Source organism: Perlabentimonas gracilis (assembly GCF_011174675.1).
Lineage (GTDB): Bacteria > Bacteroidota > Bacteroidia > Bacteroidales > Tenuifilaceae > Perlabentimonas > Perlabentimonas gracilis.
Genome location: NZ_JAANIG010000011.1, coordinates 1 through 57671, shown reverse-complemented (window position 1 = coordinate 57671; position 57671 = coordinate 1). Strand labels below are relative to the sequence as shown.

General features: G+C 45.0%; 53 protein-coding genes (1 of these 53 running past the window's edge). 26 read left to right on the top strand and 27 right to left on the bottom strand.

The window, feature by feature from the left end:
- Nucleotides 1-902, top strand: the final stretch of a protein-coding gene (gene priA / locus G8O23_RS06985; protein ID WP_317168998.1) for a replication restart helicase PriA. 1588 nt of this gene lie to the left of the window's left edge; only the last 902 of its 2490 coding nucleotides appear in the window; its start codon lies off the left edge, out of view; its stop codon occupies nucleotides 900-902.
- Between the two features lie 10 nt (nucleotides 903-912).
- Here priA and G8O23_RS06980 read toward each other — a convergent pair whose 3' ends face one another.
- Nucleotides 913-1878 (bottom strand): diacylglycerol/lipid kinase family protein, encoded by a 966-nt coding sequence (locus tag G8O23_RS06980; protein WP_166363158.1) that lies wholly within the window; start codon nucleotides 1876-1878, stop codon nucleotides 913-915.
- 246 nt (nucleotides 1879-2124) lie between these two features.
- On the opposite strand from G8O23_RS06980, the gene G8O23_RS06975 reads away from it, so the two are divergent.
- The 7 genes from G8O23_RS06975 (at nucleotide 2125) to G8O23_RS06945 (ending at nucleotide 10816) form a co-directional block, all read left to right on the top strand.
- On the top strand, nucleotides 2125-2922 hold the full coding sequence (locus G8O23_RS06975; RefSeq protein ID WP_166363156.1) for a ParA family protein: 798 nt from the start codon (nucleotides 2125-2127) through the stop codon (nucleotides 2920-2922).
- Nucleotides 2923-2963: 41 nt separating this feature from the next.
- On the top strand, nucleotides 2964-3872 hold the full coding sequence (locus tag G8O23_RS06970) for a ParB/RepB/Spo0J family partition protein (protein WP_166363154.1): 909 nt from the start codon (nucleotides 2964-2966) through the stop codon (nucleotides 3870-3872).
- Nucleotides 3873-3972: 100 nt separating this feature from the next.
- Nucleotides 3973-4800, top strand: a complete 828-nt coding sequence (locus G8O23_RS06965) for a DUF5683 domain-containing protein (protein WP_166363152.1) — start codon at nucleotides 3973-3975, stop codon at nucleotides 4798-4800.
- Nucleotides 4801-4806: 6 nt separating this feature from the next.
- A complete protein-coding gene (locus G8O23_RS06960; RefSeq protein ID WP_166363150.1) occupies nucleotides 4807-6306 on the top strand; it encodes a lytic transglycosylase domain-containing protein in 1500 nt (499 codons plus the stop codon).
- A gap of 92 nt (nucleotides 6307-6398) precedes the next feature.
- Entirely contained in the window at nucleotides 6399-7946 is a 1548-nt protein-coding gene (locus G8O23_RS06955; RefSeq protein WP_166363148.1) for a GDSL-type esterase/lipase family protein, read from the top strand.
- A 70-nt stretch (nucleotides 7947-8016) separates the two neighbouring features.
- Nucleotides 8017-9294: a GDSL-type esterase/lipase family protein gene (locus G8O23_RS06950; RefSeq protein WP_166363146.1), complete on the top strand. Its 1278-nt coding sequence runs from the start codon at nucleotides 8017-8019 to the stop codon at nucleotides 9292-9294.
- The gene (locus G8O23_RS06945; protein WP_166363144.1) at nucleotides 9287-10816 is read left to right on the top strand and encodes an MBOAT family O-acyltransferase; all 1530 of its coding nucleotides are present in this window, start codon (nucleotides 9287-9289) and stop codon (nucleotides 10814-10816) included. The genes G8O23_RS06950 and G8O23_RS06945 overlap by 8 nt, the downstream gene beginning before the upstream one ends.
- Before the next feature lie 14 nt (nucleotides 10817-10830).
- Here the strand turns inward: G8O23_RS06945 and G8O23_RS06940 are convergent, their stop codons facing one another.
- From G8O23_RS06940 to G8O23_RS06920, 5 genes are all read right to left on the bottom strand, one after another.
- Nucleotides 10831-11415 carry a phosphatase PAP2 family protein gene (locus G8O23_RS06940; RefSeq protein ID WP_166363142.1) on the bottom strand — a complete coding sequence of 195 codons (585 nt, stop codon included), beginning with the start codon at nucleotides 11413-11415 and terminating at the stop codon, nucleotides 10831-10833.
- A gap of 16 nt (nucleotides 11416-11431) precedes the next feature.
- Complete coding sequence (gene obgE / locus G8O23_RS06935) at nucleotides 11432-12430, bottom strand: GTPase ObgE (protein WP_166363140.1); 999 nt, start codon at nucleotides 12428-12430, stop codon at nucleotides 11432-11434.
- Between the two features lie 51 nt (nucleotides 12431-12481).
- Nucleotides 12482-13066 carry an adenylate kinase gene (locus tag G8O23_RS06930; protein ID WP_166363138.1) on the bottom strand — a complete coding sequence of 195 codons (585 nt, stop codon included), beginning with the start codon at nucleotides 13064-13066 and terminating at the stop codon, nucleotides 12482-12484.
- A gap of 30 nt (nucleotides 13067-13096) precedes the next feature.
- Nucleotides 13097-13633 carry a hypoxanthine phosphoribosyltransferase gene (gene hpt / locus G8O23_RS06925; RefSeq protein ID WP_166363136.1) on the bottom strand — a complete coding sequence of 179 codons (537 nt, stop codon included), beginning with the start codon at nucleotides 13631-13633 and terminating at the stop codon, nucleotides 13097-13099.
- 231 nt (nucleotides 13634-13864) lie between these two features.
- On the bottom strand, nucleotides 13865-14992 hold the full coding sequence (locus G8O23_RS06920) for an amidohydrolase (protein ID WP_166363134.1): 1128 nt from the start codon (nucleotides 14990-14992) through the stop codon (nucleotides 13865-13867).
- A gap of 166 nt (nucleotides 14993-15158) precedes the next feature.
- Between G8O23_RS06920 and G8O23_RS06915 the strand changes: the two genes are divergently transcribed.
- Nucleotides 15159-16070, top strand: coding sequence for a DMT family transporter (locus tag G8O23_RS06915; RefSeq protein ID WP_166363132.1), 912 nt, complete (start codon nucleotides 15159-15161; stop codon nucleotides 16068-16070).
- Nucleotides 16063-16569: a YkgJ family cysteine cluster protein gene (locus G8O23_RS17415; RefSeq protein WP_166363130.1), complete on the top strand. Its 507-nt coding sequence runs from the start codon at nucleotides 16063-16065 to the stop codon at nucleotides 16567-16569. The genes G8O23_RS06915 and G8O23_RS17415 overlap by 8 nt, the downstream gene beginning before the upstream one ends.
- On the opposite strand, the gene G8O23_RS17620 is transcribed toward G8O23_RS17415, so the two are convergent.
- Entirely contained in the window at nucleotides 16566-17453 is an 888-nt protein-coding gene (locus G8O23_RS17620) for a diacylglycerol/lipid kinase family protein (protein WP_166363128.1), read from the bottom strand. The genes G8O23_RS17415 and G8O23_RS17620 overlap by 4 nt on opposite strands.
- Before the next feature lie 224 nt (nucleotides 17454-17677).
- Between G8O23_RS17620 and porQ the strand changes: the two genes are divergently transcribed.
- The 3 genes from porQ to G8O23_RS06890 all read left to right on the top strand — a co-directional run bounded on the left by porQ (nucleotide 17678) and on the right by G8O23_RS06890 (nucleotide 20421).
- Nucleotides 17678-18736 carry a type IX secretion system protein PorQ gene (gene porQ / locus G8O23_RS06900; RefSeq protein WP_166363126.1) on the top strand — a complete coding sequence of 353 codons (1059 nt, stop codon included), beginning with the start codon at nucleotides 17678-17680 and terminating at the stop codon, nucleotides 18734-18736.
- A 63-nt stretch (nucleotides 18737-18799) separates the two neighbouring features.
- Entirely contained in the window at nucleotides 18800-19495 is a 696-nt protein-coding gene (gene cmk, locus G8O23_RS06895; RefSeq protein WP_166363124.1) for a (d)CMP kinase, read from the top strand.
- 47 nt (nucleotides 19496-19542) lie between these two features.
- A complete protein-coding gene (locus G8O23_RS06890; RefSeq protein ID WP_166363122.1) occupies nucleotides 19543-20421 on the top strand; it encodes a 4-hydroxy-3-methylbut-2-enyl diphosphate reductase in 879 nt (292 codons plus the stop codon).
- Here the strand turns inward: G8O23_RS06890 and G8O23_RS06885 are convergent.
- The 3 genes from G8O23_RS06885 to tatC form a co-directional block, all read right to left on the bottom strand.
- On the bottom strand, nucleotides 20418-20897 hold the full coding sequence (locus G8O23_RS06885) for a paraquat-inducible protein A (protein WP_166363120.1): 480 nt from the start codon (nucleotides 20895-20897) through the stop codon (nucleotides 20418-20420). The two genes, G8O23_RS06890 and G8O23_RS06885, sit on opposite strands and share 4 nt — an antisense overlap.
- 11 nt (nucleotides 20898-20908) lie before the next feature.
- Nucleotides 20909-21376, bottom strand: coding sequence for a DUF6565 domain-containing protein (locus G8O23_RS06880; protein WP_166363118.1), 468 nt, complete (start codon nucleotides 21374-21376; stop codon nucleotides 20909-20911).
- A 78-nt stretch (nucleotides 21377-21454) separates the two neighbouring features.
- Complete coding sequence (gene tatC, locus G8O23_RS06875; protein WP_166363116.1) at nucleotides 21455-22273, bottom strand: twin-arginine translocase subunit TatC; 819 nt, start codon at nucleotides 22271-22273, stop codon at nucleotides 21455-21457.
- A gap of 333 nt (nucleotides 22274-22606) precedes the next feature.
- On the opposite strand from tatC, the gene recQ reads away from it, so the two are divergent.
- The 4 genes from recQ (at nucleotide 22607) to G8O23_RS06855 (ending at nucleotide 27790) form a co-directional block, all read left to right on the top strand.
- Nucleotides 22607-24811 (top strand): DNA helicase RecQ, encoded by a 2205-nt coding sequence (recQ, locus tag G8O23_RS06870; protein WP_166363114.1) that lies wholly within the window; start codon nucleotides 22607-22609, stop codon nucleotides 24809-24811.
- A 129-nt stretch (nucleotides 24812-24940) separates the two neighbouring features.
- On the top strand, nucleotides 24941-25843 hold the full coding sequence (locus tag G8O23_RS17535; protein ID WP_166363112.1) for an ABC transporter ATP-binding protein: 903 nt from the start codon (nucleotides 24941-24943) through the stop codon (nucleotides 25841-25843).
- A gap of 14 nt (nucleotides 25844-25857) precedes the next feature.
- Nucleotides 25858-26682, top strand: a complete 825-nt coding sequence (locus tag G8O23_RS06860) for a hypothetical protein (protein WP_166363110.1) — start codon at nucleotides 25858-25860, stop codon at nucleotides 26680-26682.
- 70 nt (nucleotides 26683-26752) lie between these two features.
- On the top strand, nucleotides 26753-27790 hold the full coding sequence (locus tag G8O23_RS06855) for a T9SS type A sorting domain-containing protein (protein WP_166363108.1): 1038 nt from the start codon (nucleotides 26753-26755) through the stop codon (nucleotides 27788-27790).
- Nucleotides 27791-27871: 81 nt separating this feature from the next.
- Here G8O23_RS06855 and folK read toward each other — a convergent pair whose 3' ends face one another.
- Nucleotides 27872-28417: a 2-amino-4-hydroxy-6-hydroxymethyldihydropteridine diphosphokinase gene (gene folK / locus G8O23_RS06850; protein ID WP_166363106.1), complete on the bottom strand. Its 546-nt coding sequence runs from the start codon at nucleotides 28415-28417 to the stop codon at nucleotides 27872-27874.
- 127 nt (nucleotides 28418-28544) lie between these two features.
- Between folK and sppA the strand changes: the two genes are divergently transcribed.
- Both sppA and G8O23_RS06840 read left to right on the top strand, forming a co-directional pair.
- Nucleotides 28545-30314: a signal peptide peptidase SppA gene (gene sppA / locus G8O23_RS06845; RefSeq protein ID WP_166363104.1), complete on the top strand. Its 1770-nt coding sequence runs from the start codon at nucleotides 28545-28547 to the stop codon at nucleotides 30312-30314.
- Between the two features lie 156 nt (nucleotides 30315-30470).
- Nucleotides 30471-31130 carry an acyl carrier protein phosphodiesterase gene (locus tag G8O23_RS06840; RefSeq protein WP_166363102.1) on the top strand — a complete coding sequence of 220 codons (660 nt, stop codon included), beginning with the start codon at nucleotides 30471-30473 and terminating at the stop codon, nucleotides 31128-31130.
- On the opposite strand, the gene rodA is transcribed toward G8O23_RS06840, so the two are convergent.
- Genes rodA through purH form a run of 6 tightly spaced genes read right to left on the bottom strand, consistent with a single transcriptional unit; the run spans nucleotide 31074 to nucleotide 38275 of the window.
- Complete coding sequence (rodA, locus tag G8O23_RS06835; RefSeq protein WP_317168996.1) at nucleotides 31074-32489, bottom strand: rod shape-determining protein RodA; 1416 nt, start codon at nucleotides 32487-32489, stop codon at nucleotides 31074-31076. The genes G8O23_RS06840 and rodA overlap by 57 nt on opposite strands.
- A complete protein-coding gene (mrdA, locus tag G8O23_RS06830; RefSeq protein WP_166363098.1) occupies nucleotides 32473-34308 on the bottom strand; it encodes a penicillin-binding protein 2 in 1836 nt (611 codons plus the stop codon). The genes rodA and mrdA overlap by 17 nt, the downstream gene beginning before the upstream one ends.
- A 21-nt stretch (nucleotides 34309-34329) precedes the next feature.
- The gene (locus G8O23_RS06825) at nucleotides 34330-34839 is read right to left on the bottom strand and encodes a rod shape-determining protein MreD (protein WP_166363096.1); all 510 of its coding nucleotides are present in this window, start codon (nucleotides 34837-34839) and stop codon (nucleotides 34330-34332) included.
- Nucleotides 34840-35667, bottom strand: a complete 828-nt coding sequence (gene mreC / locus G8O23_RS06820; protein WP_166363094.1) for a rod shape-determining protein MreC — start codon at nucleotides 35665-35667, stop codon at nucleotides 34840-34842.
- A gap of 38 nt (nucleotides 35668-35705) precedes the next feature.
- On the bottom strand, nucleotides 35706-36728 hold the full coding sequence (locus G8O23_RS06815) for a rod shape-determining protein (RefSeq protein ID WP_166363092.1): 1023 nt from the start codon (nucleotides 36726-36728) through the stop codon (nucleotides 35706-35708).
- Between the two features lie 29 nt (nucleotides 36729-36757).
- Nucleotides 36758-38275: a bifunctional phosphoribosylaminoimidazolecarboxamide formyltransferase/IMP cyclohydrolase gene (purH, locus tag G8O23_RS06810; RefSeq protein ID WP_166363090.1), complete on the bottom strand. Its 1518-nt coding sequence runs from the start codon at nucleotides 38273-38275 to the stop codon at nucleotides 36758-36760.
- A 214-nt stretch (nucleotides 38276-38489) separates the two neighbouring features.
- Here purH and G8O23_RS06805 point away from each other — a divergent pair, with 214 nt between their 5' ends.
- Nucleotides 38490-39755, top strand: a complete 1266-nt coding sequence (locus G8O23_RS06805) for an ABC transporter permease (protein WP_219932437.1) — start codon at nucleotides 38490-38492, stop codon at nucleotides 39753-39755.
- Here the strand turns inward: G8O23_RS06805 and rsmA are convergent.
- The 6 genes from rsmA to G8O23_RS06775 form a co-directional block, all read right to left on the bottom strand.
- A complete protein-coding gene (gene rsmA, locus G8O23_RS06800) occupies nucleotides 39752-40537 on the bottom strand; it encodes a 16S rRNA (adenine(1518)-N(6)/adenine(1519)-N(6))-dimethyltransferase RsmA (RefSeq protein ID WP_166363088.1) in 786 nt (261 codons plus the stop codon). The genes G8O23_RS06805 and rsmA overlap by 4 nt on opposite strands.
- A gap of 4 nt (nucleotides 40538-40541) precedes the next feature.
- Nucleotides 40542-41294, bottom strand: a complete 753-nt coding sequence (locus G8O23_RS06795; protein ID WP_166363086.1) for a mechanosensitive ion channel family protein — start codon at nucleotides 41292-41294, stop codon at nucleotides 40542-40544.
- A gap of 125 nt (nucleotides 41295-41419) precedes the next feature.
- Nucleotides 41420-43492: a ComEA family DNA-binding protein gene (locus tag G8O23_RS06790; RefSeq protein ID WP_166363084.1), complete on the bottom strand. Its 2073-nt coding sequence runs from the start codon at nucleotides 43490-43492 to the stop codon at nucleotides 41420-41422.
- On the bottom strand, nucleotides 43489-44388 hold the full coding sequence (locus G8O23_RS06785; protein WP_166363082.1) for a PorV/PorQ family protein: 900 nt from the start codon (nucleotides 44386-44388) through the stop codon (nucleotides 43489-43491). The genes G8O23_RS06790 and G8O23_RS06785 overlap by 4 nt, the downstream gene beginning before the upstream one ends.
- Nucleotides 44385-44903 carry a 5-(carboxyamino)imidazole ribonucleotide mutase gene (gene purE, locus G8O23_RS06780; RefSeq protein ID WP_166363080.1) on the bottom strand — a complete coding sequence of 173 codons (519 nt, stop codon included), beginning with the start codon at nucleotides 44901-44903 and terminating at the stop codon, nucleotides 44385-44387. Before purE ends, G8O23_RS06785 begins: the two co-directional genes overlap by 4 nt.
- A 67-nt stretch (nucleotides 44904-44970) precedes the next feature.
- Nucleotides 44971-45741, bottom strand: coding sequence for a lysophospholipid acyltransferase family protein (locus G8O23_RS06775; RefSeq protein WP_166363078.1), 771 nt, complete (start codon nucleotides 45739-45741; stop codon nucleotides 44971-44973).
- 325 nt (nucleotides 45742-46066) lie between these two features.
- Here G8O23_RS06775 and G8O23_RS06770 point away from each other — a divergent pair, with 325 nt between their 5' ends.
- A complete protein-coding gene (locus G8O23_RS06770) occupies nucleotides 46067-46606 on the top strand; it encodes a hypothetical protein (RefSeq protein WP_166363076.1) in 540 nt (179 codons plus the stop codon).
- A gap of 133 nt (nucleotides 46607-46739) precedes the next feature.
- Here G8O23_RS06770 and G8O23_RS06765 read toward each other — a convergent pair whose 3' ends face one another.
- Together G8O23_RS06765 and G8O23_RS06760 are read right to left on the bottom strand one after the other, a co-directional pair.
- Entirely contained in the window at nucleotides 46740-47888 is a 1149-nt protein-coding gene (locus G8O23_RS06765; RefSeq protein ID WP_166363074.1) for a TonB family protein, read from the bottom strand.
- A complete protein-coding gene (locus G8O23_RS06760) occupies nucleotides 47878-48459 on the bottom strand; it encodes an RNA polymerase sigma factor (RefSeq protein WP_166363072.1) in 582 nt (193 codons plus the stop codon). The genes G8O23_RS06765 and G8O23_RS06760 overlap by 11 nt, the downstream gene beginning before the upstream one ends.
- 119 nt (nucleotides 48460-48578) lie before the next feature.
- Between G8O23_RS06760 and G8O23_RS06755 the strand changes: the two genes are divergently transcribed.
- The gene (locus G8O23_RS06755) at nucleotides 48579-50447 is read left to right on the top strand and encodes a YfbK domain-containing protein (protein ID WP_166363070.1); all 1869 of its coding nucleotides are present in this window, start codon (nucleotides 48579-48581) and stop codon (nucleotides 50445-50447) included.
- A gap of 147 nt (nucleotides 50448-50594) precedes the next feature.
- Nucleotides 50595-51467 (top strand): polyphosphate kinase 2, encoded by an 873-nt coding sequence (gene ppk2 / locus G8O23_RS06750; RefSeq protein WP_166363068.1) that lies wholly within the window; start codon nucleotides 50595-50597, stop codon nucleotides 51465-51467.
- Between the two features lie 25 nt (nucleotides 51468-51492).
- Here ppk2 and G8O23_RS06745 read toward each other — a convergent pair whose 3' ends face one another.
- On the bottom strand, nucleotides 51493-52248 hold the full coding sequence (locus tag G8O23_RS06745; protein WP_166363066.1) for a hypothetical protein: 756 nt from the start codon (nucleotides 52246-52248) through the stop codon (nucleotides 51493-51495).
- Nucleotides 52249-52358: 110 nt separating this feature from the next.
- Here G8O23_RS06745 and G8O23_RS06740 point away from each other — a divergent pair, with 110 nt between their 5' ends.
- The 3 genes from G8O23_RS06740 to G8O23_RS06730 all read left to right on the top strand — a co-directional run bounded on the left by G8O23_RS06740 (nucleotide 52359) and on the right by G8O23_RS06730 (nucleotide 55995).
- Nucleotides 52359-53501 carry a pyridoxal phosphate-dependent aminotransferase gene (locus G8O23_RS06740; RefSeq protein WP_166363064.1) on the top strand — a complete coding sequence of 381 codons (1143 nt, stop codon included), beginning with the start codon at nucleotides 52359-52361 and terminating at the stop codon, nucleotides 53499-53501.
- 3 nt (nucleotides 53502-53504) lie between these two features.
- Nucleotides 53505-54626 carry a glycosyltransferase gene (locus G8O23_RS06735; RefSeq protein WP_166363062.1) on the top strand — a complete coding sequence of 374 codons (1122 nt, stop codon included), beginning with the start codon at nucleotides 53505-53507 and terminating at the stop codon, nucleotides 54624-54626.
- A 157-nt stretch (nucleotides 54627-54783) separates the two neighbouring features.
- Complete coding sequence (locus tag G8O23_RS06730; RefSeq protein WP_166363060.1) at nucleotides 54784-55995, top strand: ABC transporter permease; 1212 nt, start codon at nucleotides 54784-54786, stop codon at nucleotides 55993-55995.
- Between the two features lie 5 nt (nucleotides 55996-56000).
- Here G8O23_RS06730 and G8O23_RS06725 read toward each other — a convergent pair whose 3' ends face one another.
- Nucleotides 56001-57515: a M28 family metallopeptidase gene (locus G8O23_RS06725; RefSeq protein ID WP_166363058.1), complete on the bottom strand. Its 1515-nt coding sequence runs from the start codon at nucleotides 57513-57515 to the stop codon at nucleotides 56001-56003.
- Between the last annotated feature and the right edge of the window lie 156 nt (nucleotides 57516-57671).

Below are 57671 nucleotides of genomic sequence, written 5' to 3'. Positions count from 1 at the left end.
ACTCGCCCTTTGTGGAGTGCGAGGAGTGCGCCTGGGTGCCACAGTGCAAGCATTGTAACGTAAGCCTTACCCTGCATAAGCATAGCAACCAGCTGGTTTGCCATTACTGTGGATTTGCCATGCAAAACCCACCATCATGCCTTGCCTGTGGAAGCAGCAGGCTAAGCACCAAGGGTTTTGGAACCGAAAAAATTGAGGAGGAGCTGGCAATATTTTTCCCTTCGGCAAGCATTGAGCGGATGGATCTCGACTCTACCCGAAGCCGCAACTCGTACGAGCGGATTATTGGCGATTTTGAAAGTGGCAAAGTGGATATCCTTATTGGCACGCAAATGGTTACCAAGGGGCTCGACTTTGACAGGGTGAGCTTAGTTGGCATACTCAATGCCGATAATATGCTGAATTTCCCTGACTTTAGAGCCTACGAACGAAGTTACCAGCTAATGGCACAGGTAAGCGGCCGGGCTGGGCGAAGGCATAAGCAAGGGCAGGTAATTATTCAAACTGCGAACCCTACACATCCGGTAATCAGGCAAGTGATTGACAACGATTTTGAGTCGCTTTTCAAGCAGCAGCTGGTGGAGCGAAATAACTACCAATACCCACCCTACTATAGGCTTGTAAAGATATCGATGAAGCACCGCGATAGCAAGACCCTTGGCGTGGCTGCTGAGCAGTTGGCAAGAAACCTAAGGGCGATTTTCAAGAACCGAGTGCTTGGGCCTGAAGATCCGCTCATTAATCGGATTCAAAACTTCTATATAAAGGACATTCTAATTAAATTCGAACGCAACATCGACCTACCTAAGGCAAAGGCAATTCTGCAGGCTGAGCTGGATAGAATAAAAGAATATCAGCCTTTTAGAGGTCTCTTTGTTCTCCCCGACGTTGACCCGATGTAGCTCAGACTCCCTAGCCATAAATTTCCATTCTTGCAGCAATGGATTTTGAAAAATCGGCCCCGACAACAACCCTAACTGCACTGGGAATTGACGTAAAAACGAATGGTGATGTTCCCAGCGATTCGCCATCAACCTCAAGGTTGAAGTGGGGCTTGGAAGAAATTTTCACCCTCGTGGCCGTATAGCCAAAAATCTTGGAGTGCTCCAGAATCTTCCCATTGTATAGTTTAAAAATATTCCGAATAACATTAAAACGACTAACCCTATGCACAAGGGTAACATCAAAAAGGCCATCGTTTGGCACCGCATTGGGCATCTGCATCATTCCACCGCCATTGTACTTCCCCACACCCAGGGTAATGCTAAAAAACTCACCACTGTGCTCGGCTTCATCAATTGTTACCCTAGCAACCGACGACCTAAAAACCATTAACGTTTTTATAATGCTTATAAGGTATAGCATGCGGCCTCGCCTCCCATCCTCCTTCAACTTGTTAGTTGAATGAGCCACATCGGCATCGAACCCTGCTCCAGCAGCATTGGCGAAGTACCTCATCTGCTTAACACGAGCCTCGAAATACTCAACCCTTCCCACATCCTGCACAAAGGTAACCCCCTTACTTATCGCCTTAATACAGCTGGTATAGTCACTGGGCACACTAAAAGACTTTGCCCAATCATTCCCGGTACCCACCGCAACAACCCCTATGGTTATATCCTGCGTGGAGACCTCTTGCTGAATGAAGACGCCATTAACAATCTCGTTATGGGTGCCATCTCCACCCACGCAAATAAACTTTCTACAACCAGCCTTGACTGCTGCAACCGTTAGTTCAACAGCATGGTGCTTTCGCTCAGTAATCCTATAGTCAAAGTCTATCGAATGCTTTTCAAGCAAACGCTTAATCTGGGGCCAATCGCGCGCACCCCTACCCGATCCTGCAACAGGGTTAACTATAACAAACCAATCCTTCACTATGCTTTAAAAATTTCAGCTAAAATATGCATAATTAAAGTCATTATCTAAAGGCTCACCGAACCACCCACCTTTTTTTCAAAAGATTAGCTACTTTTGCAAACGGGCAAACGGGCAAAATGTTAATAACGTGTTGGTAAGTTCGGCGGCAATGTTTATATTAGTAGCCCTTAAAATTGCCTGCATTTTAACGCATCGGATAACTTTGCATCTTTAAAAAATCATTAGAAATAAACTCTTTACGTTATGGGAAAAGTAATAGCGCTAGCAAACCAAAAGGGCGGAGTGGGCAAAACCACAACCGCAATAAATCTTGCAGCCAGCTTGGCCGTTCTGGAGAAGAAGGTACTGCTTATTGATGCTGACCCACAGGCCAACGCCACCTCGGGGACAGGGTTCGATTTACGCAATGTTGAAAACAGCATTTACGAATGCCTTGTGGATGAAGTTAACCCAAACGAAACCATACTGAAAAGTGAGATTGAGGGGCTCGACCTAATCCCTTCCCATATCGACCTAGTAGGTGCTGAGATAGAAATGCTTAACATGCCCAACCGTGAGCAAATGCTAAAATCGGTTATCGAAAAGCTAAAGGACAACTACGATTTCATCCTGATTGACTGCTCGCCCTCGCTAGGACTTATCACCGTTAATGCGCTTACAGCTGCCGACTCGGTGATTATACCTGTACAGTGCGAATACTTTGCGCTCGAAGGGCTTGGCAAGCTACTCAACACCATCAAGATAATCCAAACCCGGTTGAACCCTGAGCTTAAAATTGAAGGCTTCCTGCTCACCATGTACGATGCACGCCTTCGCCTATCGAACCAAGTGGTTGACGAGGTTAAAAAGCACTTCCAGCAAATGGTATTCGAGACCATTATACAGCGAAATATCAAGCTTAGTGAAGCTCCAAGCTACGGCAAGCCCGTAATACTATACGATGCCGCCTCATCCGGATCGACTAACTACCTTAACCTCGCCCGCGAGTTAATCCAAAAAAACGAGGTGGCCGAGGTAGCCGACACAAACAGTAACAACTAAAACTTCACAGTCACCTTTGAGTGAGATATAGATATTAAACAATGGTTAAGAAACAGGCATTAGGACGCGGACTGGGAGCACTTATTGAGGATGCCGAGTCGCCCAAGCAACGTACAGAGGTAAGGGAAGAATCGAAAAGTAACGATCTTGTTCAAGAGATTGATATCAACAAAATTGAGGCGAATCCTTTTCAACCCCGAACATCGTTTGACAAGGAGGCTCTTCAGGAGCTATCCGACTCGATTAAAGAGCTAGGCATAATTCAGCCACTTACCGTAAGGCAGCTCGACGGAGGCTACCAACTTATATCGGGAGAGCGTAGGCTGCGTGCATCGAAGCTAGCTGGATTAAAAACAGTGCCAGCATTTATACGCACTGCCAACGATCAGGGGATGCTTGAAATGGCTCTGGTTGAAAATATCCAACGCGAAGACTTAGATGCCATAGAGGTTGCCATTAGCTACCAACGACTAATTGATGAGTGTAAGCTTACCCACGACAACCTGTCGGAAAGGGTGGGTAAGAAACGCGCCACCGTTACTAACTACCTACGACTGTTAAAACTCCCAGCCGAAATTCAGCTTGGACTAAGAGACAGAAAACTCAGCATGGGACATGCGCGAGCACTAATTTCGCTCGAGAGCAAGGAGCACCAGCTTGGCATCTTCCAAATGATACTTGAGGAGGATCTATCGGTTCGCAAAGCCGAAGAGCTAGCCAAGACCATTGCCGAACCATCACAACCAAGGCCCAAAGAGGATAAACCAACTGAGGAAAAACCCGCTATTCCCGAAGAACTTGACAATTTTCAGAAGAAACTTCAGGATGTGTTTGGCTGGGGCGTAGAGGTTAAACCCGGGAAAAAGGGAAGCGGAAAAATTGTGATTAACTACCGCACTCCCGGCGAACTTGGAGAGCTAATGGAGAGATTTAATCGTTTCGGCGAGTAATAAATCGGCACCGTTCTGCGTTCACACCACAGAAACATCTTGGCCATTGAGAGGATTTTTTCACATCGAGAGAATTTTTATAAAACTGGGGCATCATTTAATGATCGCCCTGCTTTTATTTTTTCATACTACCTCAGGGTATGCTGCAGAGCCAAGTAAACTCGACTCAATATCATCGGCAAAGGTATGGCTAGCATCACAGGTTGTGCCCGGTTCGGGACAAATAATCAACCGACAGTATTGGAAAATTCCGATTTTTTACGCCGGTATGGGCTCTATGGTATACATGGGTTTGCAAGCAAACGATAAGTACCACGCCACGCTTAACAAGTATAACCAAACCTACTATAGCCCACTGGAAAAGTATCGATTCGAGGAGCAATGGACTCAGTATCGAATTCAGCGCAACCTATTCTATGCAGGAGCAGGTACTTTCTATATTGCCAGTGTTGCCGATGCGCTTATTGTTCGCAATAAGGAGAAGCACTCACCCCTAACAGCCTCCGTTTTATCTGCACTACTACCTGGTATGGGGCAGGTGTATAACCAAAAGCCATGGAAACTGCCCTTTGTGTTTGGTAGTATTGCATCTATTTACTACGTTATAGACTTTAACCAACGGGGCTACAAACGATTTGGAACCGCTCTGCTGGAGTACCCCAACAACGAGTTTGGTCAAATCCGATCGGAATCGGATCTTATCTACCTCCGGAATGGTTATAGGCGTAATCGCGACCTGGCCATTATTGGTATGGCTGGCTTTTACTTGCTAAACATTGTTGACGCATATGTTGATGCCCATTTTTTCGACTGGGATATTAGCGACGACCTCGCGTTTAACTTTGAGCCACTCATTTTTAGCAATCCAATGGCCAACACCGCAAACCAAAACCTAACTTTAGGCTTACGTTTAAACTTTAATTTCTAAAACAATATGAAGCGAATTTCGTTGGTGCTAGCAATAGCCGCAGGTATAGCAATGTTTTCATCAAAATCATTTGCAACACGCGATACCATCCCGGTACTAAGAGACTCTACAATGGAAGGGCTCGGGTTGATATCGCACTTTAGTACCAACCTCGACAGCCTGCTGAATCTATGGTACGTTCAGGTAGGGCAAGATTCAGCCAATATGCTTTCGGTAATCGAACCCGAGGATCTTGCCTACGACTCGTCTCTCCTACCCGATTCGGTTTACATTAAGCGTTTGGCTGATATCAACTCAATATTCGACCTACCCTACAACAGCATAGTCCGCAATTATATAAACGTTTACACCAACCGTCAACGCGACAGGGTACAAGTGATGCTTGGCTTGGCCGAATTTTATATGCCCATTTTTGAGGAAATACTAGATTTACATCAGGTTCCCATTGAGCTACGCATTCTTCCCGTGGTGGAGTCGGCGCTGAACCCAAGAGCAGTATCGAGAGTTGGCGCAACCGGTATATGGCAATTCATGTACGGCACTGGCCGAATGTACAACCTCACCATAAACTCATACATTGATGAAAGGCGCGATCCCATTGCCTCGAGCCATGCTGCTGCTCGCTTCCTCAAAGATCTTTACGCCATTTATGGCGACTGGACCCTGGTTATTGCAGCATACAACTGCGGCCCGGGCAATGTGAACAAGGCCATCCGCAGGGCTGGTGGCAAGCGCAACTACTGGGATATATACTACTACCTACCCAGAGAAACCCGAGGCTATGTGCCAGCATTTATTGCAGCAACCTACGCATTTCACTATCACCGTGAGCACAACATAAGACCAGTACCAATGACGCTACCACCCACAATCGATACGGTAATGGTATCGGGAATGCTTCATCTCGAGCAGGTTTCGCACGTTCTTGGAATTCCGCTAAAAACGCTTCGCGACTTAAACCCACAGTACAAGGTGGATATTATACCTGCAAATCAAAAACAGCTGTCGCTCAAGTTGCCGTTTGAAGCTGTAGGCCCATTTATTGATAGGCAGGAGGAAATCTTTGCATATAAAGACTCTGTATACTTTAACCCCAACAATGTGGTTAGCCCAAGCAGGTATACAGCGTCATACCAACACAATGTACCATCGGGTAGCCAGCGGATAACTTACAGAGTGAAGGATGGTGATGTACTGGGCACTATTGCTGAGCGCCATGGGGTAAGCGTTTCGCAACTACGAGGATGGAATAACATTAGAGGTAGCCTAATTCGTGTTGGGCAAAATCTCACTATTTATGTTCCCGCACAACGTGCTAGCCAAGTGAGTACCCCCGAAGGAGCAGATCCAAACTTCATTTACCATAGGGTTCAACGTGGCGATACCCTTTGGGATATTGCAAGACAATACCCCGGTGTTAGCACCGCCGACCTTAAGAAAATAAACAACCTTTCAACGGATCGATTGGTTCCGGGGCAAACCATCAAAATAAAACCTAAGGGATAAAGCCAAGGGGTTTTCGGGGGTTTTTGGTGTTAAGTATTTCAAAAATTGTATATTTAAATCGAAAATAACCCCGAAGAAACCAATGAACCTTTATGGTTAAGCCATCAAAGCTTTTCCTTATCATCACAATCCTTCTCGCAGTTCTTGCTGCGTTTAGCATACTGATGCCTAGGGGAGGTATTCGCATTGGTTCCCTTACCCTTCGTTACCCAACGGCAGTGCAGCTTTTGGGTTTCGATTCAGCTTCGCACAAATCCAGCTTTCAGCTACATCCCGAGCTGGCACTACTCGAATCATTCCTCGACAGCATTACGCGAGAAACCAGTATTGACACCACATTTATTTGGCAAGATGTTGATATATTTGAATTGGCCGACACCGTAAGCAACGATCATAGCGACACATTAAAGGGAGCTAGCACAGCTGCTTCCACAAGCATCACTGTTGACATTCTAAAAAGCAGGCTTGTTCCCATCCAATACCCCGACTCAACACTGGATGCCCTAGGTACTTTCTTTAACGCCTTAGCAAGTGGCAAAACCAAAAACCACCAGGTTAGGGTGATGCACTACGGCGACTCACAAATTGAGGGCGACCGCATAACCTCATTCCTTAGGCTTCGGCTACAATCTCGCTTTGGAGGCAGCGGGGTGGGGCTTCTGCATGCCGTCCCTCATAGCTATCAGCCGGGAGCGGTTTATCAGTCCACATCGAGCAACTGGCGACAGGTACTACTGGCCGACCTGGGGCGTGGTGGGGTGGAGCATCGCTTTGGGCTTTTAGGCGGATACTCTGAATTTACGAAGGGCAGAAGAAACACCAAAGGAGGATTTAACGAGGCTTGGATTAAGTTCGAACGCCGAGGACGCCACACCTCAAGCCCAAGAAACTTCACTAAATGCAAGGTGTTTTACGGACAGGCCGCAGAACCCTTCATGGTTTCAGTTAGCTACGGGGGCAATACTCAAGATGGAGAGATGTTTGCCCCTGCAAAGGGAATGAAACAGGTTGAATGGAGTATTCCTCGATCCGAAAATTATTTTCAAATCGAATTTAAGGGAGACGAAAGCCCACACATTTACGGCATTTCACTTGAATCGCCTACGGGAGTCATAGTCGACAACATTGCCATTAGGGGGAGCTCAGGCACTGACTTTACTCGTGCCGATGAGTACTCGCTTAAAACAGCGTTTCAGCAGGTGAACCCTAAGCTGATAATACTTCAGTTTGGGGTTAACGTTGTGCCACATATTGTTGAGAGCTACAGCTACTACGAGAACCAGATGTACCAACAGATACGTGCAATAAAAAGGGCGTTGCCCAACGCTTCGGTACTTCTTATAGGCGTATCCGATATGGCAATGCGCGATGGAGGACAATACGTTTCGTATCCAAATGTCGAAAAAATAAGGGACGCACAAAGGGATGCAGCATTCAGAGCTGGGGCTGCATTCTGGGATTGCTTTGAGGCCATGGGCGGGAGGAACTCTATGCCCGCTTGGGCATTTGCTACCCCGGCATTAGCTTCCAAAGATTTTGTACACTTTACCCTTAGGGGCTCAAACCTGATAGCCGAGATGTTCTACTCAGCTTTAATGGAATCGTTTAGAGAATATGAACTAAAGAACATTAATAATTAATTGTATGTGCATTATAATGTTATTTTGATATTTACATTAAGCAATTTAGGCTTTTAAAGTAACTTCAGAGATGACCAACTTCACTAGAATATTACCTAATAATAAATGGATTGTTGCTTCAACAGCCCTAGTGGTGATGTTGGTTCTTACCCTTACGCCTAAAAAAATATCACTTATTACTCAACGAATGCATACCAATGAACCCCTGTGGTTTATAAACTTTGAGGCTAATGTAATTAGTCACTCGTCTGCAAACTATTTCCCCAACAAATTCTCTCAGCTGGTAGAGGCATCCCAAAGCCGAAGCAAACCGCTAACCATCCTGCATATTGGCGATTCGCACGTGCAGGCCGATGTTTTTACTGGTGAAACCCGCAGGTTGCTTGCATCATGGCTTAACGACGATAATTGCGCCAGAGGAGTAACCTTCCCGCATCAAATAGTTGGCTCCAATAACCCCGACGACTTTACCGTAACATGGAAGGGTAGCTGGAAAAGGATTATCAATAGCCCTGAGGTGGGCATTTTTGGGGTAACTGCGCAATCGGCCAATTGGGGAAGCGAGTTTTCCATTAGGTTAAATAGCAACGTGAATTACTCGCAACACTTTGATCGGGTTCGCATTTTTTTCGATTCGGAGGACGCAAACACATTTCCGTATGTAAGAGACGGTGGAATGCTGGTTCACCGCGATTTGCATAGCGCGACCTACCAACTTGCGTCACCAACTAACTCGGTTACCATAGGTAATAGCATAGGTAAACAGTCGACTGGTGCATTAAGCCTGCATGGGGTTGAACTAGTAAATTCCAGCTCCAAATTGCTTTACCATGCCGCAGGGGTAAATGGAGCATCCATTGGCACGTTCCTCCGCTCAAACCTATTTGCCAGTCAGGTAAGCGAATTAGCCCCGGCCATTACAATAGTTTCACTGGGCACAAACGATGCATACAACCCGGCCTTTTGTGCAAATACATTTAGAGAAAATCTTAAAAAACTAATTACTAAATTAAAATCAGCCAGTCCAAACAGCATGCTTATACTAACAACCCCAGGCGATCACTTGATTAATAGAATCCAACAGAACGAGTCAATAGAAGTGGCACAAAGGGTTATTAGAGAGGTAGCACAAGCTGAGGGGTGCGGAGTGTGGGATTTTTTCGAGGTGATGGGCGGGGCTGGAAGCATTGAGTATTGGGCCGAAAAGGGGCTTTGCGCCCCCGATATGCTCCACCTCAACCGGAAGGGTTACCGGCTTAAGGGGGCATTACTTTTCGAAGCCCTCACTAAGCTCGACAATGGCAATCCAATACTAATTGATCAAAAGCAGCTATCAATAAATGAGTAGTACTGGGGAGTACATAAGGCAGTTTTTGACCTACAACGAGGGTCGCCCCCTAATTTTTACCGAGGGTGGGTTTTGGCTGTTCTTTGCCATTCTGCTTTTGGGGTACTCGCTGGTGTACAAAACCCGATACCTCCGCAGCCTATACCTACTGGCCTTTAGCCTATTCTTCTACTTCAAGTCCAGCGGTCTGTTCTTTATTCTTTTGATATTTTCTACCGTTTGCGACTACACCTTGGGCCGTCTTATTCACTCATCGAAAACCCATTGGAAACGCAAGGGGTTACTAGCCATTAGCGTGTTTATTAACCTCGCTGTGCTTTCGTTCTTCAAGTACAGCTACTTTTTCACCGATTCGGTGAACAGCTTGGCAGGCACAGATCTTCAGCCCTTCAACTTCTTATCGCACTGGTCCAATAAATTTTTTGGCACCTCACTCGATGTTGCCGCCATAGTGCTGCCCGTTGGCATTTCATTTTTCACCTTCCAAACCATAAGCTACACGGTTGATATTTTCAGGGGAAAGGTTGATCCTGTTAATAACATTGTCGACTTTGGGTTTTACGTCTCATTCTTTCCACAGCTCGTGGCTGGGCCAATTGTTAGAGCTGCAGAATTTATTCCCCAGCTTTACAAAAAGTATAGCCTTACACAAAGGGAATTTGGCTACGCATTATTCCTCATCCTTAATGGGATGATTAAAAAGGTGGTGATATCGGACTACATATCGATAAATTTTGTAGACAGAATTTTTGCTAGCCCGCTAAGCTACTCGGGCTTTGAAAACCTGCTGGCCACCTATGGCTATTCGGTTCAAATTTATTGTGATTTTTCGGGATATACCGATATGGCCATTGGGGTAGCCCTGCTGTTGGGGTTTAGGCTACCCATCAACTTCAACTCGCCCTACAAGGCGGTAAACATCACCGACTTTTGGCATCGATGGCATATCTCGCTCTCGTCGTGGCTACGCGATTACCTATACATTCCGCTTGGAGGCAACCGAAAGGGAACCACTCGCACCTACGCAAACCTACTTGTAACGATGCTGCTGGGTGGCCTATGGCACGGTGCAAATATCCGTTTTGTAATTTGGGGCGGTATTCATGGCATTTCTCTGGCCATCCATAAGGTTTGGACAGGTTTTTTCCCTTCGGCAAATGGGCCGTCGCCCCTTTGGAAACGTGCAGTATCGGCAGTAATTACTTTCCATGTGGTGTGCCTTTCGTGGGTATTCTTCAGAGCCGAATCGCTATCAAAAGCATGGGAGATGCTAATACAGATGGGTACCCGATTTGGGTGGCAATCGTTTGGGGCAATTGTAGGGAGCTACCTCCCGGTAATTGGTCTGGCAGGAATTGCGTTGGCCATACACTGGCTACCCGTTAGCTGGAAAGAGCACTACCGTGGAGCATTCATCAACACACCCCTATGGCTAAAGCTTATCATCACGCTGCTGGTGGCTTTGGTAATCTTCCAGTTCAAAACGGCCGATTTACAGCCTTTTATCTACTTTAGATTTTAGAGGATTGGATTGGCTCAAGCCTTTCTCGGGGCTAACAAACCAAAGGTTTTATCGAGCCCATAAAGCAAATTCCACACCGCGTAACCACAAACAGCACCCAGCAACGCTCCCCCTATCACATCGCCAGGATAGTGTACACCGAGGTAGATGCGGCTGTAGGATACTCCAGCGGCCCATATGATAATCATTGCAGTGAACCATCTTCTTTTGAAGAGGTTAGCCAGGAATACTGCTACACCAAAAGTGTTGGCGGCATGCGATGACACAAAACCAAACCTGCCACCAGCGCACCGTCCGGTGGGTAAGCGAATTAGTTCCTGCAGGGAGGCTTCATGGCAAGGGCGTAAGCGTTCAAAAACGTTTTTAAACAAGTGAACCGAACTCTGGTCGGCAAGAGTAACCACTAGCGCAGCACCCAAAAGAGGCCACACCAGCCGCCATCCAAACCTACGATACATTAGGAAAACCAGAATAAGGTAAAATGGAAGCCATGTTAACTTACCAGAGAAAAAAATCATTATGGGATCCCAAAAGACAACCCCCAAACCGTTTAGGTACAGGAAAAATTCTGTATCAACTTGTTGTAACCAGCTAATCATAGTAGAAAATATGAGGTTAAACCTTCTGCATATTTAGCTCCTCCCAAAGCAAGTCCTTTAGCTCGGTAATCCCTTCGCCAGTAACCGATGAAATGAAGATGCATTTAACATCGGGCAGCTCCTTGGCCACCTCCGACTTAATCTCCTGATCGGCCATATCGCACTTGGTAATGGCAAGAACCTTCTGCTTATCGAGCAGCTCGGGGTTAAACTGAGCCAACTCGTTTACCAGCGTATCGAACTCGTCTTTAATATTTGGACTATCAACAGGAATCATAAAGAGGAGCATGGAGTTGCGCTCAATATGCCTGAGGAAACGGATACCCAACCCTTTTCCCTCGTGTGCTCCCTCAATTATCCCAGGGATATCGGCAATAACAAACGAGCGATGATCGCGGTAGGGAACAATACCAATGTTAGGAACTAGGGTTGTAAATGGATAATCGGCAATTTTTGGTTTGGCTGCCGTTACGGTTGATAGTAAGGTTGATTTTCCGGCGTTGGGTAAACCCACCAATCCCACATCGGCCAAAATTTTAAGTTCCAAAACTACCGCACCCTCAATGCCATCTTCGCCAGGCTGAGCAAACCTTGGGGTTTGCATAGTGGGTGATTTGAAGTGCCAGTTACCCAAGCCGCCCCGACCGCCTTTCACAAGGATTTCGACCTGATCGTGCTCGGTAATTTCACAGATTCGCTCACCGGTTTCGGCATCAACGGCCACGGTGCCAAGAGGCACCTCAATGGTAACATCCTTGCCATCGGCGCCAGTGCTTCGACTTCGGCCTCCCGACTCGCCGTGTCCAGCAAATATATGCCGCTGATACTTTAGGTGTATCAGGGTCCACAGCTGGTCATTTCCCTTGAGGTATATATGCCCACCTCGGCCACCATCGCCTCCATCGGGACCACCCTTGGCCTCAAACTTCTCGCGCCTGAGGTGTGCACTTCCGGCACCACCCTTACCCGAGCGACAAAAAATCTTTACGTAATCTACAAAATTGGATGATGCCATAGTGTTAATTCAATTATGAAGTGGTTAGCTGCGGTAGGTGCAAACGGATTGCTATTTCTGTATTTCCTTGTCAATTACACTGCAGATTCGCTGGTATATCTCATCAACGTCACCCATTCCGTTAATCCCAACATACTTGCCTTGGGCCTTGTAGTACTCCATAAGGGGGCGTGTTGACTGGTTGTAAATATTTATTCTGTTATTGATGACATCGATATCCTGATCGTCGGAGCGGCCACAAAGCTGTCCTCTTTTCATAAGCCGGGATATAAGCTCGTCATGATCCACCTCAAGCTCAATCATTAGGGTTATTGATATCTGCTTCTGGGCAAGAATTATATCAAACTCCTTGGCTTGTAATGTGGTGCGAGGAAATCCATCGAAAATAAAACCATTGGTTTTATTGAGATACTCATCGAGCCGGCGGCCAATTATTCCAATCACTAGCTCATCGGGAACAAGCTCGCCACGACTCATATACTTCTTTGCCTGAATGCCTCTTGGGGTTTTCCTATCCATGGCATTGCGCAAAATATCGCCTGTGGACAAGTGCATAAGATTGTACCTGTTCATCACGATTTGCGACTGGGTGCCCTTGCCTGCACCGGGAGGGCCAAATAGCACAATGTTAAGCATGGTTGATTAGGTTTACAGCATAGGCTAGGCCTATACCAGGGTGTATATATCGGCTAGGTTCCGACCTAAACCGTCGTAATCCAATCCATAACCAACAATAAACTCGTTAGGTATTGATTTCCCAATATAGTCAATTTTCAGCTTTCCCTTGTACGACTCGGGCTTATACAGCAAGGTAGCAATCTTTATGGCCTTGGGTTTATGAGCAGCAAGGCTTTCAACCAGCTTCCCTAGCGTAATTCCTGTGTCTACTATATCTTCAAGAATAACAACAGTTCGGTTCTCAATATCCTCGGTTAAGCCGATAAGCTGGTTAACTGTGCCTGAGGTTTGAGTACCCTCGTACGAAGCTAACTTTACAAAAGAAATCTCGCATGGGAACTCAATAAGCCTAATAAAATCGGCAGTGAAAATAAACGATCCATTGAGTACACTAATGAAAAGAGGCTTCTCCTCGCTTTTAAGGTCAGTATTGATGGCCGCAGCCATTGTTTCTATATCCTTTTTAATCTCGCTAGCGGGGTAGCTAATCTCAAACTCTTTGTCCCAAAGCTTAACTCTTTTCATGTCTGTTGCTGGGTTAAATATGTTATGGTAAAATATTTTAAGCCACAAAAGTACTAAAATTAGGTTGAAAACTAAACCTTATGCACAGCAAACATACAACGATAAGTTCATACTGTTCAGCTGGCTCTTCACGACTTTTCTATATAAGGAAATGCAGGTTGATAAGGAATATCAGGGAAGGAGACCGACACAGGAATTGTTTCAGCCTCACTTTCTAGGTCGATTTTGTAACTATTCTCTCAGCATTCGGGTTACCACTGAATCCAACAGGTCAACCCCTAGCTCAATGGCTTCGTCGGGGAAATCGTACTCGGGGCTATGCAGGTCGGGAACATCCTCACCTACCCCTAGTCCAAAGAGTAACGCTGGCCCATGCTGTGTGAAGTTGGCAAAATCCTCGGACCACCTATTGGGCTCTTCTAGAGTGACCACAGGCCTACCCTGAGTGGTTGCAATATCTTTTACTAAATCGGAAAGCGTGGCATCGCCAATGGCGGCAGGATAATCGTCAGCAATGGATGTTTCAACAGCAAGGCCATGCTCAACACCTATGCTGCGCGCAATGGAAATGGCCAACTCGGACAGCTTTACCATATCGTCATTATCGAAAGAACGCAAGGTGACCATGATCTCGCCATAGCCCGGTGATGTACCGAAAGCCACATCGCCCAACCGGATGTGGATAACGGTGAGCATAACAAACCGATTGAACTTGTTTTTGGAGGTTAATTCGCAAAGTTCTTGGGTAATTTTAGCAATGGCTAGCGCTGGGTTTACACCCTTCTCGGGGTATGCAGCATGGGAGTTTTTTCCAATCAGCTTAACGATTAACCCTTTGGAGGCGGCAGCAAATGTATCCTTGGCAATAATTACATTCCCCAATGGGTACTTGGGCATATTGTGAATGGCAAATGCGTAATGGGGGTATAAGTTAAGCTCCTTGAGCCTATCTATTGACCTACGCGCCCCCAAACCATTCTCCTCCGAGGGTTGATAGAAAAGAATTACTCTACCCTGCTTTATTGGGTTATGCTTAATTTTGGCTGCAAGACCAGACACAATGGCCATATGGCCATCGTGCCCACATACGTGGGCAACACCTTGAACTGTTGACATATGATGACGCTTTACAGCTTCGTTGATGGGGAGGGCGTCCATATCGCATCGAAAGAGGATTGTTGGCCCTGGTTCCTGGCCATTATAAACGGCAGCCATACCCTCACCAGCTATTCCGGTAAACAGCTCATCGGGTCTATACTTGTTCAGATAAAACCTAACACGTTTGCCCGTAGCCCTTTCCTCACCTGACAGTTCAGGATTTCTGTGAAGTTCATGACGTAACCTTACTAATTCCTCCATACTAGTAGTTTTGCATCTGTAAAATTATCAAAATTAAGTGGCAACCAGCTCTCTGAAAGCGATTTTTATTGATGCTTTAAGAAATTTTAAACAATAGGCTTTACTTACCTCAAACCTTTTTACTTTTGCCAGTCTAAAATCTGTACAAATTCAGTTCAACACTTCAATGACAAAAAAGTTGATATCGGTATACCTGAGCGCCTTTTTCGCCATGTTTTTCTGGGCGCTTTCCTTTATCTGGTATAAAGAGGTTTTGGTGCTTTACAAGCCCGTTTCGTTAGTAATTATGCGGCTAATCATATCAAGCATACTGCTTTTTATTGTCACCGCTTCAATAGGAAAACTCGATAGGATTAAAAAGAAAGATATTAAAAGCTTTGTGCTGCTTAGCTTCCTGTCGCCTTTCCTGTACTTTCTGGGCGAGAGCTACGGGGTAAGCCTAACGCCCTCAACCTTGGCGGCTGTTATAATAGCCACCATACCGCTGTTTAGCCCCATAGGCGCCTACTACTATCTGAAGGAACGTATCACCATGATGAACTTTTTAGGCATTGTGGTTTCGATAGTTGGCGTTGCCTTGGTTATATTCCATGAAGGGTTCGACATGTCGGGAGTAAATCCCATTGGCATTGGATTCCTTGCACTGGCAGTAATATCGGCATTGGGGTATGCGTTGATAATAAAAAAGCTAACCGACCAGTACAACTCACTCTCCATTGTGGCCTACCAAAACCTCTTTGGCATTGTTTTCTTCTTGCCCCTATTCTTTGTTCTCGATTACAAAGAGTTTATTCAGGTTACCCCCACTTGGGATGTAATAATTCCTCTGCTTAACCTGGGGATATTTGCCTCAAGCTTTGCATTTATATTCTTCACCTATGCCATTAAGCACCTGGGAATAACTAAGGCAAACATATTTACCAATGCCATCCCAGCCCTAACGGCAATATTTGCATTTTTTCTACTGGGCGAGAGCCTTACCTTGCTCAAAATGGTTGGAATATTCGTTGTTATCATGGGGTTATTCCTATCGCAAATGAGGAAAGGGATGTTCAAAAGAGCACTCACCCGTGGATAGTCTCGAATTTGTATCGCTCGATAGGATAAAGGAGTTCTCCTCCTCGAAGAAACAGGAGAACAAGCTACTTTTTAAACGACTAAAAAAGTTACCCTCCGAAAAAATCGATTCACTCTTCAACACCGCGCATCACGAGGCATTCGAACAATTCAATTGCCTTACATGCGCCAACTGCTGCAAAACCATTAGCCCAATTATCACCAACAGGGATGTGGATCGACTGGCCAAGGGGTTGGGCATAAAACCATCGGCTGTGGTGGAAAAGTACCTAACCATCGACTCGGACGGCGATTACGTTTTCACCAGCGCACCCTGCCCGTTTTTACAAACCGACAATTACTGCGAGGTATACGAGCACAGGCCCAATGCGTGTAGGGAGTATCCACATACCGATAGGCGAAAAATGCAACAGATATTTAATATCACCCTGAAGAACATTGAGGTTTGCCCAGTGGTATTGAATGTGGTTGAGCAGATAAAAAAACAAGTAAACCGCTAAGGCACGTATACCTTGAGGCCAAGTGAACGGAGATTAAACTCTACTGTACCCCCTGTGGATATTGGTATTCCGTCGACATGAAGAAAGCCTGATGCATCCTCCCTTTCAATCACCAAGTGCCTAACTCTAAACATCTCAACGTACTTACTCTTTCCAAGGGTGCCATTAAAGAGTTTAGCCCCAATGCTCGGAGCAAAAAATTTGGGTAACGGCGACACAACAGTTACGTCAAGCAACCCATCGGCTGTGTCGGCATCGGGGGCAATGTATGCATAGTGCCCAAACTGTGATGCATTGGCTATGGATATTGAGAAGGCCTCCTTAAGTATGGTATGGCCATTATCATGGATGCGGAAAAGTTTAGGCTTAGCCTTGGTGAACTCGGATAGGGAAGCCTGAGCATAACTCCAAAAGTTTCGGTTGGTAAGCTTGCTGAATCTCACCGCCACATCGGCATCGAAGCCAAGGCCTGCATTGCAGAAGAATGGCATTCCATTGGCAAGGCCATAATCAATCATAGCAATCTTTTGGCGATGAACAATCCTCACCGCCTTAGCTATATCGGAGGGAATGCGTAAATGCCTTGCCAAACCATTCCCCGAACCCACAGGTACTATTCCAAGCGTGGCCTCGGTATTCACCAGCTGCGAAGCAACCTCATTCACTGCAGCATTTCCACCAACTGCAAAAACCTTATTGTGGCCATTACCAATATGCGTCCCAATCAATTTCTGCAAATCCGAAGCATTATCAACAACCAACACCTCGGGTACAAACCGGCTATTATGTAGCGATTTGTTTATCCTATCAGTCAACTTGTTAATATTGCCAATTCCTGCGAAGGGCCTAATGACAAAAAGAATGGGTTCGCGCTCTTTTACCACAATAAATTTTTCGAATTACCTAAAAAGTTTCGCAAAGTTAGCTTATCCAGTTGATATTCCACAGATAAATCGTTGCAACGTCTGTAAAAATCGTGCTGCAAACAACAATAAATCAAGTAAAAACTTAAACCAAACGAACTAACAGAACTTTTTAACGCTGCAATAAATGCTACAATTATTAGTTTTGTTGGTAAATTACGCCTTTCAAAATTCATCATATTACATTGAGCAGCCTAGTTCGAACAGTATACCTTATAATCCTATCGACCACATCGACCCTAGCGCTGGGTCAAGTTGGTGGGCAAGGAGTGTATGGTTTCCTCAACCTACCCATCACCCCACGAAGTGCAGCTTTGGGCAGCAAGGTAGTTGCCCTCGACGAGGCCGACCCCGGCATTGTGAACACCAATCCAGCTCACCTTTCAGATGATTTGCACAACAACCTATCGCTTTCCTATGTAAGCTACTTTGCTGATATAAAGTATGGTTTTGTTTCGTACTTCAAAAATATCGAAGGGATTGGAAATGTGGGGCTATCGCTCCAACACGTAAGCTATGGCGATTTTATTGAAGCCGATGCAACCGGTGCGATAACCGGCAAGTTTACAGGCTACGATATGCTCATCAACCTTATCTATTCGTACTCGTTCGATAGCCTATTTACAGTTGGAGTAAACTTGAAACCCATATACTCGCATTTGGAGAGGTACAACTCCTTTGGAATTTGTGCTGACATTGGCATATCGTACACCAACAGCGAGCAGCTATTTTCGGCCGGCGTTGTGGCTCGCAACATTGGCACTATGCTTAAACCATACACCCCCAACACTTGGGAAAGTCTACCCTTTGAACTGGTAGCGGGGTTTAGCCAAAAGCTTCGCCATGCTCCATTCCGATTTGTGGCCACCCTCCAGCAGATACAAACATCTAAGCTGTATTACTCTCGCCCTAACAACACAACCACAATCTTCGATGGGGAGGAGCAAAGAAGCCCATCGCTAATGGAGCGGTTTGGCAGTGAGTTTGTGAGCCACCTTATACTTGGCGTTGAGTTTGTTCCAATTACCAACTTTTACCTTAGGGGCGGATACAATTTCCAGCGGCGAAACGAACTTAAAGTTGAGCAACGCCTATCGACCGTTGGATTTAGCTGGGGAGTTGGCATTAAGCTCAACAAGTTTCATATCAACTACAGCCGTGCCACATACCACCTTGCTGGTGCATCTAACCATTTCTCCATCAGCACCAACCTCGACGACTTTTTCGTAAGGAAAAATCCATAGCCGCAACTCCAAACTTTTAAGCTACCTTTGCATACCATTCGAGGAAAATTAAACCATTTTTTTGTGAAAGACAAGAAGATTACCATAGCCATCGATGGCTACTCATCGTGTGGAAAAAGCACTTACGCCAAGGCAATTGCCCAACGCTTAAACTATATCTACATTGACAGTGGAGCAATGTACCGAGCCGTTACCCTAGCCTGCATTAGGGCTGGAGTTGCTAACGACAGTGGAGTTGACGAGGACAGGCTGCCCGAACTACTTCATAGCCTAAAAGTGGGGTTTGTTCCCAACCAATCGGGTACAGGTTGGTTAACCACCCTTAACAACGAGGTTGTAGAGAATGAGATTAGAACCCTTGAGGTGTCGAACTTGGTGAGCCCTGTTTCGGCAATTGCTATGGTACGGAGCAAAATGACCCAGCAGCAGCAGGAGATGGGCAAGCAAAAGGGAATTGTTATGGATGGCCGCGATATTGGAACAGTGGTATTTCCCGATGCAGAGCTCAAAATATTCATGACTGCCGACCCTGTGATTAGAGCCAAGCGAAGGCTAAAGGAAATGGAGAGCAAAGGGCAGAATGCCACACTTGAGGAGGTGCTAGAGAACATTGAACAGCGCGACCACATTGACCGCAACAGGGAGGTTGCACCCCTACGCCAAGCTAACGATGCCATTGTACTCGACAACTCCAACATGACCGTAGAGCAGCAAATGGAGTGGTTCCAAAAATTGTACAACCATATTACCAAAAGATAAACATTAAGTTCCCGAAGGCTGTTTAACCACAATAAGCATACTAGGTGATGAGCAATAACTCGAACATAAAGGTTGAAATTGATAGCCACTCGGGCTTTTGCTTTGGGGTTGTTAACGCCATCTCGCAAGCCGAGCACGAGCTTGATAATGATGATAAGCTCTACTGCCTCGGACAGATAGTGCACAACAGCGAGGAGGAGGAGCGCCTAAAAGCAAGGGGGCTAATCACCATTTCGCATAACGATTTGGATAAGCTTGAGGGCAAAAAAGTGCTTCTCAGAGCACACGGCGAGCCACCAGAAACATACCAAAAAGCGCTGAAGAACAACATCAAGCTAATTGATGCTTCATGCCCCGTGGTGCTTAAGCTGCAAACGAAGGTTCGAGAGGGGTGGGAGCGTATGAACGCCATTGGCGGGCAGATTGTAATTTATGGCAAGAAGGGTCATGCCGAGGTGGTTGGCCTTGTAGGGCAAACCAATGGCAATGCCATTGTTATTGAAAGTATCAGCGAGGTTGATTCCCTCGACTTTTCAAAGCCCGTAGAGCTGTTTGCCCAAACCACCAAAAGCGCCGATGAGTACCAAGCCATCTCGCAAGAGATTTCCAAAAGGCTACATGCGAACCTCCCGTTGAAAGCACACAACTCCATATGTGGCCAAGTGGCCAACAGGAAAAAGGAGCTAATGGAGTTTTCTAAAAAGCACGATGTAATCCTTTTTGTAAGCGGCAAGAACAGCTCCAACGGTAAGATGCTTTGCGAGGTGTGTAAGTCGATAAATGATAGAACACATTTTGTAAGTTCACCTCAGGAGGTTGATGAGGAGTGGTTCTTGGGTGTTCAGTCGGTTGGTGTTTGCGGAGCAACATCTACCCCGCTTTGGTTGATGCAGCAGGTGGGCGACAGAGTTAAGCAGCCAAGCTAGCTGTGCTCACCCATCCTATTCAGATAATCCCAGCTTAGCGAAACACCCATCCGTAGCACAATGGAGATAGCCAAGTACGTTGTGCCACCCATGAGTTCCATTACTATTATCGACGAGTTTAGCTTAAAGTTCATTATAAGTAACGCCACCACAAACACATCGAGCATGCTCCACTTATCCAATGCCTGCAGCACCCTAGAGTAGTGGCTTGGTGTATGCGTGTGCACCGAAATTCGATATAAAAGCTCGATATACTTGGCAATGGGCAGCACAATGGTAAACGCAAAAATTACGATGGCTAACGCCAGCTCATTGCCATTGCAGAACAGCTTAATGGAATCGAATAGCCCCACCTCCTGTCTTTTAATGGTAAAGCCAAGTATTTGGGAGCGGGTAACCATTAAGGGCATATACAAACCCATGATGTAACTCCCAACCGATGCAACCCAAAGGGTTAAAGGCACAATTCGTTTCAAAAGGGCTCGACTCACTTACGCTCCTCCCTTAGCTCATCTACCAGCTTTTTAAGCTCGCGGTACAGCTCGTTGCTAATTCGCTTGGCCTCATCGAGAACCCGTGCAACATCATCCTCCATTTGATTTTCAACGTAGTGCTTCAGGTTTTCCCTTAGGTTATCCAAATCATTTTTAAGGTACTGTTGATAAAACCTATCGATCTCAACACCAGCTTTGGCTGCGTTAAACTGCATCCTATAGCCAGTCACTTGCAGCTTATCCTCAAGGGTTAGCTCATCTTTAAACCTACTGTAGTACTGGTTGTTGAAAAGTGAGTACCTCTCGTTGGTCTGCTGCCAATCGGCCTCGGTGTAGTGCCTTGCATTGTCCGTTACCTCATCAACAAACTCTTTGTACTGCTTTAGATATTGCTGCTTGGTTTGCGGTGAGCACGAGGTAAACAGAGCTAGCATAATGATTACTTGACCAACGCTTTTCATTAGGTAAGATTTAGTGATTTGTAATCGGTTAATTTACTGCAACAAACAGCTGATATGCAAAACATCAAAAAAAAGCGACTACTGCCCCTCCCCCTTTAGCTTCCGCCTATACAACCGTGCCGAGAGGCCAATGCTGGCCTCAAAAAGTAGCCAAAGGGGGAACGTAACAAGTAGTAGGCTCAAAATATCGGGAGGGGTGATTACCGCAGCCACCGACATAATAACCACAAAGGTATGCTTGCGATACTTGCGTAAGAACATGGGTGTTACAATGCCAGCCTTGGTGAGAAAAACCACAAGGATTGGTAGCTCAAACAGTATTCCGGTAGCCAAGGTAACCGAGGCCACGGAGCCAATGTACGAGCCCAAGTTAATCTGATTGGTAACCTCGCCCGATACGCTATAACCCCCTAGGAAGTGGATGGTAAGAGGTGAAATAATGAAGTATCCGAATAGCACCCCCACAATAAACAGGAGCGAGATATAGAAAACCACACCACGACTCTTTTTCCTTTCCACATCGTAAAGGGCAGGGCGTACAAATTTCCAGAATTGGAATACCATGAAAGGAAATGCCAAAACAATACCCATATACACCGACACCATAATGTGCGTATTGAACTGTCCCGCCATATTTATGTTTATAATACTTAGAGGCGTGGAGTTGATGCAAAGCACCGGAGAGTTTAACCTCTCAGCCAAAAGGCAAAGCATACGATTTGTGAAGAACTCAGGGGTTTTGGGCAGGAAGATAAGCCTATCGAAAATAAAATCGGAAAAGATAAAGGCCACTATTGCTCCAACCAAAATGGCCGCAACCGACCTTACCAAAACCCATCTCAATTCTTCAAGGTGGTCTAAAAAACTCATTTCATTACCATCAACCTTGTTCCCCATAACCAAATATTAGATTTAACCTTACATCCCGCGCATTACACTACAATACAGCAAACTCATAAACTATTGAACATCTACAAATATAGCTCAAGGTAAAAAGCCATATATTTCACCCAGAAATACAACCGTTAAGCAACTTGATGATATATATCAACACGCATAGAATTCAGGAAATTTATTAATATTTTTATACCCATTAACAAAACTTTACACCAACGGCTAAATCTTTTATTGAAAAAACCGTTAATTTTAAAAAAGCAAAAATAGTTGAATTTATACAATAACTGATATACAGAATTTTTGGACACTGGAAAAGATAAATTTTAGTGAGGAATGTCAAGCGTGAACCTTAAATCAGAAATATCCCTATCGGAACACCTAAAGAAATACTTTGGGTTTAGCAGCTTTAAAGGCAACCAGGAGGTCATTATTAGGAATGTACTTGCTGGCAACGATACCTTTGTGCTTATGCCAACGGGTGGTGGCAAATCGCTTTGCTACCAGCTACCGGCTCTTATCAGCGAGGGTACTGCCATTATCATATCTCCCCTTATCGCGCTCATGAAGAATCAGGTTGATGCCATGAGGGGCTTTAGCATGGAGGACGGTGTTGCGCACTTCCTTAACTCATCGCTAAATAAAACGCAGATTCAGCGAGTTAAGCAGGATATGCTCAGCGGTAAAACCAAGATGCTATACGTAGCACCTGAGTCGCTCACCAAGGAGGAGAACATCCAATTCCTTAAACAGGTTAAGATTTCATTCTACGCCATCGATGAGGCACACTGTATCTCGGAGTGGGGACACGATTTCCGTCCTGAATACAGACGAATTAGGCCTATCATCAACGAAATTGGCACAGCCCCAATCATTGCCCTTACGGCCACAGCCACCCCAAAGGTGCAGCACGATATTCAGAAGAACCTAACCATGCTTGATGCTAACGTATTCAAGTCATCATTCAATAGATCAAATCTATACTACGAGGTTCGGCCCAAGGTGAATACCACCCGCGAAATCATCAAGTTCATTAAGAATAACCCTGGCAAGTCGGGAATCATTTACTGCCTTAGCCGCAAAAAAGTTGAGGAGATTGCCGAAACGCTTAAAGTTAACGGGATAAAAGCATTGCCCTACCACGCTGGTATGGACTCGAACACCCGAAGCGGTAATCAGGATAAGTTCCTGATGGAAGATGTGGATGTTATTGTGGCAACCATAGCTTTTGGTATGGGTATTGACAAGCCCGACGTTAGGTTTGTTATTCACTACGACATACCCAAAAGCCTTGAGGGATACTACCAGGAGACTGGCCGTGCCGGCCGCGATGGAGGCGAGGGAAAGTGTATCACCTTCTACAGCTACAAGGATATTCAAAAGTTAGAAAAGTTTATGCAGGGCAAGCCTGTTGCTGAGCAAGAAATTGGCAAGCAGCTTTTGCTCGAAACAGTTTCGTATGCCGAATCATCAGTTTGCCGCAGAAAAATGCTTTTGCACTACTTTGGCGAGGAGTACCACGACCCCAACTGCAGCGCATGCGACAACTGCCTGCACCCCAAAACGCAGTTCGAGGGTAAGGAGTATCTTCAGCTACTGCTCGAAACCGTACTAGCCGTTAAGGAAAAATTTAAGGCCGAGCACGTGGCCAACATCCTTTGTGGTAACTTAACCACAGCCATCAAATCGTACAAGCACAATAAACTCGAGATGTTTGGTGAGGGCAGCGAGAAGGATGTAAAGTTTTGGAATGCGATAATAAGGCAAGCTCTGGTGGCCAAATTCATCGAAAAGGATATTGAGAATTACGGGCTACTGCTTATCACCGAAAAAGGGAAAGAGTACCTTAAGCAGCCTTACGATTTTATGTTTACACAGGATCATGAGTACGAAGAATCCGACGAAGACGATGTTACCGTTGGACAGGCGAGCAAAAGCGGATCTTGTGATGAGGAGCTTATGTCGATGCTAAAGGATCTTCGGAAAAAGATTGCGAAGAAAAAGAACCTTCCCCCATTCGTTGTTTTCCAAGATCCCTCGCTAGAGGATATGGCCATACAGTACCCCATCAGCATTGAAGAGCTACAAAATATAACGGGAGTAGGAGCAGGCAAGGCCAAGCGCTATGGAAAGGAATTTATTGATCTGATAAAGACCTATGTTGAGGACAAGGAGATTATCAGACCTCAAGATATGGTGGTTAAATCCGTAGCCAACAAGTCGCTGCTAAAGGTATTCATCATCCAGAGTATCGACCGAAAGATGGATCTCGAGGATATTGCGCAGGCCAAAAACCTGGAACTCGCAGAACTTATCACCGAAATTGAAGCCATTGTTAACTCGGGTACCCGAATCAACATCGACTATTACATACAAAGCACCATCGACGAGGAGAAGGTGGATGAAATATACGATTACTTTAAGGAGGAGGCCGAGACCGAGTCAATCGAAGAGGCGATGGACTACCTGGGCGAAGAGGATTTTACCGAGGAGGAGATCAGGCTGGTTCGTATCAAGTTTATTTCAGAACTAGGAAACTAAGGGATTAGAAGATCTATAGCGAAGGCCGAGGTTGAATCCTTGGCCTTTTTTGTTGGGTATGGTATAGTTTTTTTTCATAATATTACATTCAAAAAGTTAGCATTTGAGCAACCATAACATAAATAGCCTGTGGAAAATATTCTTACAGTAAGTGGCCTAAGCAAATGGTTCGGTAGCACAAAAGCAATCGAGAACATTTCGTTTGAGGTGGCAAAAGGACAAGTTGTGGGCATACTTGGCCCCAATGGGAGCGGAAAGACCACAACCCTATCTACAATTCTTGGTATAAGGCACCCATCGCAAGGAACCTTCTCGTGGTTTAACCTAGCCGCAGGCCTTACGGCCAACAAAAGGATAGGATCGCTAATTGAAGTTCCTTACTTTTACCCATACCTAAACCTAAAACAAAACCTTGAGCTGGTTGCGCTTGCCCGGGGCAACGGAGCTCACGATATCGATAGCGTGCTACAAGTGGTTGGTTTATTAACCCGAAGCCAATCGAAGTATTACACCCTGTCGCTAGGCATGAAGCAGCGGCTTGCCCTAGCCAGCGCGCTACTGGGCGACCCAGAGGTACTTGTACTCGATGAACCCACCAATGGGCTCGACCCCGAAGGGATTGCCGATGTGCGCCGAATAATTACTGAGCAATCGCAGAGGGGCAAAACGATAATTCTGGCCAGCCATATCCTCGATGAAGTGGAGAAGGTTTGCAGCCATGTTGTGATTCTAAAGGAGGGCAACATCATTAGCAAAGGGAGCGTTGCCGAACTGCTTACTCAGAAGCAAACCATCTCCATTTTTGCCGATGACATGGAAATGCTGACAACCGCACTCAACAGCATTTCGGAGGTGGAAATTGTTGACAAAAAGCCCGACAGCATAACGGTATCGTTATCGGAAACCATTAAGCCGGCACAAGTAAATGCTAGGTTAGTAAGCATGGGCGTTCCGCCAAGCGGAATTATGGAGCACAAGACTACCCTTGAAACACAGTTTTTAGAGCTAATCAGGAAGGAACATGAGGATTAAACTCCAAATTCACTATGAAATCAATCGTTAAAATTGAAAAGATAAAAACGCTGTACTCTCCAGCATTTAGGACAATCATAATTCTGCACGCCTCCCTTTTCCTTGCAGTTATCCTAATTGCAGGAAGTTTGCGAATTAATATACAAGGAGTTTACATCGAGAAAATCCTCCAGTTTCCGCACGTATGGAATACGCTAGCTTGGATAGCCAGCTGGTTCAATCTTCTGTTAGGAATTCTGGCCATTATTCTGGTAACAAACGAGTTCCATTACAAAACATTTCGTAAGCAGCTGATCGATGGCCTTTCGCGAGGAGAACTACTACTCGGCAAGGTATTTATTTTTGCATCAATTGCCATTTACACCATGCTACTGGTATTTGCCTGCGGATTGGTTATGGGGATGGTTAAAACCTCGGGGCTTAACATGGGAAACTTTATCCAAGGGTTAGGGTTCCTACCAGTACTATTCCTTCAATCGCTGGGCTACATGCTGCTGGCAATGCTGTTTGGCTTTCTATTCAAAAACACTGCACTTTCCATAGTATCGTTTATCCTTTACTTTTTCCCAATTGAGCCAATAATCAGAGCCATAATTCCCGATATGGCTGTTAAGTTTATGCCAGCCAAAGTAATTGCCAACCTAACCCCTATGCCCGATTTTATTGGCATATCAATGGGCGATATGCTTCAGGTAACCCAAGGGTCAACTAATCCACTCCAGGACATAGGGTTAATATCCGAGACCATGCCATTGCTCCAAGCATCAACATTGGCCATAGGGTATTGTTTAGTTTTCATTTTCGTAACAAGAGTTATAGCTAAAAGAGCAAGTTTTTAAACAACTAGCCTTATTGAATTTGAGCAAAATGTAATGTATATTTATGTTCGAAACCCAAAACTGAACAATTATGAAAAAACTTTACCTAACCTTAGTCTGCGTAGCATTATCGATTGCAATAAATGCACAAACTGTGCTACGCTACGAAACCCATGGTTTGGTTGCCGAGCATATAAACGAAATGAAAATAACCACATTCGTTGAGCCCGGTGCTGCTGGTAAGAATGTGGTATGGGATTTTCGCGAATTAAAACTCAACAATGATTTTGTGGGCATTCTCGACAACCCCACAACATCAAAGGGATCGGGGATTTTCACCGAATCGAACGCTAGACTGGAGGAGTTTGGCAACAGCTTCTTCTTTAAGTCTACAAAAAAAGCAATTGAGCAGCATGGATTTATGTCTGCCAATGGCAATACATACATTCTTTACGATAAGCCATTTGTGAAAATGAGCTACCCATTTAGGTATGGAAGTGCCTACAACGGTTCGTTTAACGCCACCTACTTCTCGGCACAAAAACAGCTTGGAGATATCTCAGGAACCTATACAGTTGAAGGCGATGCACACGGAACCTTAATGCTGCCAGGCAATATGGTGTACGAGAACGCACTTAGGGTAAAAGAAGTAAAAAAGTATGAGCAGATTCTTAACAATAGGAGCTACAACATCGAGACCATTACCTATAGGTGGTATGTAAATGGGCATCGCTTTCCAATTCTTGTTCTAATACAATCCAACACGTTATATCAGGATGGCCGATCGTTCACATCGAACCAAGCCGCATACAACCCCATTGCCCTGAGCGATGCTACAAACCCATTAAACATTGATCGTAACGAGGCGCTCACTTCCCTTGAGACCTACCCCAACCCCTACCATGATTTTGTAAACATAAGGTTTAACCTTACAACCGACACGCAAGTTAATCTTTCGGTTTACGATGTAACAGGAAAATTGGTAAGGGTACTGTATAATGGATCCGAAACTGCTGGAGATAAGCACTACCAATTCTCGGCCAAAGATATAAGCCTAAACCCAGGTGCATATATTGTGAAGCTTAAAGTTGAGGGCAGTGAAATTAGCCGAAGAATCCTTGAACTATAAGCCCAATTCAAAAAAAATTATCAAATAAAAACGGAGCCCCTCCCCAAGGCTCCGTTTTGAATTCTATTATGGGAATCGGTATTAATACCCCGATGGACTTACAACATTTTGGAAAAGCCAAACTCTACCTTCGTCGTTGCACTCATCCTTAAGCATCTTAATGGTTTTGCATTGCAGGGGGTGAATCAGTTCAGGTGCAATCTGAGCCAGCGGCTCAAGTACAAACCTGCGCTCATGCAGCTTAGGATGGGGTACAATTAGAGGTGGTAGCGTGTATATGCACTCATCGTAAAACAGAATGTCTATATCAGCAGTACGAGCCGAGTAACTTTCGGCTGTGGTATACCTATCGCGTCCTAAGGTCGCCTCAATTTTATGGCAAACATCTAGCAAGCAAAGGGCCGATAGGGTAGTTTTCACCTCAAGCACCTGATTAAGAAATGGGGTGTTATGCTCAAAACCCCATGCCTCCGACTCGAACACATCCGATTTCGACAAAACAACTCCAACCTCACTCTCGATAAGCTCAATGGATTTTTTAAGAAAATCCTCTCTATCGCCAAGGTTACCGCCAATGCACAAAAACGCTTGGTGCCAACCCTCGTTCAACCTTAAAACATCTGCCATAGCCTTCTATATTAAAAAGAAACTGCAAAGTTTGCTAAAATATCAATTAAATCAAGCCAAGTGTGCAACATTTTTTATACTTTTATTTCGATTTTCAAGAGAAATTAACCTAACCCAATCTGACGATATGAAAGATTTCTTTAAGTATTTACTTGCTACAGTAGTGGGTGTTCTAATCACCTCACTTCTTGCTTTCTTCATCTTCCTTGGCGTTATTGGCGCCATGATGTCGAAATCGGACAAACCAATTGACGTTAAGGAAAACTCCCTACTAGTTTTAAAACTAAACAAGGAGATTGCCGACAGGGGGAGCAATAACCCGATGGCAAATTTCGACTTTATGTCGATGAAACCCGTTACCACCATTGGCCTTAACGATATCCTTAAGGCGATTAAAAATGCTGCCGACGATCCAAAAATCAAAGGCATCTACATTGAGAACGAGAGTATACCCGCAGGGACAGCTACAGTGGAAGAGATTCGCAATGCGCTAATCAAGTTCAAGGAGTCGGGTAAGTTTATTATTAGCTACAGCAACGTGTATAGCCAAAACAGCTACTACTTTGCTTCGGTAGCCGACAAGGTTATGCTAAACCCCGAGGGAGCTATCGACTGGGTAGGACTCCGTAGCGAGATTATGTTTTTTAAGAATGCTCTCGAAAAACTTGGAGTTGAAGCACAAATACTCCGCCATGGTAAGTTTAAATCGGCAGTTGAACCATTTATGAGCGATAAGATGAGCCCAGAAAATCGCGAGCAAACCATGACCTACCTTGGCTCAATATGGGATCACTGGGTTGAAGGTATTGCCAAGGAGCGTGGACTTGAGGTGAAAGACCTTAACCAATGGGCCGACAACCTAACCATCAGAAATGCTAAGGCAGCCCTTGAGCATAATATGATAGATAGCCTGTTATACAAAGATGAGGTGATTGATATGCTGAAGGAGCTAACAGACACCAAACCCAAGAAGGATATTAACTCCGTTAGCATTGAGCAGTACGCCAAAGTACCTGCTCCCCGCAAGCAAAAAGGCCTAATTAAAGATAAGATTGCCGTGGTATATGCTTCTGGCGAGATTTCTATGGGCGAGCAAACCGAAGGGGGAATTGGTGGCGAAGGATTTGCCAGAGCCATTCGCGAGGCGCGTCGCGACAGCTCAATAAAAGCCATCGTGCTTAGGGTTAACTCTCCCGGCGGCAGTGCACTAGCATCTGAACTAATTTGGCGCGAGATGAGCCTTGCCCGTGAGGTGAAACCAGTAATCGTATCAATGGGCGATGTGGCGGCATCTGGGGGGTACTACATTGCAGCCCCTGCCGATGTAATTATTGCTAACCCGACTACCATTACCGGGTCAATTGGCGTATTTGGCATGATTCCAAATATTCAGCAAGTTATGAACAAGAAGCTTGGGATTAACATTGATGTTGTAAAAACCAATAAGAGCTCAGACCTTGGTTCGCTATTCCGTCCGCTTACAGCCCAGGAAAGAGCTGTTATTCAGCTTGGAATTGAGGACGTTTACACCACATTTATTGGACACGTTGCCGATGGAAGGGAACTAACCGTGGAGCAGGTTGATGAGATTGGACAGGGGCGCGTATGGAGCGGAGTTAACGCCCTAGACATTAAGCTAATTGACGAGTTTGGCGGACTTGAAAGAGCCATCGAAATTGCTGCTGAGAGAGCTGAATTGGAGCAATACAGGATAACAGAACTGCCCAAGCAGGAAGATCCATTCCAGGCCTTGCTAAAGGAACTTACCGGTTCGGCCAAGATGAAAATTTTCGAAAAGGAGTTTGGCTTTGCCTACAAGCAGTACAGCCGCATACAAAGCATAATGGAGAACAGAGGCGTACAAGCCCGATTACCCTACGATGTGGAAATATACTAATAGCTCTCATCTATAAAAAAGCACCCGAGTAAACCAGCTCGGGTGTTTTTTTGTTTTGATGATAAATGGAAAGCAAACTTTGGACTGATATTTGCTTAAATTTTACTATCATCCCAAACCATTTGTGAAATTAGGAACCCTTTAACGTAGCTCAGCATGAATTTTTTAGCCCATTTATATCTATCGGGAGACAATGTAGACATAAGGATGGGCAACCTTATTGGAGATTTCGTTAAGGGACGCTCCCTCGGACGCTACCCCGATGGTGTGCAAAAAGGGATATTTTTGCATCGTGCTATAGATTTTTACACCGATACTCACCCCGCCACATTTGAGGTACGGCAGCTGTTCCGACAAGGGTATAGAAAGTATGCAGGAGTTGTGGTTGATGTGTTTTTTGACCACTTTCTGGCGCGATACTGGGGAACATTCTCCCCATACCCACTTAGGGGATTTACCCGAAAATTTTACTACCAAATGGCCCTCCGATACAGAGAGTTACCCAAATCGGTACGGAACCTACTGCCCCTGCTAATTCAAACCGACAGGCTTTACAGCTACCATAAGGTTGAGGGGGTTGAAAGTGCATTACAAATTATGAGCAGAGTTACGTCTCTCCCCGACGAGACCAAGTTCGCTATTGAAACGCTTAACTACCACTACTCATACATTCGCGACCAGTTCCTGATCTTCTTCCCAGATCTGATCGATTTTGTTAAGGTTGATTACAACATCGTTCCAGCAGGTTGGAAAGAGGAGTTAGTCCAAGCGGGAGCTATCGAGCTTAAGGAAAATGAAGAGAAGAATGGTGAATGACCACAACGAAGACCCCCCATAGCTGAAAAACGGAAGCGGGATACCAATTACGGGGAATAGGCCAATTGTCATGGCAATATTAATTGCTATATGGAAGAAAAGAATTGAGATCACCCCATAGCCATAAATTCTCGAGAAGGCTTCCTTTTGCCTCTCGGCCATTTTCACAAGCCTCAGCAAGAGCGATACAAATAGGATAACCACAAATGTTGTCCCAACAAACCCCCACTCCTCTCCCACAGTGCAAAAAATAAAGTCGGTACTCTGCTCAGGCACAAAGTTGAACTTGGTTTGGGTGCCTTGCAGAAAACCTTTACCCGAAAATCCGCCAGAGCCGATAGCAATCTTCGATTGGTTAACGTTGTACCCCCAACCCAGTGGATCGGACTCAATGCCAAGCAAATCGTTAATTCTATCGCGATGATGATGATCTAGCACATTATGAAATATGTAGTCGACGCTAAAACTAAAAGCAGTACTACTTATAAGAAAGAATAGCAAGAAGAAAACGTACTTAACCTTATTCAAGTATGCGTAAACTATTGCAACAGGAATGGTTATGGCAACAGGGATAAGCACTATGTAATATGGCGAGATATTTAGGTCAAGAAATTCGGAAGTACCAAAAAGTAATGCAATCATCCCGAAAAGGCCAAAGGCAAACCGAAGCGTATCCTTAAGCCGTTTCCCGATGGCCGCAAAAAGCACAATGGTTAGTACGATTACTCCCACTAGTATCAATAGCCTATCAAATATGAGCTCTAGGATAAACAACGCAACAAAAAAGGCAAAAAAAGCCAGCACCCAGTGAGGCATACCCTCCCGATAAAAAACAAATACCAGCGAAGCAAAAACCATAGCGGTTCCAGCATCATTTTGAAGCAGAATCAATACTACTGGCACCAAAACAATTAGAACCGAATTCAAATATGCCTTAAAGGAGTTAAGCTTAAAACCATAGGAACTCATGTACTTTGCCAAGGCCAATACCGTGGCAAACTTGGCAAATTCAGCTGGTTGAATCCGGATCCCCCCAAGTTGAATCCACGACTTGGATGCGTTAACCTCCACACCAAAGAATATGACAAACACAAGCACCAAAAGAATTAGCGCGTAGAAGTAATTTGCAAATACCAGGTAAAACCTGGCATCAATGGCCAGTACAGTAATTGCAATAAGTAACGCCGCAGCAATCCAAATTAGCTGCATGCCGTAGCGCTGGCTAACATCGAAGATACTTGCATGATCCTCAGCAAACACAGCTGCATAGATATTTATCCAACCCAAAAACATTAGAGCCAGATAGATTAGCACTGTAGGCCAATCGAGCCACTTGAATATATTACTGCTTCTTCTCACTTCTATCGAGTAATACGGCATTAAGCATTCGCTGCTCAAGCCAAGTTCGCTTAACCTCGCCAGTTAGGTACTTCTCAATCATCAGGCTAGCAATGGGAGCAGCCCATGTGGACCCAAATCCGGCATTCTCTACATACACGGCAATAGCAATCTGGGGATCATCCTTTGGAGCAAATGCCACAAAAACCGAGTGATCATTACCGTGTGGGTTCTGAGATGTTCCTGTTTTACCGCAAACCGTTATCCCAGGTATGGCTGCCACACGTGCAGTACTTCCAGGCCCTCCGTTTACCGCCATATCCATTCCATCAATCACATAGTTAAACCAAAGCGAGTCAACCGTAGTGTACTGTGGTATGGTAAACCGAGGTTGCTTAAGTTCCTCGCCTGCTATACCCTTTAGCAAATGAGGGGTGTAAAAATACCCATGGTTTGCTATGGCTGCTGTCATATTAGCCATTTGCAATGGTGTAGTACCCAGTTCACCCTGCCCAATGGCAAGAGAGAGGATTGTAAGGGAACTCCAGCCACCCTTCCGAAAGTACCTATCGTAAAACTCTATACTTGGCACAATACCTGCCAACTCATTGGGCTGGTCGATATTTAGACGTTTGCCAAACCCAAACGACTCAACATGGTTTTTCCAAACGGTAAAACCCTGCTCAACCCCTCCGAGACTTGGTTTGTCGATAATATTGCGGAACACGTGGCAGTAGTATGTGTTGCATGACACTTGAATGGATTGTATAAGATCGGTTGGCGAAACATGGTGCCTACACCCAACTCCCCTGCCAACTCTATATGCCCCATCGCAACTATACTTGGTTTGGGGCATCACCACACCCTCCTGCAAACCAATTAGCGCATTAACTATTTTAAAAGTGGAACCCGGAGGGTACATCGCCATAAGGGCTCTGTTAAATAGCGGCTTAAGAGTATCCCTTTCGAGCATTCTAAAGTTTGATGTACGAGGTCGACCTACCAGCAAATCGGGATCGTATGTAGGGCTCGACACCATGGCCAGCACCTCTCCTGTTGATGGTTCAAGCGCAACTATTCCGCCAATCTTATTCTGCATCAGCTGCTCGCCGTACTCTTGTAGGAAAACATCAATTGTTGTAGTTATATCCTTACCCAAAACAGCAGTGGTATCGTATCTTCCATCGGCATACGAGCCCTTTATCCTGTTGTGAACATCAACTAGGTACACGTTTACCCCCTTCTTGCCTCTTAGCTCCTCCTCGTAGGTTCGTTCAAGTCCGCTGATGCCAATGTAGTCGCCCATGCGGTAGTAGGGGTTGTTATTAATTATTCGCTCATCAACTTCGCCAACGTAACCCAACAGGTGAGCTGCCACATCACGGGGGTAAGCCCTAAGGGTACGAGGCTGAACATAAAACCCTGGGTATTTGAAGAGTTTTTCCTGAAGCACCGCGTAGCTCTCGGCTGAAAGTTGTTTTATCAGGGGGGAGGGGCGGAATGATGAATGTTTACGGGCTTCGCGCAGGCTGTTCTCAAGCTGTTCACGCGGAATATCAAGAATGTTGCAAAACTCAGTGGTATCGAAAGGGGTTACCTGCCGAGGGACAACCATTAGGTCGTAAGCAGCCTTGTTGTGAACCAGCAGTTCACCATTGCGATCGTACAGCAAACCACGAGCAGGATACTGAGTAATATATCGCAACACGTTGTTGCTTGCCGACATTCGGTACGAACGCTCAATAACCTGCAAATGGAAAAGGCGAACTATAATGATCAGGAAGATCAGAACTATAATCCCCGTTATAATGTATCGTCTATCTGTACTTACCGTTTGCAAGGCTATAAGGGCATTTTATGATTACTGTTTCTTATCGAACAGTAGCATGGCAATGAATATAAAAATGGTGGTGGTTACTGAACTTAGCAGGGTGCGCCACAAGGTGGAAAAAAATGTTGAGAACGAAAAAGCTTCGATGAAGAATAGCATCAGGTGGTGGGCAAACACTAAAATTGACACATACTTGAGAAACCAAACAAAACCATTTCCCGAGAGCGAGGGATTTCCCTTTTTATCAACATCCTCCCTGTCGGCTAACATCCGTAGCATATACGGACGCAAAAACGCCAAAAAAATTGTGGCAGATGAGTGCATACCGTAGGTATTCATAAAGGTGTCGATTGTAAGCCCAGTTAGGAGTCCTACAATTAGTAATGCCCAGCCAGCAATTTCGTAGGGTAAAAGCAGTATGAAGAGTACATACAGGTATGGGTTAATGTACCCACTGAGCTGTATATTGTTAAGGATAAAGATCTGCAAAAGTATTAGCAGAACAAACAAGCCACTATATTTAACTATATCTTTTACCATCTACCTAAGCGTTGTGGTGTTTTCCAAATCTTCGCGCTCGCTCTCGAGCTTAGGGCTCACAACCCAAACCGAGCTTAGCTGTTTGAAATCGGCAAACAGCTTTACCTTAAGATTATGAAAATTAGACCCTTTGCCTTCAACAGAACTTATGGTTCCCAAATTTATATCGGCAGGAAAAATTGCCGAGTAACCACTTGTAACAACGGTGTCGCCAATACTAACGGCCACGTGCTGTGGAACATCAGTTAATAGAACCTCCCTGTAGTTTTTCCCATCCCAATATAGCGATCCAAAATGATTGGTGCGCTTAAGCTTAGCCGAAATTTTAAGGTCAACATTAAGCAGCGAGATAACTGTACTGTAGTTCGACGATACCCCTGCAACTATTCCAATAACCCCCTGACTCGATACTACGCCCATCTCTTTCTTCACCCCGTGATCTTTTCCAACATTCAGGGTTAAGTAGTTATACTGCTTGTTAATTGAGTTGTTTACCACCTTGGCAAGGGTGTACGAATAGTTGGGTTCAACAAGCGTATCTCCCAATTTATTCCTGAGCAAATCGTACCTAGTGTTTAGCGCTGCAAGTTGGTTTCGGAGCTCTAGGTTACTCTGCGCCAGATGTTCATTAGTTTCGGCAAGCTTTAAGTACTTTGTAGCGTTACTAATTCTAGTGCTGGCAAAACCGGTTAGGGTTCTAGTGGCATCCTCGAGCTTGGTGCTCTGGTAGTATGAGTGAGTACTTAAAAGCCAAAACGAGAACGTTTCTAAAACAAGGAACAGTAGAAAAAATTGATACCTAACTATAAACCGTATAAGGCTGTTCATGGTTCTAGAGCAGTTAATTCTTCAGCTAACTATTTGATTTAGCGCATTAGGAATTGGAACTTATCGACATTCTTTAGCGCAATGCCTGTTCCACGAGCAACGGCGTGAAGCGGATCCTCGGCCACATGGAAAGGTATATTAATCTTATCGGTTAATCGCTTATCGAGCCCTCTAAGTAGGGCTCCACCTCCCGCAAGGTATATCCCCGACTGAACAATATCGGCATAAAGCTCGGGTGGGGTTTGTTCCAACACGCTTAGGATGGCGGTCTCCACCTTCGAGATTGACTTGTCGAGGCAGTGAGCAATCTCTTGGTATGAAATTGGGATTTCGATGGGCAGCGCTGTCATCAGGTTTGGACCACGCACAATATAGTCGGCAGGGGGATTTTCTAAATCGGGTAAAGCTGAACCCACCGCAATTTTTATATCCTCTGCTGTTTTATCTCCAATTTTAATATTATGCTGATGCCTCATGTAGGCCTGTATGTCGGCTGTAAAGGCATCGCCAGCAATACGCACCGACTTGTTACAAACAATCCCTCCAAGCGCAATAACAGCAATTTCCGATGTTCCGCCTCCTATATCCACAACCATGCTACCGCTTGGTGCTTCCACATCGAGGCCAATGCCAATTGAGGCGGCCATAGGCTCGTATATCATGTACACATCCCTGCCACCTGCATGCTCGGCCGAGTCGCGCACCGCACGGATCTCAACCTCGGTACTACCACTGGGAATACATACAACCATGCGCAACGATGGGGTAAACAGCTTGTTCTTTGTGTTAATCATTTTAATCATCCCGCGAATCATCTGCTCGGCAGCATTAAAGTCGGCAATCACACCATCGCGCAATGGGCGGATAGTACGAATGTTTTCATGGGTTTTTCCATGCATCTGGCGTGCCTTCTCGCCAATGGCGATTAGCTTTCCAGTGCTGTGATCCAATGCTACAATTGATGGCTCATCAACAACAATTTTGTCATTATAAATTATGATTGTGTTAGCAGTGCCAAGGTCGATGGCCAACTCCTGCGTGAAGAATGAAAATAGTCCCATTTGATTAATGTATCTACGTTAATTACTATCTAGTGCTTAAAATGTCGTGTTCCGGTAAAAACCATGGCCATCTTGGCCTCGTTGCAGAAGTCGATAACCTCCTGATCGCGCACCGAACCGCCTGGCTGTACCACTGCAGTAATGCCTTCTTCGGAAGCAATCTGCACCGAATCGGCAAAGGGGAAGAATGCATCGGAGGCCATTACGGCTCCATTAAGGTCAAAGTTAAAACTTTTTGCTTTAGCAATGGCGTGCTTTAGAGCATCAACCCGTGAGGTTTGACCAACACCGCTGGCAATTAGCTGCTGATCTTTTGCTAAAACTATTGCATTTGATTTGGAGTGTTTCACAATTTTGTTGGCAAAAACCATATCGGACAGTTCCTGCTGCGTTGGCTCTTTGCTTGTAGCAGGTTTCATATCCGCTACTTGCTCAGTCTTCGAATCTCTTCCCTGAACTAGCACACCGTTTATCAAGCTGCGGAATTGCTTGGCGGGGAAGTCAAAACCGTTTACCCTAAGGATGATCCTGTTTTTCTTTGATTTTAGCATATGTAATGCCTCCTCAGAATAATCGGGCGCCAAAACCACCTCGAAGAATAGTTTATTCATTTCTTCGGCGGTTGCCTCGTCAATAGGACGATTTGAAGCTATCACACCACCAAATGCTGAAACGGGATCGCCGGCTAAGGCATCAACCCATGCTTGAGCTAAACTAATACGAGTGGCCAAACCGCAAGCATTATTGTGCTTTAGTATAGCGATGGTCGGCTCATCGAACTCAGTAATAAGGCTTAGGGCAGCATCAATATCTAATAGATTATTGTACGAAACCTCCTTGCCGTGCAGCTGGGTAAAGGCTGAGGCTAAATCGCCATAAAAAATGCCTTCTTGATGTGGGTTCTCCCCATATCGAAGCGTATTGATTTTGGGCACGCTAAGCTTAAACGCTGGAGGCGTAGCCTCGCCACAAAAGTATTGGAATATTGCCGAATCGTAATGGCTTGACACGTTGAAAGCATCTCGAGCAAACCGCTTGCGCTCGTCGAGCGTTGTTTCGCCATTGTTGGTATCAAGGATATCAATAACCTCACGATACTGAGCGCGAGACGAAACGATTAGCACGTCCCTAAAGTTTTTGGCAGCTGCCCGAATAAGCGATATCCCACCAATATCGATCTTTTCTATCACCTCCTGCTCGCTGGCACCACTGGCCACAGTATCCTCAAATGGGTAAAGATCTACCACCACCAGGTCAATCTCGGGGATTTGGTACTCCTGAAGCTGGAAAAGATCGTTCTCGTTACCCCTGCGGGCAAGTATGCCGCCAAAAATTTTGGGGTGCAAAGTTTTAACCCTGCCTCCAAGTATCGATGGGTAGCTGGTTAAATCCTCAACCGCCTCGGCTTCAACTCCACAATCCTGAATAAATTTAAGAGTTCCTCCGGTTGAGTATATTTTAACATTAAACTTATTGAGCTGATGAACGAGTTCATCGAGACCATCCTTGTGGTAAACAGAAATAAGGGCTGTTTTAATTTGCTTCATCTAGCTGTATTTCAGTTCAATAAATCTACAGTTGACAGGAAATGGTTTTTTTAGAACCTATTAGGTTACAAAAATGGCTAAAAGCTTCGAATTTATCACTCACAAACCGACTTAAATTAACAAAATGATGTCGTTTTTTTAATCATGCTTTTTTACCTTTGACAATTGATTTGCAAAACTAATTTGGATTGCCCACTCAACCGAGCACAACTGTATGAAACCCCTAAAGCCCTTTATCATCTTCGTTAAGCTTTCGCGCGAAAGCATGGCCTTTGCTTTCCAATCGATTACGGTGAATAAGATGCGTACATTCCTTTCCCTTTTTGGAATTACCATTGGAATTTTTGCCATTATCTCGGTATTCACCATTCTTGACTCGCTTGAGCGCAATGTTCGAAACAGCCTGGAGTCGCTCGGCGACAATGTGGTATATGTTCAGAAATGGCCTTGGTCCATGGGAGGTGAGTACCCTTGGTGGAAATATATGAACCGACCACAACCCTCGTTGGAGGATTTAGCAACCATTAGAACGAGTAGTACCCTTGCTCAAGCCACTTCATTCATGGTAGGTTTTAACAGCCTGATATCATTCGAAAGAAACTCTGCTCCACGAACAACGGTTCTGGCTGTAACCGAAAGCTACGAAGAGATACGATCGTTTGATGTCCAGGAGGGGCGATACTTTTCGCCCTTCGACCTGAACAATGGCCGCAGGGTAACCATCATTGGGAATCAGTTGGCGCAGGAACTTTTTGCGGGCAAAAACCCCATTGGACAAATCATAAAGCTGAGCGGGTTCAACGTTGAGGTAATTGGCGTGCTCAAAAGAGAGGGGCAATCGGCTATTGGCGACGATAGCCACGATGAGCTAGCCATAATACCCGCCAGCTTTGCACGCTCAATTATCGATTTCAGAAGAGTTGGCCCCACCATTATGGTTAAAGCAAAGCAGGGTATCCCTGCAGAGGAACTAATTGATGAGCTTAGGGGCATTATGCGGTCGTCACGAAGGCTAAAACCCATAGAAGATGATGATTTTGCGCTAAACCAAGTAAGTACCCTAAAGGATGGAATAGACAATATATTTAGAATGATTAATATAGCGGGATGGATTATTGGCGGTTTCTCCATTCTTGTGGGTGGCTTTGGCATTGCAAATATCATGTTCGTATCGGTAAAGGAGCGAACCAACATAATTGGTATCCAGAAAGCTTTAGGGGCAAAGAACAGCTTTATTCTGGTGCAGTTCCTATACGAATCGGTGCTGCTATCGCTTATGGGGGGAACCATTGGGCTAATCTTCATTTTTATAGGAACAACTCTTGTGTCGAACCTCTCAGAGTTTACCATTACGCTAACCGCCGACAATATTATCCTTGGTCTAATGGTGTCGGCTATAATTGGGGTAGTATCGGGTTACGCCCCCGCCTGGAAGGCATCGAGGTTAAGCCCAGTGGAGGCCATTAACACAAAAGCCTAAGGCTGATTTAGTGCAATGTAGTTAGTGAGCTCTACAAACTCCGAAACGCTAAGCTGCTCGGGGCGTTTATCGAGCAAGGGGTGATTCCCTACAAACCCGTTAAACCCCGATTTTATGGAGTTTCGCAGCGTCTTACGGCGTTGGTTAAAACCAGCCTTTACCACTCGAACAAATATCTTCTCGTCGCAATCCAACTTCTGAGTGCTATTCCGCGTGAGCCTTACTACCGCTGATTTCACCTTTGGTGGAGGGGTAAAAACACCCTCGCTTACAGTAAAAAGATACTTAATATCATAAAAGGCCTGCAGCAACACGCTAAGAATTCCATAGGTTTTAGACCCTGGGGGTTCGCAAATTCGCTGAGCCACCTCGCGCTGTAGCATACCTACCACCTCCGTTACAGAGTCGCGATGCTCCAACACTTTGAAAAATATTTGCGAGGATATGTTATATGGAAAATTCCCAATAATGGCCACCTTACCCTTAGTTATTGACTCAAGATCGTACTTGAGAAAATCGGCAAGCAGTAACCGATCACCCAATTGGGGAAGGGTTTTCCTAAGGTATTCTATCGATTCGTCATCTACATCTGCAGCATAGAACTTTTCGGCAAACCTATCTAGAAGGCTTGCCGTGAGCACACCCATTCCTGGGCCAATTTCCAGAACTGCATCTGCATCATTTGCCGATAAGCTATCGACTATTCGCTGGGCAATTCCCTTGTCGTTAAGGAAGTGCTGCCCAAGCTGCTTTTTTGGCCTTACCTTCTGATTATACTCCATAAAGTTATTGCTCCCGCTTGATATGTACAACCCTTTGTGGTAGTGGTATTTCTACCCCCTCATCCTGGAAACGACTCTTTATGGTTTTAAACATATCGAATCTAAGAGCAAAGCTATCGCTGGGGTTTGCTGTCCAAATCCAAGCTCGCAAAACTACTGCCGAATCGGTTAGGTTTACCACCCCTACCCTTACCTTGGGCATTCCGCTAGCCGTGTCGCTTTTCGACCTAATATCAATGCATAGCGGATGTGCCTCTGCAACCCTTTGCAAAAGGTCAAGTGCCTTATCAGTATCGGCATCGTAGGCAATATTCACCTCGAACCTCAAGCATACCCTTTCGTCAGTAATATTTGAGTTTTCTACTACCTCGTTGTTCATTATGGCATTGGGGACAATGATTCTTCGGTTCTCAAAATCTCTAATCACGGTGTGCCTAAGCGTTATATCCTCAACTGTTCCAGTATGCATAGTTCCAATCTTTATTAAATCGCCTACCCTAAATGGCCTAAACATTACGATAAAGACTCCACCAACAATATTAGAAAGGGCTTGCTGTGATGCAAACCCAATTACAGCCGTTAGAACACCTGCACCAGCAAAAAGCGGCATCCCCAGCTTACGCAGCTCGGGGATTAGCTGAAAAACAATAATTATCCCAATGGAAATAATTATTACGCTAACCGTATTTTTTAAGAATGTGTACTTTGTAGGATCAACTTTTAAGATAGCGGAGGCCTTTCTGATACTCCTATTCATCAGGCCACGAATGATCCTTATAAGAAAAAAACAGACGAGCGTTGTGCTAAAGATAATTGCTGGATACAGTATAACTTTTTGTTCGAGCATCTGGTTGAGCCAATCCATAGAGGAAAAGTATTAGATTAAAACTTAAATCGAAGCTGAATACGAGCATCACTTCGGGTGGAGCCATCAATCCTATCTAAACCCGTGCCGAGCACATCCTGATCGGCAAAGAATGTTTGAGCCACCCTAAACCAAATATCAACGCTTCGACCAATGGAGTACTTTGCCAGCAGGAACACCCTTGAACCTCGCGAGTAGTAGGCTGGTATCGAGAAATAGTAGAGCACATCGTTCTCGTAGGCGTAAATTCTTGTATTCCACGAGTCGGTTTCGAAAACAGCAAACCTAGCGGTTAGAGTAAGGGGTAGCTGGCGGGGTCGATACGATATATCCTGATAAACCATAATCCCTGATTCTTGAGGTAGGTTCTCCTCGTCGTACCACGAAAATTCTATTCGACTCTTAAGATGAATTTCGCGGGTTGGGTTATAGGCTAAGTGGAAACGAAGGGCTTGCTGAGTGTAGGGCACTACCCAACGAGTAGGCTCATCGTCAACCACCTGATTTTTATCCTTCTGCTTAAGCCTATATCGGAGCATGAAGCTTAAGCGCGAACGGGGGCTATATGTGGTCTCCAAAAGGTAGTCGCGACCACGGGAGGGAGCGTTAATCCCAAAGCGCAACCAGTCCGACTGGAATGCATCTACATAGCCTGCCATTTGCCAGTGTCGGTATGGCAGGAAGCGTAACCCAACCAATACCCCACTCTCGTTTGCGGGCGAGGAACCATCGGCAAAAGCGCCAGTGTAATAGGTGCTGTAATCCTTCTCGTAGTAGCGCCCAATAACCGACATGGTAAGCAACGAATGGAGGCGTAACAATGCGCCCGACACAATTCCACTGCCGTGGCCTAGGGTTGTGGCTGCCTCGCCAAAAATCAAATGATTTCCTAGGCCGTAGGTATAATCAAATCCGAGGTTAGCTCTATTCTGTAAAGGCGGTTCAAAGTATCGGTAGGGTTGGTTGGGGGCATCGTAGGCCGCATCGAGATTAACAAGCGAACCTGTCACCCCTGCTTTTAGGTTACCTACCGAAAAATTCACGTTACCTCCTGCAACAAACTCGCCAAGGGTCTTCTTGTTTGATATTTCATTGGGGGTACGGTGCAGACCACTAGTTGGCCGCGAGGTGAAGTAGTAATTGCCATCGATCAGCGAATCGGTAATGTTGGCATCAATCTTTTTGTACGACCCAAAAGCAGATACCTCAAATCGACCCAAAGTAACTGTTGCACCTGCACCGCGTAAAAACTCGTTCTCGTTGGTAGAGCTGTATCTATAAATCCCCCTTGATCTTTTTCTTACCCCCATAGGATCAGGCGATTTGCCAAACGATGCGCTGGTCCAAAGGGTAAGCCCTTGCCCAAAGTCAGCATTAAAATCACCAACTACCAAGCTTTTTACCCTACCAACATTTGTAATCTGCATATGGGCAGAGTAGTGGTCAAAACCATAGGGGTTTGATCCCCTGAAGAACTCTTCGCCAGGATCTTTCTCGCCAACAAATCCGAACTGAAAGCCTCCCCTTGTGCTATAGGTATAGCGGGTGTATAGCCCTAGCTTATTACCTGCGTAGCGGGTTGCGGTGGGGTTGTCGATGGGTGCTGGGGTATAACCTTGCTGCGTTTCGATAAGCGAACGCGCCCTAACAAACATATCATGCTTGCCGTACTGGAAAAGGGGGCGCCTTGTGGTTTCGATCTCCGATGAGATTGTGATGAACGGTACTAGGTTACGAATATCGGAAAAGTCGAACCCCACCACAAGCTGAAGTTCATATATGGTTTGCATTGCCCCGTGGTCTTTCACGTAATCGAGCAAGGCTCGAACCTGAAAATCGGACAAGAATAGCAGACGGCCCAACTCTTCGGCGGTAGTTGAGTTAAGGTTAATGGGGTTCTCTGAATAGTAAATAAGGTCTTCGGCCAACGCATCCACGTCAATGCTTTCGTCCTCACTATTTGCTACGATATTCTCAATAATATCTGCAATGATACTTTGAGGATCGACCTCGAAGTCCTGCCCCAAAACAAAGGATGTGCCTAATGCTAAGGCAAAGATTACTAATATTATTAGGCGCTTATATATCATTGCTGGGGTGTTTCAGTCTCCGGTAATCGGCTAGCTTTAGCACCAAAAACATACGAAAGTGAAAAATGGGGAGTGTATCCTAATATTTCATGCCTGGAGAAGGCTAAATCAATTTGTATTGACGAGATCTGATATCCCACTCCAAAGGTTAGCAAAGAGGGATTTGAGGCCATCCCCATCCGGAAGTACAAACTATTTATGGGCTCAAACTCAACACCCGCCTTAAATGAAAAATCAGCATCGAGATTTTTCTCAACACCTGAGGTTACCATAACCATATCGCCAATTTGGTATGAGAGGCCAAGATTCAAAAGCGTGGGAATTCGCTGATCGTCGAGCAATTTACTGCGAGTTGGGTTCACAACGTGAAAACCCACATTTAGATTATCGTTAGGGCTATAAATAAGCCCTCCCTCGGCAGAAAGCACCATAGTGCTACCATACTCGCCCGCCACAAAAATGTGATGAGCATTCAGCTGTACCCCAGCGCTCAGGGTTGGGGCCAACTTCATGCCATAGGCAAGTCCAAGTTTTGTTTGGCTAAACTGACTAAACCCTAACCTTTTAATAGACAAGCCAAGGGTACCAACCCTAACGGGAAGCATTGCTCCCAATGCGCTAAAGTTAAGATCGGGTGAGATGAACCTATTTTCATGGTGTACTCCAACCCATGGGTTTTCAAGGTATGCCACACCAGCCTGATTGTGAAATAGCGACCACCCATCGATAATTGCAGCAGTGCTATAGCCTAGGCCTGCAGACCTTGCCCCGGCCTTTTCCTCAGGAAGATCAGCCGAAGCCAAGTATGGCGACACCATCAAAATTAGGCTGGCCATAGCTAGTATGGCCGGAACCCTACTTCTTGGTTTGTTGTGCGTAATCTTTTCCTTTATCATTTACCGTTAGTTCTGTATTCGAATTGCACCTTTGCCAGCTCGGCATTTGCCGAAACAACCTTTTGTGCCAGCTCAGCCTTAAAGGTAACTACCCTATCAAAAACCTCCTTTTCGCCAGTGCCAATAATTTGAGCAGCCAAAATACCAGCATTACGAGCCCCGTTAAGGGCCACTGTGGCCACGGGTATTCCAGCTGGCATCTGCAGTATTGAGAGAATAGAGTCCCAACCATCGATAGAAATGGATGCTTTAATGGGTACTCCAATCACGGGAAGTGGAGTAAATGCCGCAATTACCCCTGGAAGATGGGCTGCTCCACCGGCTCCAGCAACAAACACCTTAACCCCACGCTCGTGAGCCTTACGAGCCATCTCGGCTACCTGATCGGGAGTGCGATGCGCCGATAAGGCATTAATCTCGAAGGGGATCTTTAGGTCATTTAAAATCTTGCACGCCTCCTCCATCACCGACATATCCGAAGCGCTACCCATAATGATACTTACCTTTGGATTCATAGTTTAAAAATTTATTTTTGACAATATAATACTTTTCTTTCTGAATGGGTTAGGTATAATGAGAAAACTATACGTTAACCTCTTTGTAATACTCGGGCGCAACCTCCTTGTGCACTTCAACCATTAGCTTATGTACCTCGGCCTCTAGGTCGTCTACACTTTTATCTGCAAAAGTATCAGGATGTATTGGAGGCAGTATGCGCATAGTAAATTTTTGAGCGCCCTTTACTACGTAACCGTTTTTAGGAAATACCTCCTTGCTCCCATTTATTACTACAGGCAGTATGGGAATATTGGCTTTTTTGGCGAGCATAAAAGCACCATCTTTAAATCGCTTAATTGCTCCATCAACACTTCGTGTTCCCTCGGGAAAAATTAACACCGAAGTCCCTTTATTAAGGTGACGTTGTGCTTCGAGCAGCATCTTTTTGGCCCCCCGTAGGCTTGCCCTATCAATTACTATATGCCTATTGAGCCATAAGTTCCATCCAATGAATGGCATTCGGAAAAGTTCACGCTTGGCCACCCACTTAAAATGCATCCACAACCGATACAAAAGCACAATATCAAAGGAACTCTGGTGATTAGCAACTATAATATATGGCTGTCCACGACTAACATTGTCTTTGCCCGAAAAGTCGATACGCCAAAACGGATTTATCCAGATATATGATAGCGCCCATACAATTGAGTAACGCTGAAGTATCCACAAGCGCCTATCCCACCAAAAGGTGAGAAGCCATACAACAACATCGCCAATAAAAAAAATTAAGCATGATATGGCCACTAGCAACCAAACAATTGGCATTACAATGTATAGGGTGATAAATCTTTTCATTGACCTGTGAACATATAAATATGACCTCACAAAAATAAACTAATGATTGATTTGGACAAAAGCTTTAGCTGCAATCGAGTCGTTTTAGATACAAATAAGGGCAGGGTTTAAGCGGAAGTCAGCACAAAAACCACAACCTAAAATATTGGACAACATCACTCTTTCACATTCATTAACTATTAATAGCCCAAGTATTTTTGTATATTTGCAGTTGAAATTGATATTGCTCAACCTATGGTTTTGACAATGGTTTTGGCATTGGGTTTGTATCCATTTCTGACCAAGGCTAAAAGATTTCATTATCGCAAACCAATTCTATATAAATATGAGACAGTTTATCCTAGCGTTACTAATAGTTTTCACTTCAACAACATTTGCTGCATATGCTAAGGATGTTGTTCCTGCTGACACTATTATGTTGATAAGCGGACGAAAGGTTGCCGTGAATGTCCAGGGGGTTACCGCAACTAGCATTACATATATGTCCCTTGGCGAGAGCGAGATTAAGGATATCGACCGTAAGCAGGTTCACCGAATTATCTACCGTAATGGTAGGGTGGAAAGTTTTAACGATCTTGCGGTGATGATGGTGGATGAAGGCGACTGGAAAACCGTGATTTTAACCGACAACCTAGAAGATGTAGAGGGCCTTTTTGCCCTTGGTGAGGCAGATGGCAAATCGTCGCCACAAAGTCGGAATGCTAGAGCTGCTCAGCGTAGCGCTGATATTAGGCTTAAGAAACGAGCTGTGAATATGGGGGGTATTGTGGTGTACATTACCCATCGTGAGTCAAAGGGAGGTTATGGAGAAACTCCCACTCATTTGGTTAAGGGTATTGTTTATGGTTTTGAGCCACCGGAATAAATATCTGAGATAAGAACAAATTAAAGAAAGAGGGTGACCAAAAAGTTTGGACACCCTCTTTTTAATAAGTATTCCTATTAAATATGGAAGGGAAATTAGACGCTTAACAAAACCATTTAGAAAACCCCTTTCCTTAACGCAGTATAAAAATCACCGGAATAATGAACGAAACCCTAACCGGGGTTCCTCTTTGCCTCCCTGGCTCCCATAACGGACTCGATTCGATGACCCTGACGGCCTCTTTATCTAGGTAAGGATTAACCCCTCTAAGCACCTTAACATCTGACACTTTTCCTGTGGGCTCCACAACAAACGAAAGGATAACCCTACCCTGAATACTACTTTCAGCAGCATACTCAGGGTACCTCAAATTCTTATTGATGTAATCCCTAAAGTTGTTTATATCTCCTCCATTAAACCGAGGCATTTCCTCCACAACAACAAATACAGCCCCCTCTTCAAGTTCTGGTTCCTCATCATCGGCCAGATAGCTAGCAGCATCAACAATAATGGGCTGGTAATTTTCCACATCGTATAGAACCGCATCTGCTTCAATTTCCAAATCGGAATACAAGCTCTTCTCCTTCAACCTCGCTTTAGGGGCATAAGCATTGGCTGCTATTGGTTGATGATAAGCATTGCTTCTAGGTTGACTACTAACTGTTGATCGCTTTGCTGCTGGACGAACTGTTCTTACGGCACCAGTCTCCGACCTAGGCTCTTGAGTACTTTTGGCTACAACTTTGGTCGAAGCTTCGCCTACCTCCGCTCTTTCTTGCCTGGTAATGGGCAAAGATTCTTCCTCGACTTTATGCTTGACGGGCTGTACTTCCTCTGCATCTTTTTTTTCTGCATGAACAGGAGGTGCTGGAGGAATTGGGATCACCTCCTCCAATATGGGCATTGGCTCGCCTATACTTTCCGAAACAATATTCGGTTCGGGCTTAAGCGTTGACGTATAATAAATCAGAGTTGATATTCCTACTAGCAAAACCACTGAAGCGACGGCTGATAAAGGTGAAAGCAAACGAACAATCCGACCACCCTTAGCAACACTACCATCAACTTTACTATTAATGGATGCTGAAATGGTTATTATTTCCTTGGGGTCATCGAGCAGGCTTAGCCCCTCCAGCTCATCGGCGCACATAGGGCAACCCGACAAGTGGCGCTCAACGGAGTTCATCTCTAAACCGCCTAGCTCGCCCTTTAGGTACTGCACCAAAGTATTCTGTGATACGCACCCCTGCCCATTGTACTTTATGTCGATTTTACTGCTCATTGCCCGTTAGGCTTATCTTTAAATTTCGTTTACCATTCTGAATATAACTCTTTACCTGCCCCAATGTATAGCCCGTGATGCTAGCCACCTCATTGTAGCTCTTCTGCTTTAGATAGAAAAGTTCAACACATATCCGTTGCTCTTCCGATAGCTTGGGCAATGCTTGTTCCAAATGGCCAAGCTGCTGCTCAAGCAAATCTTCATTATCATGATACATATTGTTTGATATTTCCATATGCTGAGGATGATTATTTTTCACCATATCCCCAACCAGGTGCTCCTTCTTCTTACTTCGGATGATGTGGAAGCAATGATTTTTGGCCACTGTATACAGCCACGATTTGAAATTTTGAACACTATGCTTTTTCAAGTCATCGAAAAGCTTTTCAAAAATCTGCATAACAGCATCCTCGCTCTCGGATCGCGAGCGCAAGTATTTCAGGCAAACTGCAAATACAAACCCGGTGTACCTCTTGTAAAGCAAACCAACCAGCTGCTTATCGCCATTCTTCTGATAGCGGGCAACTAGATCCAGATCGGTTAGGTTCTCAGGTTTTGGGCTAAAAATCAAAGCGGTAAAATTAGATCCTTCAAATGTAAAAAAAAATTTTGTACTCAGCTTTATGGAAAATCGCTTAGTGCAGCATCTGTAATGTAAAGATGTGAATGTTAAACTTAAAACTTTGCGCTATGAAAAAACTAATTACAATTGCTTGGATAGTCATTCTAAGCTCCTTCACTACTGTTAGTCCCGATATGGGGACACTCGTTGGAATTGTAACCAATTACAATGACAAAACACCCATTGGCAAAGCCAAAATCTCGGTTTACCAGCAAAACAATTTTGTTGCCGAAACAGCAAGTAAGGCCAATGGGCAATTCCAAATATCCCTAAAAGCAGGCACCTACAGCGTTGAGGTTAAGGCAAAAGGCTATCAAGACCACAAGATAACCGTCTACATCCATAGGGGTAAGGAAACCAAGTTGGAATTGAACCTATCAAAATCAGTATTAAAAAAGGATGAGGTGGTGATTGAAGAAGAGATTTACTCAATTGATGCAGAAGTTACTCCTACCAAAATGCGCGAACATTACACTATGGCCATTGGTATGCCAACTGCAAATTACACTATGCAAACCCATGACTACATCCCAATTGATTATAATACTGAGGAGTACTCGCCCATAAGCGAGAATATTTTTAAGGATGCACTTGCCAACCCGCTATCAACCTTTTCGATTGACGTGGATAAAGCATCGTACGCCAACGTACGCAGATTTTTAACCCAAAGCCAAAAGCCCTATAGCGATGCAGTTCGCATTGAGGAACTAATTAACTACTTTGACTACAACTATCCTCAGCCCACAGATGGTCATCCGTTTTCGGTTACGCTGGAGACCGACAAATGCCCTTGGAACGAGCAAAACCAGCTAGTTCTTATAGGCCTAAAGGGCGAGAATGTGAACGAAGAGCAAATACCACCTAACAACCTGGTCTTCCTAATAGATGTATCGGGTTCAATGAATCCTGCCAATAGGTTGCCCCTACTAAAGCAAGCATTTAAGTATTTGGTTGACCAACTTCGCCCTCAGGATAGAGTTGCCATTGTGGTGTATGCAGGTGCAGCAGGTTTGGTTTTGGAGTCGACACCCGGAGCAGAAAAGGCAAAAATCACTAGTGCAATCGATATGCTTCAGGCAGGCGGTTCAACAGCTGGTGGAGCGGGTATTAAGCTAGCCTACAAAATTGCGCAGCAAAACTATATCCACGGAGGCAATAATCGGGTTATTATTGGAACCGATGGCGATTTTAATGTAGGCGTAAGCAGCACCTCGGAGCTAAAAAAACTAATTGAGCAAAAACGCGAGAGCGGCGTTTACCTCACCATCTTAGGTTTTGGCATGGGCAACTACAAGGACGGTAGAATGAAGGAACTATCGATGGCAGGTAATGGCAACTATGCCTATATCGATAATATTATGGAGGCCAAAAAGGTATTTGGCACCGAGCTTTGGGGCACGCTTTATACCATTGCCAACGATGTGAAAATTCAGGTTGAGTTTAACCCCGCCAAGGTGAAGGAGTACCGCCTAATTGGGTACGAGAAACGGATGCTTAACAGCGAGGACTTTAACGACGACAAAAAAGATGCTGGCGATATTGGCTGCGGGCATACCGTTACCGCCTTGTACGAAATTGTTCCAGCGGGTGGCAGCGATAGCAACACAAGCATCGACCCACTAAAATACACAAAGCAAACCCTCACAAGCAGCAATGATCTGCTTACCGTAAAGCTACGATATAAGAAACCCGGAGAGAGTAACAGTCAACTAATTTCACAAGTGCTTAAAGAGGGCAAAACAAAATCGACCAGCAACCTGCAATTTGCCTCATCGGTTGCTGAGTTTGGGATGCTACTCCGCGAATCGGAATTCAAGGGAACCAGTTCATTTGCCAACGCATTGGCTCGTGCAAAAGAAGCAAAGGGTAACGACGAATTTGGTTACAAGAACGATTTTATAAAGATGGTTGAGATGGCGGAAATGATTTACAGATAGATGCTAATATAAATGCTTATTGAAACTTGGGGTTTGGTGCATTATCGAATCCCAAGTTTTTTGTATCCCAATAAGCAATTGCCGATTGGCAAAATTGTCGTAACTTTCATTTCGAATCACATAACTAAAAACCAAAACCATTTGGCTATGGTACACAAGGATGAAAAATCGGCTAAGGGAGAAAAGGAAAAACCTAAAGACACCTCAGCAGAACCAATAAACTACGAGGCCGTAGAGGACAAGAAAAAAATCAAAAAAAAGGTTTACGAGAAGGAGCTGTACAAGCTGCAAATTGAGTTTATCAAGCTGCAGGAGTGGGTAAAGCAGAACAAACTGAAGGTTGTGGTGATTTTCGAAGGTCGCGATGCGGCTGGGAAGGGAGGTGTGATCAAAACCATCACCGAGCGGCTAAACCCCCGCTTTTGCAGAGTGGTTGCCCTTGGCGTGCCCACCGAGCGCGAGAAAACCCAGTGGTACTTTCAACGGTACGTTCCACACCTGCCCGCAGGTGGCGAAATGGTACTGTTCGACCGCAGCTGGTACAACCGTGCCGGCGTGGAGCGCGTAATGGGCTTTTGCACCGACGACGAGTACATTGAGTTCCTCCGCTCCTGCCCCGAGTTTGAGCGGATGCTGGTGCGCTCCAATATCATCCTAATAAAATACTGGTTCTCGGTTAGCGATGCCGAGCAGGAGAAACGATTTAAGGCTCGCAATGAGGATCCCGTGAAACGATGGAAGCTAAGCCCAATGGATATTGAGTCGCGCAGCAAGTGGGTGCAGTACTCTATGGCCAAGGACAAAATGTTTGCCCATACCGACATTAAGCAAGCGCCGTGGTACGTGGTGCATGCCGACAATAAGAAACGGGCACGGCTCAACTGCATTCACCACTTATTGAGCCAGATACCTTATAAAGATTTGGCTCCAGGGCCAATAGAAATGCCCGAGCGTAAGGATGATTTCTCTTATATCCGCCCACCCATTACCGATCAGAACTTTGTTCCCGATGTTTTTTAGTAGATAGGGTTGGTTTTATGGCGATTTAATCAAGGTTAATTATTACCCCAATAACACCGTAGTGAAACATAGAGTATGTGTACACCGTAGCGTTATCTGCACCACCCTCGAGTAACCTATAGCCTGCCTTAGCAGTAAAGCTATTGGTTAGCTTAAAGGTGGCGGCAACAAGCACATCCTCGGCACGGCCTTGTGGCGCAGCCAGCGCATCGCCATCGAGCAGCAGCCCAAAACGGTTGGTGGGTTTCCAGTGCACATAGAAGTTAATTAACGGAACAACCCCCAAATCGGTTTTAACGGCCTCCTGCTCAGGCAAACCCTTTAGGCCAATATTGGCATCGCGCACTTTGAGCGTAACCCCAGCGTAAAAATGGAACTTTGGATTTTGCACCCATAGGTATCGATACGAAAGTCGGTATGAGTTGAACTTGTATATTGCATCAATATTGGTCCCAGCCAAAAAAACCTCGTTCTGAAAAGTTATATCCCTATCCACAACGCCCCTGTACGAGAACTCCAGCGGAGCAAAAAGGACCAGCACCTCATGGCGCTCACCAATACGGTAACCAACCTTAAGCCTTGAGAAGAACTTGGCACTTGAGCTAAGCTCATCGGAAAGCGAAAGGAACGTACCTGCATCGCCAGGAATCCGAACATCGTTGTAACCAGTCGCAACAATACCGGCCTCAACATCGAAGTTCACCTGAGCTTGGGCATTGCTTGGCCAAACCATTACCATCATTACAATCGCAGCCAAACAGTTTTTAAGACAATTGCTCATCTAGGTAGATTTTTTAAAATTACATTTATACAAAGGTATCTATATTTACAATGGGAAGCTTTAAAATCAGTGGTTAAGTGGTTACCTTTGGATATTAAATTTTTTGACAGATGAATATACACAAAACAAAACCGCAGGGCTCGTACATAAGCTACTTTAGCAATTTGGTAAAGCAAAACGGAGGCATAAACCTGGCGCAAGGCATCCCCGGTTTTCAACCACCGGTAGAGCTTCGCAAATCGCTCGAGGAGTTGGTGCACAGCAATACTCATCAGTACGCCCCGGGGTTGGGCAACTTTAGACTGCTTGGCCAAATCCACAGCCACTACTCAAAACGTTTTACGGTTGATATTGATAATTTTTTGGTTGTGCAGGGAGCCACCGAAGCCATATCGCTAATATACACCTACCTTACCAAAAAGTTAGGTGGAGATTTTGGCGTTCTAAGCTTCGACCCAGCATACGAGAGCTACAGCCAGCTACCCACGATATTCGGACAGCCATTCGTAAGCTATCCGCTAAACGAGGAATACTCAATCAATTTTGATGATTTAAAAAAGGCCATTTCCGAGCGTAATGTTAAAATCGTATTCCTCTCGTCGCCGGGCAACCCATTTGGCAAAACGTGGAGTAAGCATGAGGTTAACCAACTTGTAGGGATGGCCGAGGAGATGGATTTTTATCTGATTTTTGATGCGGTTTACAAAGATTTGTATTTTGATAACGAGCCATACCTTCCGCTGGAGCATACCTCGCCCAACGTGTTCTATGTGAATAGCTTTTCGAAAATGCTATGCATAACAGGCTGGCGCATTGGCTACCTTTACGCGCATGAGCAGCATCGTAAGGCAATACGCTCAATTCACGATTATATTGGCCTTTGCGCACCATCGATACTGCAAGAAGCTCTGGCAACCTACCTTGAGGACAATGAGTTTGGGGAGGCGTTTGTTGAGAATTTTAGGAACAATGTACAAGCCAACTTCAACTACCTTGCGCCCCTACTGGCAAAGTTAGGTTTTACCATTCCACCAACTAATGGCGGATGCTTTATTTGGGCCAAGCTACCCAAAGGCATAAACGATGGATTCGATTTTGCCAGCGAGCTATACAGCAAGGCGGGTGTGGCAACCATACCGGGCGAGCATTTTAGCAAGAACTACGCCAGCTGGCTACGAATAAACATTGCCCGCCCAGCCGAGGAAATTGAGAAAGCGGCGGGTTTGATAGAGCAATTCATTTTAGCAAATTAGCTTATGCAAGTTGCCATTTACGCACTAATAATATTGGCAACAATTTACTTTGTTGTGTTTGCGCTATTTGCTGCAGGGTTAGTTTTTAGGCATATGCACAACTTTAGTGAACAGCATACCATTTCAATGTCTATTGTTGTGGCGGTTCGTAACGAGGAAGCAAATATTGACAACCTCTTTATATCGATATTAAAGCAAGATTATCCAACTGAGAATTATGAAGTAATTCTGGTTAACGATCACTCAACCGACAATACTTGGCCAATGGCCAAAAAATGGGCAGAGCAACACACTAACATACAGCTAGCGGAGTTGCCTACCCAAAGCAAAGGAAAAAAGCAAGCTGTTGCCTTGGGTGTTACGCTTGCAAAAAACGATACCATTGTGCTTACCGATGCCGACTGCACACATCCTGCTAGCTGGCTACGGAACATTGCATTGGCCTATCAAACAAAAAAAGCGCAAATGCTTATTGGGCCGGTGATGATATCGCCAACAAGTAATTATTTCGAAAAGATGCAGGCGCTCGAACACGCAAGTCTAACGGCAAGCAGCATTGGGGCCTGTAGTGTTGGGCTCCCGTTTATGGCAAGCGCGGCAAATTTATCGTTCAATAAAAGTATGCTTGGCTTTGAGCATCAGATGCTAAACCCCAAATACGCCTCGGGCGACGATGTTTTTCTGCTGCATTGCGCCAAGCGCAAAAAGGATTTCAAAATATCGCCTCTTCAGGGTAAGGGTGCGCTGGTTTTAACCCAACCCGTAAAATCGGTTAGTAAATTTCTTGCGCAACGTGCCCGATGGGCTTCAAAATCGACTGGCTATACCGATTTTACTGCCATTGTTGTTGGCTTTACAGTGCTGCTATTTAACCTTTTGCTAGTAATGTTGGCAATTCTATCGATCTGGAATATTGCATATTTAAAGGTACTTGGATTGGGGTACGTTGTAAAATCTATAGCCGATTTGCTGCTGCTGATCCCATACCTTAAGCAACACAAAAAGCTATCGCTACTATATGTTTTTATACCTTTGCAACTTGTTTATCCAATATATATAGTTGTTGCGTTTGGTATGGCAATGATTGTTAATAGTAGATGGAAACGAAGGTATGATAAAAATTGAATATCAATCAGTCAATCTCTTTTGACGCTGGCAGCTTGGCTGTCCATTGGAAGGGATACCTGCTATTGGCAGGGTTAACCAATCCTGCCAGAGGCAGGCAGGCAGGCAATCAATCAACAAACCAACAAACCAACAAACCAACAAACCAACAAAATAAATGAACACTAGCAACAACAGGGAGGGGTCGCCGTGGCGAGTAGCATTTCGGAAGTTCTTTCGGAATAGGCTCCCGCTAGTTTCGTCAGTGTTTGTTGGGTTGATTGCTGTTTTGGCTATTCTGGGTTACCTTATTGCCCCCGACCCTACGCCATGGGCTAATAATCAGCATCTGGAAATTGCTACTCACAAGCCGGGTTTTAAAGTAAAGTTCTTCCTTGTTCCCAGAGGCTCTGGCGTTGAGAAGAAAGGATTAATCGGGAAACTTGTTGGTGGGGCGCAAAACCAATTCCGAGAGGTTCCTACGCTCGATTACCGAATTGAGGACTGGAAAATTGTAGTCACTGAATACACCGAGCCCGAAGATAGCATTACCATTGAGAGTATTTACCCAGTGACTGATATACTATTCCCTAACCACTGCAGTGAAAACATCAAAATAAAAGATAACAGCATAACCATTTGGGGCAATAATGGGTCAACCGAATTTACCAAAGCCGATATTGCATCAGCAATTGAAAAAAAGCATATAAAAACCCGCCGCTTTTGGCTGGGTACCGATAGGTTTGGGCGCGATATGCTAAGCCGACTGCTTATTGGTTCGCGAATATCGCTGGCCGTGGGGTTTATTGCGGTAGCCATATCGCTGCTTATTGGCATTACGCTGGGCGCAACGGCTGGTTATATCCGTGGCCGGTACGATGATTTTGTTATGTGGCTAATAAACGTGGTGTGGTCAATCCCCACGCTGCTTATGGTTATTGCCCTAACCATAGTGCTGGGCAAGGGTTTTTGGCAAATTTTTGTGGCCGTGGGTCTAACCATGTGGGTTGAGGTAGCTCGTGTGGTTCGCGGACAGGTTATGAGCCTTAGGGAGAAGGAGTTTGTTGAGGCCGCAAAGGTGCTGGGTTTTGGCACTCGACGGATTGTATTTAGGCATATACTGCCCAACGTAATGGGGCCTATGGCCATAATATCGGCAGGGAACTTTGCCACAGCCATACTGCTAGAAGCAGGTTTAAGTTTTTTGGGAATTGGCGTTCAGCCCCCAATCCCATCGTGGGGCACAATGATAAAAGACCACTATGGGTATCTGATAATGGACAAAGCCTACCTTGCCATACTGCCCGGCGTAGCCATAATGCTGCTGGTGCTAGCCTTTACGCTAATAGGCAACGGATTGCGCGATGCGCTGGATACTAAAGAAATCTAGAGCCTTTACTTCTCAACTTTTGCAGGATATTTATCGGGTTCCGAAGCAACATCGGTTATTAGGGCAAACATTGCCTTTAGCACGTTGGCCATATTTTCGTAATTTATCTTATCGGGGGTATCGGTTGGCTTGTGGTAGTCGTCATGCGTACCTGTGGTAACAATTAGCCCAGGGATGCCCTTCCTGTAAAAAGGGAAGTGGTCGGAGCCCATAAACCACATCACATTCTCAGGGAAATCTTGCCTTAGGTAAAAGCTAGTGTTATCCATTTGCCTATCGATTTTACGAATTAGCCGTTTGGTTGGGCGCTTAACTTTTCCCCGTCCAATGGCCCAGGTGCTAACGTACCCTTTCTTGTTGGGTTTATTGTCTGAGCGTCCAATCATATCCATATTAATAATCATAACCGTTTTCTCAAGCGGAAAAATTGGATTATTAATATAGTACATTGAGCCGTTTAGCCCCGATTCCTCTGCTGCAAATGCAACAAACATTACCGACCGCCTAAACTCAAACCCATTGGACTGAGCTTGGGCACACATACGAGCCAATTCCATTACTCCCGCTGTTCCCGAGGCGTTATCGTCGGCACCAAGGCAAACCCCATCGGGCATGCGTCCAACGTGATCAAAATGGCCACCTACTATCAGCACCTCATCCTTAAGGTCGGTGCCCTCAATGTAGCCAATTACATTCTTGTCGTAAAGCGTATCGGTTTTTACGTAGAAATTGGTTTTGTAGGTTAAGTAGGCTGTTGGTAATGCATTTGAGTTACCCTTGCCAGTTACCTTTTTCGCTTCCTTGTTCAAATCCTTAATCGATTGGCCGTAAATACCATTTAGCGTTTTATCGCTAAACATAAATACCTTGAGCGTATCGTTGGTATTGGGAAGATGATGATACAACCAGCTGGGCGCACCTGAGCGAATCATACTGTTGGGGTATTTATAATGCGTTGCAGAAAACTCTCGCCAGATAAGGCGTTTATTCTTCTTTTCGGGTAAGCTTATGGCAAAAGCCTTTGCATTGGTTTGCAATGTAATGCACTGCAAATTAGCTATTGCATCGTCGATACTCTTGGCATAAATATGTACAATAGTATCGCCAATATTTTGATGCGAAGGCATACTTTGACCCCAGAACCTAATGGGTTGGGTTAGACTATCGGTTATGGGATTATTGGATGCGAAAGAGTAGTAAATACCCATTATTGGGGGGATATCATCGGCAAAAATTCGAGTCTCGCCCCTGTCAAGTTTGGTTACAGGCATTAACTGGAAATACTTATTGGGATTATTGGGAATGGGCTTTAAGCTAGCAGCTTCAAACTCCGAGGCGATGTAATTGGCGGCAATTTCGCTTCCCATTAGGGGGAACTTTCGACCACCCAAGCTATCGGATGCTAGGAAGTAAACATCGCGCATTAGCCTTTTTGTTGATATTTCAACAGTCAATTGGCTTTGCGCAAAGGCTGGAAGACTTGCTATAAGAATGAAAAATAAATTGAATATCCCTTTCATCTTAAATATCTTTTCAAGTTAGTATATCTGTATTTTTTATTCACTACTGACCGACTAATAAATATAGATTTCTCGCTTCGCTCGAAATGACAGTACTTTCAAGAGGTCTAAGGGGTGAGGGGGTGAAGGCGGCTACGCCGCCTTCACCCCCTCACC

Coding starts and splice junctions, on each gene's coding strand:
- G8O23_RS06975 (WP_166363156.1), top strand. CDS start 2,125: ATGGGAAAAGTAATAGCGCTAGCAAACCAAAAGGGCGGAGTGGGCAAA.
- G8O23_RS06970 (WP_166363154.1), top strand. CDS start 2,964: ATGGTTAAGAAACAGGCATTAGGACGCGGACTGGGAGCACTTATTGAG.
- G8O23_RS06965 (WP_166363152.1), top strand. CDS start 3,973: ATGATCGCCCTGCTTTTATTTTTTCATACTACCTCAGGGTATGCTGCA.
- G8O23_RS06960 (WP_166363150.1), top strand. CDS start 4,807: ATGAAGCGAATTTCGTTGGTGCTAGCAATAGCCGCAGGTATAGCAATG.
- G8O23_RS06955 (WP_166363148.1), top strand. CDS start 6,399: ATGGTTAAGCCATCAAAGCTTTTCCTTATCATCACAATCCTTCTCGCA.
- G8O23_RS06950 (WP_166363146.1), top strand. CDS start 8,017: ATGACCAACTTCACTAGAATATTACCTAATAATAAATGGATTGTTGCT.
- G8O23_RS06945 (WP_166363144.1), top strand. CDS start 9,287: ATGAGTAGTACTGGGGAGTACATAAGGCAGTTTTTGACCTACAACGAG.
- G8O23_RS06940 (WP_166363142.1), bottom strand. CDS start 11,415: ATGATTAGCTGGTTACAACAAGTTGATACAGAATTTTTCCTGTACCTA.
- obgE (WP_166363140.1), bottom strand. CDS start 12,430: ATGGCATCATCCAATTTTGTAGATTACGTAAAGATTTTTTGTCGCTCG.
- G8O23_RS06930 (WP_166363138.1), bottom strand. CDS start 13,066: ATGCTTAACATTGTGCTATTTGGCCCTCCCGGTGCAGGCAAGGGCACC.
- hpt (WP_166363136.1), bottom strand. CDS start 13,633: ATGAAAAGAGTTAAGCTTTGGGACAAAGAGTTTGAGATTAGCTACCCC.
- G8O23_RS06920 (WP_166363134.1), bottom strand. CDS start 14,992: ATGGAGGAATTAGTAAGGTTACGTCATGAACTTCACAGAAATCCTGAA.
- G8O23_RS06915 (WP_166363132.1), top strand. CDS start 15,159: ATGACAAAAAAGTTGATATCGGTATACCTGAGCGCCTTTTTCGCCATG.
- G8O23_RS06890 (WP_166363122.1), top strand. CDS start 19,543: ATGAGCAATAACTCGAACATAAAGGTTGAAATTGATAGCCACTCGGGC.
- G8O23_RS06880 (WP_166363118.1), bottom strand. CDS start 21,376: ATGAAAAGCGTTGGTCAAGTAATCATTATGCTAGCTCTGTTTACCTCG.
- tatC (WP_166363116.1), bottom strand. CDS start 22,273: ATGGGGAACAAGGTTGATGGTAATGAAATGAGTTTTTTAGACCACCTT.
- recQ (WP_166363114.1), top strand. CDS start 22,607: ATGTCAAGCGTGAACCTTAAATCAGAAATATCCCTATCGGAACACCTA.
- G8O23_RS06860 (WP_166363110.1), top strand. CDS start 25,858: ATGAAATCAATCGTTAAAATTGAAAAGATAAAAACGCTGTACTCTCCA.
- G8O23_RS06855 (WP_166363108.1), top strand. CDS start 26,753: ATGAAAAAACTTTACCTAACCTTAGTCTGCGTAGCATTATCGATTGCA.
- folK (WP_166363106.1), bottom strand. CDS start 28,417: ATGGCAGATGTTTTAAGGTTGAACGAGGGTTGGCACCAAGCGTTTTTG.
- sppA (WP_166363104.1), top strand. CDS start 28,545: ATGAAAGATTTCTTTAAGTATTTACTTGCTACAGTAGTGGGTGTTCTA.
- G8O23_RS06840 (WP_166363102.1), top strand. CDS start 30,471: ATGAATTTTTTAGCCCATTTATATCTATCGGGAGACAATGTAGACATA.
- G8O23_RS06825 (WP_166363096.1), bottom strand. CDS start 34,839: ATGGTAAAAGATATAGTTAAATATAGTGGCTTGTTTGTTCTGCTAATA.
- mreC (WP_166363094.1), bottom strand. CDS start 35,667: ATGAACAGCCTTATACGGTTTATAGTTAGGTATCAATTTTTTCTACTG.
- G8O23_RS06815 (WP_166363092.1), bottom strand. CDS start 36,728: ATGGGACTATTTTCATTCTTCACGCAGGAGTTGGCCATCGACCTTGGC.
- purH (WP_166363090.1), bottom strand. CDS start 38,275: ATGAAGCAAATTAAAACAGCCCTTATTTCTGTTTACCACAAGGATGGT.
- G8O23_RS06805 (WP_219932437.1), top strand. CDS start 38,490: ATGAAACCCCTAAAGCCCTTTATCATCTTCGTTAAGCTTTCGCGCGAA.
- rsmA (WP_166363088.1), bottom strand. CDS start 40,537: ATGGAGTATAATCAGAAGGTAAGGCCAAAAAAGCAGCTTGGGCAGCAC.
- G8O23_RS06795 (WP_166363086.1), bottom strand. CDS start 41,294: ATGAATAGGAGTATCAGAAAGGCCTCCGCTATCTTAAAAGTTGATCCT.
- G8O23_RS06790 (WP_166363084.1), bottom strand. CDS start 43,492: ATGATATATAAGCGCCTAATAATATTAGTAATCTTTGCCTTAGCATTA.
- G8O23_RS06785 (WP_166363082.1), bottom strand. CDS start 44,388: ATGATAAAGGAAAAGATTACGCACAACAAACCAAGAAGTAGGGTTCCG.
- purE (WP_166363080.1), bottom strand. CDS start 44,903: ATGAATCCAAAGGTAAGTATCATTATGGGTAGCGCTTCGGATATGTCG.
- G8O23_RS06775 (WP_166363078.1), bottom strand. CDS start 45,741: ATGAAAAGATTTATCACCCTATACATTGTAATGCCAATTGTTTGGTTG.
- G8O23_RS06770 (WP_166363076.1), top strand. CDS start 46,067: ATGAGACAGTTTATCCTAGCGTTACTAATAGTTTTCACTTCAACAACA.
- G8O23_RS06765 (WP_166363074.1), bottom strand. CDS start 47,888: ATGAGCAGTAAAATCGACATAAAGTACAATGGGCAGGGGTGCGTATCA.
- G8O23_RS06755 (WP_166363070.1), top strand. CDS start 48,579: ATGAAAAAACTAATTACAATTGCTTGGATAGTCATTCTAAGCTCCTTC.
- ppk2 (WP_166363068.1), top strand. CDS start 50,595: ATGGTACACAAGGATGAAAAATCGGCTAAGGGAGAAAAGGAAAAACCT.
- G8O23_RS06745 (WP_166363066.1), bottom strand. CDS start 52,248: ATGAGCAATTGTCTTAAAAACTGTTTGGCTGCGATTGTAATGATGGTA.
- G8O23_RS06740 (WP_166363064.1), top strand. CDS start 52,359: ATGAATATACACAAAACAAAACCGCAGGGCTCGTACATAAGCTACTTT.
- G8O23_RS06735 (WP_166363062.1), top strand. CDS start 53,505: ATGCAAGTTGCCATTTACGCACTAATAATATTGGCAACAATTTACTTT.
- G8O23_RS06730 (WP_166363060.1), top strand. CDS start 54,784: ATGAACACTAGCAACAACAGGGAGGGGTCGCCGTGGCGAGTAGCATTT.
- G8O23_RS06725 (WP_166363058.1), bottom strand. CDS start 57,515: ATGAAAGGGATATTCAATTTATTTTTCATTCTTATAGCAAGTCTTCCA.